The organism is Sphingomonas jeddahensis (assembly GCF_001981525.1).
Classification (GTDB): domain Bacteria; phylum Pseudomonadota; class Alphaproteobacteria; order Sphingomonadales; family Sphingomonadaceae; genus Sphingomonas; species Sphingomonas jeddahensis.
Window position 1 is genome coordinate 1 of the sequence record NZ_MPSB01000011.1, and the last position, 56436, is coordinate 56436.

Annotated in this window: 51 protein-coding genes, 2 tRNA genes and 1 pseudogene (1 of these 54 only partly in view); 30 read left to right on the top strand and 24 right to left on the bottom strand. The window is 65.0% G+C overall.

Translation table 11 applies throughout. The features are described 5' to 3' along the window. From SPHI_RS15525 to SPHI_RS11400, 7 genes are all read left to right on the top strand, one after another. Positions 1-638: CatB-related O-acetyltransferase (locus tag SPHI_RS15525; RefSeq protein ID WP_144036193.1), on the top strand; the 638-nt coding region annotated here is incomplete at its 5' end. Positions 639-643: 5 nt separating this feature from the next. Then, positions 644-1513: a glycosyltransferase family 2 protein gene (locus SPHI_RS11375; protein ID WP_076745084.1), complete on the top strand. Its 870-nt coding sequence runs from the start codon at positions 644-646 to the stop codon at positions 1511-1513. Continuing rightward, positions 1510-2430 carry a glycosyltransferase family 2 protein gene (locus SPHI_RS11380; protein ID WP_076745085.1) on the top strand — a complete coding sequence of 307 codons (921 nt, stop codon included), beginning with the start codon at positions 1510-1512 and terminating at the stop codon, positions 2428-2430. The genes SPHI_RS11375 and SPHI_RS11380 overlap by 4 nt, the downstream gene beginning before the upstream one ends. Before the next feature lie 242 nt (positions 2431-2672). Next, entirely contained in the window at positions 2673-3092 is a 420-nt protein-coding gene (locus tag SPHI_RS11385; RefSeq protein ID WP_076745086.1) for a hypothetical protein, read from the top strand. Between the two features lie 345 nt (positions 3093-3437). Continuing rightward, entirely contained in the window at positions 3438-4043 is a 606-nt protein-coding gene (locus SPHI_RS11390) for an SRPBCC family protein (protein WP_076745087.1), read from the top strand. After that, positions 4043-5239 carry a zinc-dependent alcohol dehydrogenase gene (locus tag SPHI_RS11395; RefSeq protein WP_076745088.1) on the top strand — a complete coding sequence of 399 codons (1197 nt, stop codon included), beginning with the start codon at positions 4043-4045 and terminating at the stop codon, positions 5237-5239. The genes SPHI_RS11390 and SPHI_RS11395 overlap by 1 nt, the downstream gene beginning before the upstream one ends. 12 nt (positions 5240-5251) lie before the next feature. Then, on the top strand, positions 5252-6037 hold the full coding sequence (locus SPHI_RS11400; protein WP_076745089.1) for an SDR family NAD(P)-dependent oxidoreductase: 786 nt from the start codon (positions 5252-5254) through the stop codon (positions 6035-6037). Positions 6038-6177: 140 nt separating this feature from the next. Here SPHI_RS11400 and SPHI_RS11405 read toward each other — a convergent pair whose 3' ends face one another. Next, positions 6178-6936, bottom strand: a complete 759-nt coding sequence (locus SPHI_RS11405; protein ID WP_144036194.1) for a CerR family C-terminal domain-containing protein — start codon at positions 6934-6936, stop codon at positions 6178-6180. On the opposite strand from SPHI_RS11405, the gene SPHI_RS11410 reads away from it, so the two are divergent. The 5 genes from SPHI_RS11410 (at position 6935) to SPHI_RS11430 (ending at position 13318) form a co-directional block, all read left to right on the top strand. After that, positions 6935-7849 carry an oxygenase MpaB family protein gene (locus SPHI_RS11410; RefSeq protein ID WP_076745091.1) on the top strand — a complete coding sequence of 305 codons (915 nt, stop codon included), beginning with the start codon at positions 6935-6937 and terminating at the stop codon, positions 7847-7849. The two genes, SPHI_RS11405 and SPHI_RS11410, sit on opposite strands and share 2 nt — an antisense overlap. 96 nt (positions 7850-7945) lie before the next feature. Then, entirely contained in the window at positions 7946-10456 is a 2511-nt protein-coding gene (locus tag SPHI_RS11415; protein ID WP_076745092.1) for a TonB-dependent receptor, read from the top strand. A 26-nt stretch (positions 10457-10482) separates the two neighbouring features. Further along, positions 10483-12015 (top strand): long-chain-fatty-acid--CoA ligase, encoded by a 1533-nt coding sequence (locus SPHI_RS11420; protein WP_076745093.1) that lies wholly within the window; start codon positions 10483-10485, stop codon positions 12013-12015. Between the two features lie 29 nt (positions 12016-12044). Continuing rightward, entirely contained in the window at positions 12045-12761 is a 717-nt protein-coding gene (locus SPHI_RS11425) for an acyl-CoA dehydrogenase family protein (protein ID WP_144036195.1), read from the top strand. 134 nt (positions 12762-12895) lie between these two features. Next, positions 12896-13318, top strand: coding sequence for an acyl-CoA thioesterase (locus SPHI_RS11430; protein ID WP_076745095.1), 423 nt, complete (start codon positions 12896-12898; stop codon positions 13316-13318). Between the two features lie 188 nt (positions 13319-13506). On the opposite strand, the gene SPHI_RS11435 is transcribed toward SPHI_RS11430, so the two are convergent. Beyond that, positions 13507-14676, bottom strand: coding sequence for an acyl-CoA dehydrogenase family protein (locus SPHI_RS11435; RefSeq protein ID WP_076745096.1), 1170 nt, complete (start codon positions 14674-14676; stop codon positions 13507-13509). An 88-nt stretch (positions 14677-14764) separates the two neighbouring features. Beyond that, positions 14765-15511: a helix-turn-helix transcriptional regulator gene (locus tag SPHI_RS11440; RefSeq protein ID WP_076745097.1), complete on the bottom strand. Its 747-nt coding sequence runs from the start codon at positions 15509-15511 to the stop codon at positions 14765-14767. A gap of 130 nt (positions 15512-15641) precedes the next feature. Between SPHI_RS11440 and SPHI_RS11445 the strand changes: the two genes are divergently transcribed. Further along, positions 15642-16421, top strand: a complete 780-nt coding sequence (locus tag SPHI_RS11445) for an SDR family oxidoreductase (protein ID WP_076745098.1) — start codon at positions 15642-15644, stop codon at positions 16419-16421. A 302-nt stretch (positions 16422-16723) separates the two neighbouring features. Here the strand turns inward: SPHI_RS11445 and SPHI_RS11450 are convergent, their stop codons facing one another. Genes SPHI_RS11450 through SPHI_RS11460 form a run of 3 tightly spaced genes read right to left on the bottom strand, consistent with a single transcriptional unit; the run spans position 16724 to position 18328 of the window. Further along, positions 16724-17173, bottom strand: coding sequence for a cytidine deaminase (locus SPHI_RS11450; protein WP_076745099.1), 450 nt, complete (start codon positions 17171-17173; stop codon positions 16724-16726). Then, complete coding sequence (locus tag SPHI_RS11455) at positions 17170-17841, bottom strand: GH25 family lysozyme (protein ID WP_144036196.1); 672 nt, start codon at positions 17839-17841, stop codon at positions 17170-17172. Before SPHI_RS11455 ends, SPHI_RS11450 begins: the two co-directional genes overlap by 4 nt. A 4-nt stretch (positions 17842-17845) precedes the next feature. Then, a complete protein-coding gene (locus SPHI_RS11460; protein ID WP_076745181.1) occupies positions 17846-18328 on the bottom strand; it encodes a UPF0262 family protein in 483 nt (160 codons plus the stop codon). A 100-nt stretch (positions 18329-18428) separates the two neighbouring features. On the opposite strand from SPHI_RS11460, the gene SPHI_RS11465 reads away from it, so the two are divergent. Further along, positions 18429-19919, top strand: a complete 1491-nt coding sequence (locus SPHI_RS11465) for a replicative DNA helicase (protein WP_076745100.1) — start codon at positions 18429-18431, stop codon at positions 19917-19919. Positions 19920-19990: 71 nt separating this feature from the next. On the opposite strand, the gene SPHI_RS11470 is transcribed toward SPHI_RS11465, so the two are convergent. From SPHI_RS11470 to astD, 7 genes are all read right to left on the bottom strand, one after another. Beyond that, positions 19991-20749: a phosphoadenylyl-sulfate reductase gene (locus SPHI_RS11470; protein ID WP_076745101.1), complete on the bottom strand. Its 759-nt coding sequence runs from the start codon at positions 20747-20749 to the stop codon at positions 19991-19993. Next, a complete protein-coding gene (locus SPHI_RS11475; RefSeq protein ID WP_076745102.1) occupies positions 20742-21170 on the bottom strand; it encodes a DUF934 domain-containing protein in 429 nt (142 codons plus the stop codon). Before SPHI_RS11475 ends, SPHI_RS11470 begins: the two co-directional genes overlap by 8 nt. After that, the gene (locus SPHI_RS11480; RefSeq protein WP_076745103.1) at positions 21163-22794 is read right to left on the bottom strand and encodes a nitrite/sulfite reductase; all 1632 of its coding nucleotides are present in this window, start codon (positions 22792-22794) and stop codon (positions 21163-21165) included. Before SPHI_RS11480 ends, SPHI_RS11475 begins: the two co-directional genes overlap by 8 nt. Positions 22795-22909: 115 nt before the next feature. Continuing rightward, on the bottom strand, positions 22910-23206 hold the full coding sequence (locus SPHI_RS11485; RefSeq protein WP_076745104.1) for a DUF2849 domain-containing protein: 297 nt from the start codon (positions 23204-23206) through the stop codon (positions 22910-22912). Then, positions 23203-23994, bottom strand: coding sequence for a uroporphyrinogen-III C-methyltransferase (gene cobA, locus SPHI_RS11490; RefSeq protein ID WP_076745182.1), 792 nt, complete (start codon positions 23992-23994; stop codon positions 23203-23205). Before cobA ends, SPHI_RS11485 begins: the two co-directional genes overlap by 4 nt. Before the next feature lie 312 nt (positions 23995-24306). Further along, positions 24307-24933, bottom strand: coding sequence for a hypothetical protein (locus tag SPHI_RS11495; RefSeq protein WP_076745105.1), 627 nt, complete (start codon positions 24931-24933; stop codon positions 24307-24309). 85 nt (positions 24934-25018) lie between these two features. After that, positions 25019-26428, bottom strand: coding sequence for a succinylglutamate-semialdehyde dehydrogenase (gene astD / locus SPHI_RS11500; RefSeq protein ID WP_076745106.1), 1410 nt, complete (start codon positions 26426-26428; stop codon positions 25019-25021). Positions 26429-26624: 196 nt separating this feature from the next. Here astD and SPHI_RS11505 point away from each other — a divergent pair, with 196 nt between their 5' ends. The 5 genes from SPHI_RS11505 to SPHI_RS11525 all read left to right on the top strand — a co-directional run bounded on the left by SPHI_RS11505 (position 26625) and on the right by SPHI_RS11525 (position 32155). After that, on the top strand, positions 26625-27500 hold the full coding sequence (locus SPHI_RS11505) for an alpha/beta fold hydrolase (protein WP_076745183.1): 876 nt from the start codon (positions 26625-26627) through the stop codon (positions 27498-27500). A gap of 35 nt (positions 27501-27535) precedes the next feature. After that, a complete protein-coding gene (locus SPHI_RS11510) occupies positions 27536-28309 on the top strand; it encodes an SDR family oxidoreductase (RefSeq protein ID WP_076745107.1) in 774 nt (257 codons plus the stop codon). After that, positions 28306-29421 (top strand): glycoside hydrolase family 130 protein, encoded by a 1116-nt coding sequence (locus SPHI_RS11515; protein ID WP_076745108.1) that lies wholly within the window; start codon positions 28306-28308, stop codon positions 29419-29421. Before SPHI_RS11510 ends, SPHI_RS11515 begins: the two co-directional genes overlap by 4 nt. Before the next feature lie 171 nt (positions 29422-29592). Next, positions 29593-30792, top strand: a complete 1200-nt coding sequence (locus SPHI_RS11520) for a cation:proton antiporter (RefSeq protein WP_076745109.1) — start codon at positions 29593-29595, stop codon at positions 30790-30792. Next, positions 30782-32155 carry an MFS transporter gene (locus tag SPHI_RS11525; protein WP_076745110.1) on the top strand — a complete coding sequence of 458 codons (1374 nt, stop codon included), beginning with the start codon at positions 30782-30784 and terminating at the stop codon, positions 32153-32155. Before SPHI_RS11520 ends, SPHI_RS11525 begins: the two co-directional genes overlap by 11 nt. On the opposite strand, the gene SPHI_RS11530 is transcribed toward SPHI_RS11525, so the two are convergent. Beyond that, complete coding sequence (locus SPHI_RS11530; RefSeq protein WP_076745111.1) at positions 32128-34407, bottom strand: glycoside hydrolase family 3 N-terminal domain-containing protein; 2280 nt, start codon at positions 34405-34407, stop codon at positions 32128-32130. The two genes, SPHI_RS11525 and SPHI_RS11530, sit on opposite strands and share 28 nt — an antisense overlap. A gap of 150 nt (positions 34408-34557) precedes the next feature. Between SPHI_RS11530 and SPHI_RS11535 the strand changes: the two genes are divergently transcribed. From SPHI_RS11535 to SPHI_RS11550, 4 genes are all read left to right on the top strand, one after another. Then, positions 34558-35538 (top strand): LacI family DNA-binding transcriptional regulator, encoded by a 981-nt coding sequence (locus SPHI_RS11535; protein WP_076745112.1) that lies wholly within the window; start codon positions 34558-34560, stop codon positions 35536-35538. 3 nt (positions 35539-35541) lie between these two features. Beyond that, a complete protein-coding gene (locus SPHI_RS11540) occupies positions 35542-36981 on the top strand; it encodes a glucoamylase family protein (RefSeq protein WP_076745113.1) in 1440 nt (479 codons plus the stop codon). Positions 36982-37081: 100 nt separating this feature from the next. Beyond that, positions 37082-38902 carry a family 43 glycosylhydrolase gene (locus SPHI_RS11545; protein ID WP_076745114.1) on the top strand — a complete coding sequence of 607 codons (1821 nt, stop codon included), beginning with the start codon at positions 37082-37084 and terminating at the stop codon, positions 38900-38902. 19 nt (positions 38903-38921) lie between these two features. Further along, positions 38922-39701 (top strand): SDR family NAD(P)-dependent oxidoreductase, encoded by a 780-nt coding sequence (locus SPHI_RS11550; RefSeq protein ID WP_076745115.1) that lies wholly within the window; start codon positions 38922-38924, stop codon positions 39699-39701. Between the two features lies 1 nt (position 39702). Here the strand turns inward: SPHI_RS11550 and SPHI_RS11555 are convergent, their stop codons facing one another. The 3 genes from SPHI_RS11555 to SPHI_RS11565 all read right to left on the bottom strand — a co-directional run bounded on the left by SPHI_RS11555 (position 39703) and on the right by SPHI_RS11565 (position 44063). Continuing rightward, on the bottom strand, positions 39703-40134 hold the full coding sequence (locus tag SPHI_RS11555; protein ID WP_076745116.1) for a PaaI family thioesterase: 432 nt from the start codon (positions 40132-40134) through the stop codon (positions 39703-39705). A gap of 66 nt (positions 40135-40200) precedes the next feature. Beyond that, the gene (locus SPHI_RS11560) at positions 40201-41931 is read right to left on the bottom strand and encodes a sensor domain-containing diguanylate cyclase (RefSeq protein WP_158049694.1); all 1731 of its coding nucleotides are present in this window, start codon (positions 41929-41931) and stop codon (positions 40201-40203) included. A gap of 86 nt (positions 41932-42017) precedes the next feature. Continuing rightward, positions 42018-44063 (bottom strand): NAD(+) synthase, encoded by a 2046-nt coding sequence (locus SPHI_RS11565; RefSeq protein WP_076745184.1) that lies wholly within the window; start codon positions 44061-44063, stop codon positions 42018-42020. Positions 44064-44144: 81 nt separating this feature from the next. Between SPHI_RS11565 and SPHI_RS11570 the strand changes: the two genes are divergently transcribed. The 3 genes and pseudogenes from SPHI_RS11570 (at position 44145) to SPHI_RS15335 (ending at position 48324) form a co-directional block, all read left to right on the top strand. Then, positions 44145-46646, top strand: coding sequence for a PAS domain-containing protein (locus SPHI_RS11570; RefSeq protein WP_076745118.1), 2502 nt, complete (start codon positions 44145-44147; stop codon positions 46644-46646). A gap of 95 nt (positions 46647-46741) precedes the next feature. Continuing rightward, entirely contained in the window at positions 46742-47653 is a 912-nt protein-coding gene (locus SPHI_RS11575) for a fructose bisphosphate aldolase (protein WP_076745119.1), read from the top strand. Between the two features lie 168 nt (positions 47654-47821). Continuing rightward, positions 47822-48324 (top strand): annotated as a pseudogene (locus tag SPHI_RS15335) (O-methyltransferase). Positions 48325-48337: 13 nt separating this feature from the next. On the opposite strand, the gene SPHI_RS11585 reads toward SPHI_RS15335, so the two are convergent. Both SPHI_RS11585 and SPHI_RS11590 read right to left on the bottom strand, forming a co-directional pair. Further along, a tRNA-Gly gene (locus tag SPHI_RS11585) sits at positions 48338-48411 on the bottom strand. Positions 48412-48534: 123 nt separating this feature from the next. Next, positions 48535-48620, bottom strand: a tRNA-Tyr gene (locus SPHI_RS11590). A gap of 163 nt (positions 48621-48783) precedes the next feature. Between SPHI_RS11590 and rlmB the strand changes: the two genes are divergently transcribed. Beyond that, entirely contained in the window at positions 48784-49527 is a 744-nt protein-coding gene (rlmB, locus tag SPHI_RS11595; RefSeq protein ID WP_076745120.1) for a 23S rRNA (guanosine(2251)-2'-O)-methyltransferase RlmB, read from the top strand. Positions 49528-49643: 116 nt separating this feature from the next. Here rlmB and SPHI_RS11600 read toward each other — a convergent pair whose 3' ends face one another. Next, on the bottom strand, positions 49644-49961 hold the full coding sequence (locus SPHI_RS11600; protein ID WP_076745121.1) for a 2Fe-2S iron-sulfur cluster-binding family protein: 318 nt from the start codon (positions 49959-49961) through the stop codon (positions 49644-49646). A gap of 54 nt (positions 49962-50015) precedes the next feature. Between SPHI_RS11600 and SPHI_RS11605 the strand changes: the two genes are divergently transcribed. Next, positions 50016-50645, top strand: a complete 630-nt coding sequence (locus SPHI_RS11605) for a DNA-3-methyladenine glycosylase family protein (RefSeq protein WP_076745122.1) — start codon at positions 50016-50018, stop codon at positions 50643-50645. A gap of 11 nt (positions 50646-50656) precedes the next feature. Here the strand turns inward: SPHI_RS11605 and SPHI_RS11610 are convergent, their stop codons facing one another. Continuing rightward, entirely contained in the window at positions 50657-51073 is a 417-nt protein-coding gene (locus SPHI_RS11610; protein WP_076745185.1) for a DUF2147 domain-containing protein, read from the bottom strand. 125 nt (positions 51074-51198) lie between these two features. Between SPHI_RS11610 and SPHI_RS11615 the strand changes: the two genes are divergently transcribed. Continuing rightward, positions 51199-52512, top strand: coding sequence for an Nramp family divalent metal transporter (locus tag SPHI_RS11615; RefSeq protein WP_076745123.1), 1314 nt, complete (start codon positions 51199-51201; stop codon positions 52510-52512). A gap of 240 nt (positions 52513-52752) precedes the next feature. Here the strand turns inward: SPHI_RS11615 and SPHI_RS11620 are convergent, their stop codons facing one another. The 3 genes from SPHI_RS11620 to SPHI_RS11630 are packed head-to-tail and all read right to left on the bottom strand — an operon-like array spanning position 52753 to position 55512. Beyond that, positions 52753-53532 carry a tyrosine-protein phosphatase gene (locus SPHI_RS11620; RefSeq protein ID WP_076745124.1) on the bottom strand — a complete coding sequence of 260 codons (780 nt, stop codon included), beginning with the start codon at positions 53530-53532 and terminating at the stop codon, positions 52753-52755. Positions 53533-53587: 55 nt separating this feature from the next. Next, positions 53588-54304: a hypothetical protein gene (locus SPHI_RS11625; protein ID WP_233130903.1), complete on the bottom strand. Its 717-nt coding sequence runs from the start codon at positions 54302-54304 to the stop codon at positions 53588-53590. Then, positions 54301-55512 (bottom strand): toxic anion resistance protein, encoded by a 1212-nt coding sequence (locus SPHI_RS11630; RefSeq protein ID WP_096348763.1) that lies wholly within the window; start codon positions 55510-55512, stop codon positions 54301-54303. The genes SPHI_RS11625 and SPHI_RS11630 overlap by 4 nt, the downstream gene beginning before the upstream one ends. A gap of 189 nt (positions 55513-55701) precedes the next feature. Between SPHI_RS11630 and SPHI_RS11635 the strand changes: the two genes are divergently transcribed. After that, positions 55702-56436 carry the 5' end (the start) of a TonB-dependent receptor gene (locus SPHI_RS11635; protein ID WP_076745126.1) on the top strand. Its footprint extends 1809 nt past the window's final position, so the window shows 735 of its 2544 coding nt (coding positions 1-735); its start codon is at positions 55702-55704; its stop codon lies beyond the right edge, outside the window.

Sequence of the window (56436 nt, forward strand, 5' to 3'; positions counted from 1 at the left end):
GGCTGGCTATGCGGGGCTTGGCGGGGCGGGCCGTCGAGAAGATACGGGTGTGGCGGTGGCAGCGTGATCCGTTCCGCAATCTGGCGCTGCGTCGCTGGTTTCGCGAAAAGTATCGGATCGACGTCGGGCTCTACAGCTATGGCTGTTTCGATCCCTGGCGAATGCCGGGGCCGCTCGTCGTCGGGCGTTACTGCTCGATCGCGAAGACAGTCTATTCGGCCCCCGTCAACCATCCAGTCGGCGCGATCACCACTCATCCCGCACTATATGAACGGCAGTTCGGTGTGGTGGATGAAGACCTGCATTATGACGATCCGCAAGTGATCGAGGATGATGTGTGGATCGGCCATCATGCGGTGATCCTGCCCGGATGCCGGCGGATCGGTCGTGGCGCCATCATCGGTGCGGGCGCAATCGTCACGCGGGACGTACCCCGATACGCCGTGGTCGCCGGAAATCCGGCGCGAGTGCTGCGCGAACGGTTCCCGCCCGATGTTCAGGCCATGCTGGAGCAGAGCCGCTGGTGGGAGATGGATTTGGCCGGGCTTTGCGAGTTGGTCAGGGCCGATCCCGCAATCGTCTTTAGCCCCACGAGCGCGCGGCTGCGTGGCTGGTGCGGCCTGGCTGAAGCGGCGTGACGGCGATGGTCGAGATCAGTGTCATCATCCCGCACTACGACGATCTTGCGCGGCTTGATCGCTGCCTGGCAGCGCTGTCGAAGCAGACGGTGACGCGGGACCGCTACGAAATCATTGTCGCCGACAACATGAGCCCGGCCGGCGAAGGGGCCGTGCGCGCTGTGATTGCCGGGCGTGCACGGCTGGTCTTCGCACTCGAGAAAGGGGCGGGGCCGGCGCGCAACGCGGCGGCAGCGGCGGCTAGTGGCGGCTTGCTCGCCTTCACCGATGCGGATTGTGTGCCCGATCCGACCTGGCTCGCTGCCGGCCTTTCCGCACTCGTGCGGCAAGACATGGTTGGCGGCAGGATAACGGTCTTGTGCGAGCGGGCCGGCATGAAGAGCGGCGCCGAGGCTTTCGAAACGGTGTTCGCCTTCAACAACCGGCGCTACATCGAGCAGGAGGGATTTTCCGTAACCGCCAATCTGTTCTGCCGCCGCGATGTCTATGATGCGACGGGGCCATTTCGCGTCGGTGTTTCCGAGGATCGCGACTGGTGCCTGCGCGCCCGGGCGCTGGGCTTTCGACTGGCTTATCAGCAGGCGGCGGTAGTCGGCCACCCGGCGCGGGCGGATTGGCCATCGCTGATGCGCAAGTGGCGTCGGCTTCATGCCGAATTATTCGCCAATGCCCTGATGCGCCGCGGCGGCCGGCTGCGCTGGCTTGTGGCAAGCGCCGCCATGCCCGCGTCGATCCTGGCGCATTTGCCCCGCATCCTTGTCAGCCCGGCGCTCGCCGGCCATCGCGAGCGGGCGCTTGGCGCAGCAACTCTGGCGCGGCTGAGGTTGTGGCGGTTCGCCGATGGGCTGATGCGGCTGGTGGGCGCACGGGCATGACGCCGATCGCGGTTTGCATCGTCTCGTTCCGCGATCCCGCGCTGATCGTGCGCTGCCTCGATGCTTTGGCTCACTCGACCTACCGAGATTTCGAGGTAGTGCTCTGTGAGAATGGTGGGCCCGCTGCACGTCAGGCCTTGTGCGCAACGGTGCCGGCGTGCCTGGCGGGTGGGCAGCCGGTTTCGATCCTCCCACAGACAGCGAACCTTGGCTATGCCGGCGGAGTTAACGCCGGAATGGCCGCGCGGCCCGACGCGCGGGCTTGGTGGGTGCTCAATCCCGACACGCAGGTTGAGCCCGACACCTTGGCCGCGCTGCTCGACCGGCTGATGCGCGGGGGGTGCGATGCGGTGGGCGGCATCCTGTACCATCCGGACGGGCGCGTTCAGGCCTATGGCGGGCGGTGGCATGGCTGGATGGCGCGCGCTACCTCGATTGGCCTTGGCGCATCGCTTGAGGCGCCGGTGGATGCGCAGGCGGTTGAGCGTCGGCTCGACTATCTGCTGGGCGCGTGCATGTTGGTCGGTCGCTCCTTTGTGAACGCGGCGGGGCCGATGCGCGATGATTATTTCCTCTATGCCGAGGAGATCGAATGGTGCCTGCGGGCGCGGGCAAAGGGGATGCGGCTCGGCTTTACGCCGGATGCGCGGATCTGCCATGGACAGGGTGGAACGACCGGCTCGGCCAGCGCGGTCCACCGCCGGCCGCGGCTGCCGATCTATCTTGACGAGCGTAACAAGCTGCACGTCATCCGCGATACCACGCCGGCCCGCCTTCCGGTGGCGGTCGGCTCGTCCTTCCTGCTCGCCTGGGCGCGGTTCGGTCGGCGCGGGGCGATGCGCCAGTGGCGGGACGCACTAGCGGGATGGTGGGCAGGGGTGCGCAATCAGCGAGGCGCCCCTTTGTGGCTGGGCTGAACACACGTCGCAGCCGAAACATACCGGTTGGTACTAAAAGCTGTTGACGACCCTCTGAGTGGTCAATATACCGGTCGGTACACAAGACGTGATCGCGGCCCTCCAAGCGCCGGCGCAGTGACTTATCGCTTCCATGCAGGGCCAGGGCCCCGTGTGGTTCACCGTTTGATGATGATGGGACGTGGCCGCCGCAGTGGTGGCGCTTGGTCGCCGCTGGCCTGTGGACGGAAAGGGGACGCAGCATGGCTTATATAGCATTCGACACCATCGACGGTGGGCCTTCGTCCGCCTTCCCTTCGGCGCCTGCTGCGCCAGCGCTGATCGAAACCGCTGAGGACATCGACAAGGCCGCTGGCTCGCGGCTCGGTGCGCTTGAATGGGCGGTCGTGGCGCTGGCGCGCCGTGATACGTTGTCGTCCTTGCGTGCGCCTGGTCGCATGTCGACGGCGCTTCGTGCGATCCTTCGCCAGAACAATCCGCGCCTTGCTGATGAACGGCTGGAGGCACTGCGGCGGATGGCCGTGCTTGCATGGCACCACAGCTTTCAAGTTCCGACCAGTGAGCTGCGCGCCTTCTTCGGCGCTGGCTTCACGGTCGGTCAGTATGAGGCGATGATGGCCAGCATTGTTGCTACGCGGGCGAAGGAGCCGCCGCGTCGCTGAATGCACTCATTTACCGCTCGTGCGTTTAGCGGGCGAGAGGACATCGGGACGCAACGCCCTGACGTCGTCAGAGAGCATCGTTGATTGCTGGCCTGCTCAGCTAGAAAGCGGGAGAAGATAGAAGATCGTGGCAATCTCTCGCCGATGATATGCGGAAATCTTCAAGAGCGTAGCAAAAGCAGGGCGCGAGGCGGCTGAACAATCGGTCGTCTGCCGGGGGCCACGACCCTATCGGCGCTGAACTGATCGGCATCGATGTGCCGTATTAGTTGCCGGTTTCAGCGCCCGCTACGGAACGGGCGCCGATTTCACTTCGTTGAGCGGACCATTCATCAGGAGGATGGGATGGCCGACACGATCGACCCCGCGCGCGCAGACGATGCGCCGCTCACCACATCGAAACATCGATCCGCGGCCGCGGACGCAATCGCCGGGAAACTTGGCACTCCCGAGGACGGCGACGCCGACACGCTGATCGGCCGTACCGTGACGATCAAGCGCCCACGCGCCGAGCTGTATGCCTATTGGCGCGATTTCACCAACCTGCCGACCTTCATGGACAATGTCGAGCGGATCGAACGGCTCGACGATCGTCGCACGCACTGGACGGTGAAGGCGCCGGGTGAACGTACCGTGGAATGGACGGCCGTCGTTACCGACGAGCGCGAGGGCGAGTATATCGCCTGGGCCTCCGAGGAAGGCGCAGACGTGCCCAACAGCGGCCGGATCGAGTTTCGAGACGCGCAGGGCGGCCGCGGCACAATCGTTTCCGCGACCATCCTCTACGATCCGCCCGCTGGCGTGATCGGCAAGATCATCGCCAAGATGTTCCAGCGCGAACCCGCCATTCAGGCGCGGCGCGACCTGCGCCGCTTCAAGCAGCTGATGGAAACCGGCGAAGTCGCCACCGGCGCGCGCAACCAGCGCCTTCTGGACGAGGGGAAGAACTGATGCGAGCACTGGCTTGGCACGGCAAGCATGACGTGCGCGTGGACACGGTCGACGACCCCGAGATCCTCAACCCACGCGATGCGATCATCAAGATCACGTCCACCGCGATCTGCGGGTCGGACCTTCACTTGTATGATGGGTACATCCCGACGATGCAGTCGGGCGACATCCTTGGCCATGAATTCATGGGCGAGGTGGTCGAGATCGGATCCAAGTCGACGCTGAAGAAGGGACAGCGCGTGGTGGTGCCGTTCACCATCTCGTGCGGCAGCTGCTATCATTGCGGCAAGCATCAATATTCGGCGTGCGACAATGGCCTGCCGGCGGACAATCAGGATATCGCCATGTCGCTCTACGGCCAGCCGATGTCTGGGCTGTTCGGCTATAGCCACATGACCGGCGGCTATTCGGGCGGGCAGGCGGAATATGTCCGCGTGCCGTTCAGCGACGTCGGCCCGATTGTGGTGCCAGACGGGGTGCCGGACGAGAAAGTGCTGTTCCTGTCCGACATCCTCCCCACCGGCTGGATGGCGGCGGAGAATGCCCAGATCGAGCCGGGTGATACGGTGGCGGTGTGGGGCTGCGGGCCGGTGGGCCTGTTCGCGGTGCAATCGGCGTTCCTGATGGGCGCCGAGCGCGTGATCGCGATCGATCACTTTCCGCGCCGGCTGGAATTGGCAAAGAAGTTTGGCGCCGAGACGATCAACTTCGAGGAAACCTCCACCTATGAAGCGCTGATGGAGATGACCGGCGGGATCGGACCCGACGCGTGCATCGATTCCGTCGGACTGGAGGCGCACGGCTTCTTCATCGACAATGTGATCGACCAGATCAAAGCGTCCACCTTCCTGGGCACCGATCGGCCGCATTCGATCCGCCAGGCGATTCTGGCGTGCCGCAAGGGCGGGCGCGTGTCGATGCCCGCAGTCTATGGCGGGTTCGTGGACAAATTCCCGCTCGGCGCCTTCATGCAGAAGGGCCTGACGTTGAAGACCGGGCAGACGCACGTCCAGCATTACATGCCGGGGCTGCTCAACGCGATCATGGAGGAGAAGATCGATACGACCTTCCTGATCAGCCACACGCTGCCGCTGGAGAATGCGCCGGACGGCTATCGCATGTTCCATGACAAGCAGAACGAAGTGACCAAAGTGGTGCTCAAGCCCGGTCTTGAACGCGTCGAGATCGACGTCTGAAGGAGAGACATCATGGCTGACAAACTTGCCATTGTTACCGGCGCGTCGACCGGCATAGGCTTCGAACTCGCGAGCATCGCGGCGCGCGAGGGCTATGACCTGATCGTCGTCGCGGACGAGCCGCTGATCGAGGCGGCGGCGAAGGATATCAAGCAGTTCGGCACCGACGTTCAATCGGTGGAGGCGGACCTGTCCTCGATCGAAGGCGTTGACCGGATGCTCGCCGCCGCGGGCGGGCGGCGCATCGATCTGGTCTGCGCCAATGCCGGGATCAGCAAGGGCGGGCCGTTCCTGGATATTTCCGTGGAGGATTGGCGCCATTCGGTGGACACCAACGTCACCGGCACCGTCTATTTGCTGCAAAATGTGCTGCGCGACATGGTGGCGCGCGGATCGGGCAAGGTGCTGGTGACCGGTTCGATTGCTGGCTACATCCCCGGCAGCTTCAACGCGATCTACAATGCCACCAAGGCGTTCATCGACAATTTTACCGAGGCGCTGCGCAACGAGCTGAAGGATGTCGAGGGCGTGACGCTGACCACGCTGATGCCCGGGCCGACCGATACCGAATTCTTCGCGCGGGCGGACATGCTGGATACGTCTGTGGGGCAGAGCGACAAGAAGGCCGATCCCGCCAAGGTGGCGCAGGACGGCTGGGAAGCGCTGATCGCGGGCAAGGGGCACATCGTCTCGGGGCTGTCGAACAAGCTGCAGGTGCTGGGTTCGGGCGTGATGCCGCAATCGACGTTGGCGGAAATGCACCGCGGCATGGCGGAGCCGGGCTCGGGGAAGGAATAGCCGCGAGCCGAAACCGTCATCCCGGCCTTGAGCCGGGATCCAACCTTCCGCGGGCGCTGCCGTCAGTCACTCGGGCGCAGCGCTCGCGGCGCCATGGATCCCGGCTCAAGGCCGGGATGACGGCGTGGTGACTCGCTGTTCTACAACGCGTCGATCCGCGCCTCCAGCCGGGCGACGATGGCGGCCACCAAGGCGCTGTCCACCCGCGGCCAGCCGCCGAAATCGAGCGAGACCTGACGTGCGGTGCTGAAGGCCGAGAAGCTGGAGAGCAGCAGCAGCGCCTCCAGCTTGTCCTCATCCACTGGCGCGGCGCGCGCCTGCACTGCCGCGACCAGCGCCGCGACGAGCGCCAGGCCCGGCTCCCATAGGTCGCGATACATCAAATCGTGCGCCAGCCCGGCGCCGTTCATCTCCCGCATCATGAACGTCATCCAGCCGTCGTCGTCGGCGGTATCGAGCAACATGGTCGCGAGCATCGCTACCACGTGCCGCAACGCCGCCCGCGCCGCCTCCCGATCGCGCGGCATATCGGCCTGGATCGCCTCCACGCCGGCCTGCATCTGCGCGCGATAGCGCTCGACGACATGTTCGGCGCAGGCGCGGTACAGCCCTTCCTTGCTGCCGAAATGATAGGTGATCGCTGGCAGCCCCACGCCGGTCTTGCGCGCGATGTCGCGCGTGCTGGTCGCCTCGAAGCCGTTGGTGCCGAATAGCACCAGCGCCGCATCGATCAGCCGCGCCCGAGTCTCAGCGCTGTTCCGGTAGGGGCCGCGCGCCGCACGTGGTCTGGTGTCTGCTTTCTCCGTCACCGCGCGGCCATAGACGATGCGTGCTTGCGCGACAGCCCCAGCCGATCTACATGAAATACTATCGAACGATCGGTATTGGAGTGCCGCCATGGCCACCGACTATACGGGTTACCAGATCGACTATCTTCGCCCGATCGGCGAAGCATCGCTCGTGCCGCCGACGTCACCGCAATGGCGCGTGTTCAAGAATCCCGTGGCGATCGCGATCGGCGGCGTTGCAGCGGTGCTGCTGGAGTTCGCCGACGCGCGGATCCGGTCGGGGGTGTGGGATCATTCGACCTATAAGGTCGATCCGATCGGCCGCTCCAAGCGCACCGGCATCGCGGCGATGGCTGGCGTGTTCGGCCCGGCGAGCGCGGCGCGGCGGATCATCGGCGGCGTCAATCGCATGCATCGCAAGGTGGTAGGTGAGACGCCGAGGGGCGAGGCGTACCGCGCGCTCGATCCCGAACTGCTCGATTGGGTGAGCGCCACTGCCGGCTATGGCTTCCTTGAGGCCTATCACCGCTTTGTGCGGCCGATGTCGCCGGCGGAGCGTACGGCTTATTACCGCGACAGCGAGGCAGTCACACGGCTCTATGGCGTGGAGCATCCGCTCACCAGTGACGGCGACTTCTTCGCGATGCTCGACCGGCTGTCACCGCGCTTCGAGGCCCATCCGATCAACCGCGAGTTCCTCGACATCATCCAATCCGGCAAGGCAGCACCGGCGGTGCCGAAGTTCCTGCACCGCGCGCTCGCCCGCGCCGCCGTGTCGCTGCTGCCGGATGCGGTGCGGCAGCGGCTGGAGCTAGGCGCCGAGTTCGACCTGTCCGCTGCCGACCGGCTGATGCTGCGCATTGCGGGGCGGCTTGCCGACACGGTGCGAGATCGCAATTCGCCCGCCTGTCAGGCGGCGCGCAGGTTGGGCCTGCCGGGGGATTTCGCATGGCGCTCGCCGGCGGCACAGGCGCGGTTGCTCGGTGAGAATCCACCGCGTGCGCCAACCGCCGCGACGACCTGACAGAGGTGTCAGGCGCCGCATGATGCGGCGCTGGTACAGGAACATGGATCAAGACGCCCGAGAACAGGGTGCTGAACTGGATTGGGGAGGGGATCAATGACCGGAAAGGGTCGCGCAATAGTAGGGCTGCGCGTGGGCGCCAGCTTGATGGCCGTGGCGATGGCGAGCGTCGTTCAGGCGCAGGAGGTGACGCCCGCGGAACCAGTCGCCGAAGTCGCGGCAGGCGAGCCGACGCAGCAGCGCCCTAGCGACACTGCGATCGGCGACATCGTCGTCACTGCGCAGCGCCGCGCGGAATCGATCAACCGGGTCGGCATCTCGGTGCAGGCGCTGGAGTCGGAGACGCTGCAGGAACTTCGCGTGCAGAACGTGCGCGATCTCGCGGCGGTGGTGCCGAGCTTCACCGTGGCGCAAAGCTACCAGGGCGTGCCGACCTACACGCTGCGCGGTATCGGTTTCAACTCGATCAACCTGTCCGCGCAATCGACCGTCGGTACCTATGTCGATGAAGTCGCCTACGCCTATCCGATCATGAACACCGGCCCGCTGATCGATATCGAGCGGGTCGAGGTGCTCAAGGGGCCTCAGGGCACGCTCTACGGCCGCAACACCACCGCGGGCCTGATCAACTTCGTCACCGGCAAGCCGAGCGAAGACGCGTCGGGCGCGATGACGGTGGACGTCGGCAATTACGAGACGTTCAACGTTGGCGGCTATGTTACCGGCCCGATCGCGGAGGGCATTCAGGCGCGTGTCGGCTATCGTGTCGATCTCAGCAACAAGGGTTGGCAGGTGAGCAACAGCCGCGGCGAGCGGCTCGGGGAGGTGAAGCGCTACGGTATTCGCGGCTCGCTGGCGCTTCAACCAGGGCCGTTCGAGATTGACCTCTCGGCGACTTATTGGGTCAACAAGTCCGATACGGTGGTCGGTCAGGCAATCGGCTTCACGCCGGCGACGACGCCGGGCGGCGGTGGAGCGGCCAGCAACTTCAACGCGCCGGGCGCGGCCGCCTATATCGCCGCCAATCGCCCGACCAGCGGCAGCCAGGCGGATTGGGCGCCTTATGCCCGCCGCTCGTCCGACATCGGGCGAGGCGCTGGGCTGAAGGACCCGCTGGCGGAGGATAATTACTTCCTCGGCCTGAAGGCACGGGTCCAGCTCGATCTGGCTGAGAATGTCCGGGCCGTGTCGCTGACCGGTTATAACGAATATGATCGTAAGGCGACGTTCGACTGGTCGGGTATTCCGAACGAGGTGCTGATCCAGGAAGCGGACGGGCATATCGAAAGCTTCGCGCAGGAACTGCGGGTCGAAGGGGATGGGCCGGGGCTCAACTGGCTGGTGGGCGCCTATTACGCCAAGGACAAGATCCGCGACACCAATCGCACCTTGCTCGGCGAGAATGCCAATTCGGCGCTGCTGCGTTTCGCGACTTCGCAGTTGATCAACACGCCGATCAACACCTTTGGCTATACGCTTGCGGATGCGGCGACCACGTTCCGTACCTATCGCGATGAAGGCGCGTTCGACACCACGACGTGGAGTGTCTTCGTCAACGGCGATTATGCCTTTTCCGATCTCATCAAGCTGACGCTCGGCGCGCGTTACACCGAGGATCTGCAGAAGTTCACGGGCTGCTCGCGCGATTTCAACGGCAGCATGCAGGTGAATATCAATCTATTCAACCGCGGCCTCTATCAGCGCCTGTTTAATCCAACGGGGCCGCTGGCTACGCCGATCGGCCGCAATGATTGCAACACTTTCAATCCGGCGACCAACAGCTTTGGCGTTGTCAATTCCCGGCTGGACGAGAACAACTTCGCCTGGCGCGGCTCGCTCGACGTCACGCCCAACGCGACGACACTGATCTACGCCTCGATCTCGCGCGGGTACAAGTCGGGCACCTCGCCGATCAATGCGGCGAGCAATGCGGCTCAAAATCTGCCGGCGCGGCAGGAGCAGCTCACCGCCTATGAAATCGGCGCCAAGCTCGGGCTGCTCGACCGCAAGGTGCAGCTGAACCTCGCCGGCTTCTATTATGATTACAAGGACAAGCAGATCAGCGCGTACTTCGCCGATCCCATCTACACGGCGCTGGCGCGGCTCGACAACATTCCGAAGTCCGAGGCTTATGGTATTGAGGGCGAGCTGACTGTTCGTCCGGTCCGCCCGCTGACGCTAATCGCCAATGCGCTGTGGCTGAAGACGCGGATCAACGGCTATGTCGGCACCAACGCCGCCGGCCGCCCGCAGGATTTCGACGGCGCGCGCTTCATCTATAGCCCGGAATGGACGCTCTCCGGCACGGCTCTGTTCGACCAGCCGGTCAGCGACGCGCTGAGCTTCACGGCGAACGCGAATGTCCGCTGGCAATCGCGTCAGACGACGATCTTCGAATATAATCCGCTGTACGACATCAAGCCCTACACGGTGGTGAACGCCGGTTTCGGCGTGAAGGCGGCGGATGAAAGCTGGGCGCTCAACGTCTGGGCGCGCAACCTGTTCGACGAATATTACTGGAACGCCGTGGCGAGCAACGCCAACATCGTGGTTCGCTTCCCCGGCCAGGTCCGCACCTATGGCGCGACCGCGGCGTTCCGGTTCTGAGCGAAGAGAGAGGAGCAGGAGAGGGCATGACCCAATTGCCGCCCACCTTTGGTGAAGCACTTGCCCGGCATGCGGCGGAACGGCCGGAACAGGTCGCGATGCGCTTTGACGATCGCGTCACCGATTACGGGACCTTTGATCGTCATGCTTCGCAGATCGCAAACGGCCTCATCGCCATGGGGCTGAACAAGGGCGATCGCGTCGCGTATGTCGGCAAGAACAGCGACTGGGCGGTGGAGCTGGCGCTTGGTTCGGCGCGCGCGGGCATGGTGCTGGTGCCGGTGATCTGGCGTCTCGCCCCGGCCGAGGTGGACGGCATCCTTGCGGATTCGGGCGCGGGGGTGCTGTTCGTGGAGCCGGCCTTCGCGCGCGACTTCGCGGTGGATCAGGTGATTGTCATGGACGACAGCTTCCCACGTTGGCGCGACGCGCAGAGCGATGCGCCGCCGCCGGTGTCCGTCACCGAGGACGATGTGGTGCTCCAGCTCTACACCTCGGGCACCACCGGGGCGCCCAAGGGGGTGATGCTGAGCCATGCCAATGGCATCCGTCAGCGGCAAAAGCAGATCGACGGGCGGGTCGCGTGGTTGCTCGCCGATCCCGGCGACACCACGATCATCGCCATGCCGTACGGCCATATCGGCGGGGTGGGGGTGGCGCTTGGTGCCGTGAACAGCGGGCAGGAGCTGATTATCCACGCCGAATATGAGGCGGGCGCGGTGATGGACGCGATCGCCGCGCATCGCGTGCGGCGGCTGTTCCTGGTGCCGGCGGCGATCGACCTGATGCTCCAGCATCCCAAGGCGGCGACAACTGATTTCTCCTCGATCGAGACCCTGTCCTATGGTGCCAGCCCAATCCCGCTGCCCTTGCTCCAGCAAGCGGTCGAGCGGATCGGCTGCGGCTTCGTGCAGGTTTATGGCATGACGGAGACCTGGGGCTCGATCGTCGCGCTGCCGCCCGAGGATCATTTGCCCGGTCGCGAGCACAAGATGACCGCGGCCGGCAAGGCGCTGCCCGGAGTCGAGCTCAAGATCCTGGGCGAGGACGGTAACGAGCTGCCACCCGGCGAGATCGGTGAAGTCGCGATCCGCAGCCCCAACAACACGCGCGGCTATTGGAACAAGGCCGAGGAAAGCGCGAAGGCGCTGATCGGGGACGGCTGGCTCCGCACCGGCGATGCGGGGATTCTGGACGAGGAAGGCTATCTCTACATCCAGGATCGCATCAAAGACATGATCATCACCGGTGCGGAGAACGTCTATCCCGCCGAGGTGGAAAGCGCGATCTATGGCCATCCCGCCGTCGCAGACGTGGCGGTGATCGGCGTGCCCGACCCGAAATGGGGCGAGGCGGTGAAGGCGATGGTCGTCCTGAAGCCCGGCGCGACGGCCGACCAAGCGGCGATCATCACGCACGCCCGCGAGCGGATCGCCGGGTTCAAATGCCCCAAGAGCGTTGAATTTATTGAGGCGCTGCCGCGCAACCCCTCGGGCAAGATCCTGCGGCGAGCCTTGCGCGAACCCTTTTGGGCCGGTCACGAACGGAGAGTGAATTGACGAGCTTCGCACGCACCGACGAACAGCGGATGCTGGCCGAGACGCTGGATGCGGCGCTGGTCGGCGGCGGCACCGATTGGGCGTCGGCTGTTCAGCAAACGGGCCTCGATGCGCTCGGCGTTCCGGCGTCGGAGGAAGGGCTCGGCACCGATCTTCGCGACGCGGCGGTGGTTGCGGCTGCTTTCGGCCGCGCGAATGTGGTGCTGCCGTGGGCGGAACATTGGGTCGCGACCCGACTGGGCGGGAGGGGTGATGGTGGTCCCCGCGCAGACGGGTCCGCCGCGGCGCTCACGCGCGCAAGGGGCGAGCGTGAGCGCCGATGGGCGGAAGATGCGCTGACGACGCTGCACTGCGCCGAGATCGTCGGCCTATGCCGAAGGATGCTGCGCGATGCGGCGCTGTTTTCCAAGGAGCGCAAGCAGTTTGGTGTGGCCATCGCCAGTTTCCAGGCGCTGCGCCACCGCATGGCCGACATGGCGATGATCCTCGAGCAGGCAGAGGCGATCACCGGCGCCGCGATCGTATCGCTGGAGGCCGATGAAGACCCGGCACGCGAGCGCTCGGTTTCCGCCGCGCGTGTGGTGTGCGACGACGCAGCACGCCTGGTGGGCGAAGGCGCGGTTCAAATCCACGGCGCTATGGGGTTAACCGCCGAGCTTCGGCTGGGCGGCTACTTCCGTCGGGCACGGATGCTGGCACAGGGCGACGGTACCGCAAGGGCGCATCTGCGCCGGTATGCTGCGTAGCCAAGGATGAACGCGACGTATTGGCGGTGGTCTTGGGTGGGGATTGAGAACATCGGTTAACGCGGCGGCTCGACCTACACGCAAACCTCCCGGCGAGAACGGGAACGCCCGTGGCAAAAGCTCACGATTATGCTATGGGCGCGAGTGTGAAAACTGCAGCTCTCCACCGTTATCATGTCCCGATCGAATCGACAGACATCGACTTCATGGGGCACGTCAACAATGCGAGCTATCTGAAGTGGGTGCAGGACGCCGTTGTCGACCACTGGCGCTCTCTCGCGCCGGCTGATGCGGTCGCACGGCATCTATGGGTCGCGCTCAAGCATGAGATCACCTATCGGCGCCCGACGTTCCTGGGTGACGACGTGATCGCCACCGTCCTGCTCGAGAAGGTCCAGGGCGCACGCGCGTTCTACGAGACGATCATGAGGCGCGGCGAGGAGGTGGTGGCTGAAGTGCGATCCAGCTGGTGCTGCGTGGACGCCAAAACGCTGCGCCCGGCGCGATTGGCTAGCGACATCGTTGATCGGTTCTTCCGGGAACCCGCAGCGGACTGAGGCTCCGCGGACTAACCGGTGACTCAGGCCTGCCGTCATGCTGAGCTCGGTTCAGCATTACCCGCGCCACAGGCAGCGGCTTCGCCCGGGGACAGGCGGACCTGAAACGAATTCAGGGTGACCCCGGATAGAGGAGAGGAGCTGCCGCCGAAGCGTCCCTACAGTCGCTCTAATCTTCCGGCCGCAACCTACGCCGCCTGATCCACCACCACGCGCGCGATCAGATCACGCTGGATCTCGTTTGAACCCGCATAGATGCTGGCCGCGCGATTGTTCAGATACTTCGGCATGGCAATCGCGATCGCGTCGGGCGCATTGTCCAGCGACCCGTCCCATTCGGCCGCAACCTCCAGCGCGAGCAGGTCGATGCGTTGCGACGTCTCCGTTCCGAGAACCTTTAGCATCGACGGCCGCACCGCATCGCTTGGACCGCCGCCCTCCAACACCGCGAGTTCGATCGCCCGCAGTGCGTCCACCGCGATTGCCTCGCGCGCCAGCCGCTCGCGATTGCCTTCGTGAGCAAGCCAGCCGGTGGATTCGGCCGCCTCGCGGACCATGTCGAGATAGGCGCCGAGCCCCGGCGCATAGCGGCCCGAACGTTCGAATGTCAGCAGGTGCTTGGCCACCGTCCAGCCGTCATTCTCCGCCCCCAGCCGGCCGCTTACCGGCACGCGAACGTCGTCAAAGAACACCTGGTTGAACTCATGCTCCCCCGCCAGCGTATGGATTGGCGACACGGTGATGCCGGGCGTGTTCATCTCCAGCAGCAGGAAGGTGATGCCGGTTTGCGGCCGCCCTTCGCTGTTGGTCCGTACCAGGCAGAACATCCGGTTGGCGAAATGCGCATGGGTGGTCCAGATCTTGGAGCCGTTGAGCACATAATCCTCACCGCCCGCCTCCGCGAGGGCAGGCTCGCGCACCGCGCGCAGCTTGAGCGAGGCGAGGTCGGAACCCGAACCAGGCTCCGAATAACCCTGGCACCAGCGATCGTCGGCGGACAGGATGCGTGGCAGCAGCGTCGCTTTCTGCTCCGGCGAGCCGTAATGCATGATGACGGGTGCCACCATCTTCAGCCCCATCGGCGACAGCCCCGGCGCGTGGGCGCGGGCATATTCCTCCGCCCAAATATAGCGTTGGATCTCGTCCCAGCCGGTGCCGCCATACTCGACGGGCCAGTCGGGCGCCGCCCAGCCTTGCTGATGCAGGATCCGCTGCCACGCGTCGGCGATGTCGGGGTGAAGGAACACGCTCGTCCCCCGGCGCGCGCCGCGGCGAAGTTCGGGCGTCAGCTTCTCGGCGAAAAAGGTGCGCACCTCTTCACGAAAGGCGCGCGCGTCGGCGCTGTTCAGGCTCTCCATGTCTTGCATCGTGCGCGGGGAAGGACGCCCTTGCACCTGACGCTGTTGTCAGGTCACTGCGCTGGATCGGGATCTACCAGAGCGCGGATCAGGCGTGAGGACCCAGAAAACCATGTCCCGTCGCGATCTGAATCATCCGCGCCCTTGTTGTTGCGCCCAGCTTCTCCGCCGCATTGCGCAGGTGGAAACGGACGGTGGACACCGACAGCGACAGAATTGTCCCAATTTCCGCATTGGTCTTGCCGGCCGCTGCCCAGCGCACGCATTGCGCTTCGCGGGCGGATAGTTGCCCCGGCGGGGTGCGCGCGCGGCGCAGCGTCAGCTCGCTATGCGCGGCTAAAAAGCGGAAGGCGAGCGCGAACATGGGCTCGGCATGAGCGGCAAAAATCGCCGCCATATCGACAGGCTTGGTCGCCACCCACAAGACCGTGCCGACTTGGCCGCCGGCGAGATGAACGGGCGCGATCAACGCGGCGGTGAAGCCGAACTCCTGCGTCACGCTCGAACAATCGATCGCGTCGAGGAGCTGGGTAGCGCGCCACGATCCGAGCCGGCCATTGGCATACCAGATCGGCTCGGCAAAGATCCGCGCCGCGTGCAGGAAGCTCGATCGCAGCGCCAGGCTGCGGTTGCGCCAATAATCGGGTGTAGCCTTCACCCACGGCATGCGTTCGGCATAGGCGCAGCCATCTCGATCGGCCATCGGCGCTGGGTCACCTAGGTCGCTCTGCGCCGCGACATAGGGCAGATCGACGCGCGCGCCGATCGCGACCACCTCGGCCGCCAGCGCATCGACATTCTCCCATGACAGGGCTGCCGGCATGTTCGACTGCATCTGCGCTCCTGCTCCCGATGCGGATCGCTAGCCGTCGCGTGCGTCGCCGACAAGGCCGGCCCTTGCGCTCGGCCACGTATCACGCCATCCCGTGCACCGTAACTATAGTTATGGCGAGAAAGGGAGGGGCATGAGCGGAGACTATGCGGGCAAGCACGTTTTCGTCGCGGGCGCATCGAGCGGAATCAACCTGGAGATAGCGCACAGCTTCGCACGCGCCGGCGCTAAGGTAACGGTGTTGAGCCGCAGCGCCGACAAGATCGAGGCCGCCGCTGCGGGGATCCGGGAAAGCGGAGCGGAGGCGATCGGTATTGCCTGTGATGTGCGCGACTATGCCGGGCTGGAGGCTGCCTATGCGGAGGCGACCGGCAAGTTCGGTCCGATCGACGTCCTGGTTTCCGGGGCGGCGGGCAACTTTCTCGCACCGGCGGCCAAGCTGTCCGCCAATGCCTTCAAGACGGTGATCGATATCGACCTGCTCGGCACCTTCAACGTCTTCCGCGCGAGCTTCGATCATCTGGCGAAGCCCGGTGCGTCGCTGATCGCGATTACGGCGGGACAGGCGGTGCATCCGTCCGCGTTCCAGATTCACGCCTGCGCGGCGAAGGCCGGGGTGAACATGGTCACGAAATGCCTTGCGCTGGAATGGGGGCCGGCGGGTGTCCGCGTGAACGCGATCTCGCCGGGGCCGATCGGCGATACCGAGGGAATGAAGCGGCTTGGCGGCGATCCGGCGCGCGAGGCGCAGATCAAGGGGCGGCTGGCGCTGCGGGACTATGGGACCAAGGCGGACGTAGCGGAGGCGGCCCTATGGCTGTCGAGCCCGGCGGCGAAGTATGTGACCGGGACGATCCTGAACGTGGATGGTGGCAACGATCTGGGGGATGCGAGCGCCAACGCCTTGGAGTGATCTGATTCACGCCAAGGCGCGAAGAAGGAAGGGGTTTGTTCGCGCAGAGGCGCGGAGGACGCGGAGGTGTTGCGTTTGTCTGACCGTCACCCCGGCCTCGGGCCGGGGTCCAGCCTTACGCCTGTCGAAAAGACAGCGGGATCCCGCATCAAGTCCGTGATAACGGATGCGGAGCATTCGTCTTTGCTGGAAATCCCGTTCGCAATCTTTCGGTACATCGCCTTGAACGCAACACCTCTGCGTTCTCTGCGCCTCCGCGCGAACAAATCTTCTTCGCGTCTTCGCGTCTTCGCGTGAGTAAATCAGCCGCTGATCCCAAGATCAGCCGGCCCGAAAGCATCCGGCAGCAATTGCGACAGCAGATAGCTGTTCACCGCATCGCCCTCGGCCCCGGCGCAATGCACCCGCACGTCGCGTCCGCCGATCTGCGCCGCTTCGTTGATCACCTGCCGGCAGCGCCCGCACGGCCGAACCACGTCCATGCCAGAGATCGCGCCATTGCGGATCATCCCGCCGACGACTCCGATCGCAACCACCTCGGAAAGCCGTCCCTGCGCGCTGAGCGTGGCGATCGCCACCGTCTCCGCACACAATGACAGGCCGTAACTCGCATTCTCGAAATTGGCCCCGCTCACCACCGAACCGTCCGTCAGCAGCACCGCCGCGCCGACGCCAAACCTTGAATAGGGCGCATGCGCATGCGCGGCCGCCTTGCGGGCCAGATCGATCAATCGTTGCGCTTCGTCGCTCATGATGCTGCCACGTTCCAGTTCACCGGCCCTTCGATCCCGTCGATCCGCCGTATGTCGCTCGCCCGCCACATCCGCCACGGGCGCGCGGCATAATCTGGCCGCAGGAAATTACCTATGGCCCATATCGGGCGGCGCAGGGCGCTCGACAGGTCGTAATTCTTCTCGAACTGGCGTGACACGCGCAGCAGCACCGGCTTGCCGGTATGCGCCTCGACGATCGTCGCGGCTCGTTTCACTTCGTCGATCAGCGCGTCGCGCTCGGGGCGGGTGGCGCATCCTTCCGCAAAGTCGAAATCGATCGCTGCCGGCAGGGCCGAAAGATCGCGCGGCACCATGGTGTTGAAGGCGTTGGCCTGTTCCACGCCATCCGCGCAAAGCGACCATATATGCACCGCGCCACGGCGAAGCCCGGCTGCCGCCATGCCCTGCCAATTCTCCTCGAACAGCCGATCGCGCTGCCTGCCATGAGTCGCTGCCGCATAGGCAAAGTCGGCGCCCCCGCCCGCGACGACCTTCCACTCGATGGCGCCATCGGTTTCGTCCACATCGACGCCCTGAACGGCGAACGTCTCCACCGCTGGCCGCCATTGCATCGCATAGCGCCAACCGAACGCCGCCAGAATGGCGAGTACGGCAACCACCAGCAGGAAACGCCTAAACCCGGACAAACGCTCAACCTTTGATATGCAGGACGCAGATGAGCGTGAACAGCCGGCGCGCCGTGTCGAAATCGAGCTCGATCTTGCCCTTCAGCCGCTCCATCAGCAGCTCGGCCGCCTCATTATGGATGCCGCGCCGTGCCATGTCGACCGTCTCGATCTGCTGTGGCGTCGATTGTCGGATCGCCTGAAAATAACTGTCGCATATCGCAAAATAATCACGGATCGGGCGACGAAAGCGGCCCATGCCGAGGATGTGCAGCTCCAGCGGGGTGCCGTCCTCGCGCTTGATCTGCATCGCCAGCCGGCCTTCCTCCACCGACAGCGCCAGCTTATACGGCCCGGCATAGCCGTCCGCATGCTGCTTCTGCGGGGCGAAGTAATTGCCCTCGATCAGGTCAAATATCGCGATCCGCCGCTCCTGCTCGATATCAGCCGAGCGCCACAGGATGGTGCGCTCGTCCAACTCAACATCAATGATCCGCGGATCGGCCATCGGATCGCGATAGAGGTCAAAGGTCGCGGCGACAATTCTCGTGTTCCACAGCCCGAGCTGGTTCACGCAGCGCCCGATCGGCGATACAAGCCGCCGCCTGATGGCAACACTGGCTTTTCCGCAACCGGCCCCGGCCGAACCCGTTCAGCTGCCCCGCAACGTCGAGGCGGAGGCCGCGCTGCTGGGCGCGATGATGATCGACAATCGCCTCGCTGACGATGTCGTCGACCTGATCGAGCCGGCGCACTTCTACGAACCCGTTCATGGTCGAGTCTTCGCGGCGATCAAAACGTTGCGATCGAACGACATGCTCGCCACTCCGGTTACCCTTCGCCCGATGTTCGAGGCCGACGAGGGGATGCGTGAGCTGGGCGGACCGGCGTATTTAGCGCAGCTCACCGGCTCGGGTGCCGGCCTGATCGGCGCGCGCCAGTTTGCGCAGCAGATCTACGATCTTGCCATGCTCCGCGCGCTGGTGACGGTCGGCCGCACGCTGGTTGACCGGGCCATGGACACCTCGGAGGAGGTCAATCCGCGTGCGCAGATCGAGCTGGCGGAAGAGGAGCTGTTCAAGGTCGCGGCCGAGGGCACGACGGACAATGCGATCAAGAGCTTCGCGCAGGCGACCAAGACTGCACTGAAAATGGCGGAGACCGCGCTCAATTCTGGCGGCAAGGTATCAGGAATCACCACCGGCTTCGACACGGTGAATGCCCGGATCGGCGGCATGCATCGGTCGGACTTGATGATCCTCGCCGGTCGTCCCGGCATGGGCAAGACGTCGCTCGCCACCAACATCGCATTCAACGCGGCGCAGCGCTGGATGATGGATATGAAGGCCGGTATCGCGCCCAGCGAATCGATCGGCGCGAAAGTGGCGTTTTTCAGCCTCGAAATGTCTGCGGACCAGCTCGCCACGCGCGTGCTGGCGGAACAATCCCGGATCACCTCGGAAAAGCTGCGCCGTGGCGACATCAGCCGCGCCGAGTTCCATCAGCTCGCCGCGGCGGCGGCTGACCTCGAGAACCTGCCGCTGTTCATCGACGACACCGGCGGCCTTTCGATCGGCGCGCTGCACACCCGCGTACGGCGCCTGCAGCGCCGGCACAACAATGAGATCGGCCTGGTTATCGTGGACTACCTCCAGCTGCTGAGCGGCGGTGGCAAGTCTAGTGAGGCGAACCGCGTGCAGGAAATCTCCGAGATCAGCCGCGGTCTGAAAACATTGGCGAAGGACCTCCACGTGCCGGTGCTGGCGCTCTCACAGCTCAGTCGTGCCGTCGAACAGCGCGAAGACAAGCGACCGCAGCTGTCGGATCTGCGTGAATCGGGCTCGATCGAGCAGGACGCCGACATGGTCTGGTTCGTGTTTCGCGAAGATTATTACGTCGCCGCCAAGGAGCCCAAGCGGCCGACCGAAGGGGACGCGGCCAAGATCTTCGAAGATCATGCGCAATGGGCCAGCGACATGGAGCGCGTGTTCGGCCTAGCCGAGCTCATCATCGCGAAGCAGCGCCACGGCGCGACCGGCAAGGTAACGATGAAGTTTGATCCGTCGGTGACGCGCTTCAGCGATTACGCAGGGTACTGACCCGCGTCATCCAGGAGTTGATCCGGGATCCCGCTGCTTCTTCTCGACCGTACGCCAGACGACGGCGAAAATCAGAACACCGGTTCTTCCCCGGGCTTCTCCGGCACATGGATGCCGCATTCCACCTTGTCCCACCCGCGCCAGCGCCCGGCGCGCGGGTCTTCGCCTGGCAGCACCTTGGACGTGCACGGCTTGCACCCGATCGAGGGATAGCCGTTCGCCTCCAGCGGATGGTTTGGCAGTTCGTGCTCCGCGAAGTATGCCTCGAGCCGCATCTTGTCCCAGTCCGCCAGCGGGTTGAGCTTCAGCCGCCCGTCGTCGATCTCGAATCGCGGCAATGCCGCGCGGGTCGATGACTGGAAGCCCTTGCGCCCGGAAATCCAGGCGTCGAACGGCAGCAAAGCGCGGCGCAGCGGCTCGACCTTGCGGATTTCGCAGCAACCGTCGGGATCGTAGGACCAGCGCAGCCCGTTGGCATCCTTCGCCGCCAGGATGCGCGGATCGGGGCGGAAAACGCGGAGGTCGGTGAGCCCGAGTCGCTCAGAAAGTTCATCGCGATACTCAAGTGTTTCGCCGAACATCTTCTGCGTGTTCGTGAAGATGACCGGCACGTCCTTGTCGACCGCTGCGACCATGTGCAGCAGCACCGCCGACTCCGTTCCGAAGGAGGAAACCGCCGCCACGCGCCCCTTCAGCTCGCCCGACAGCAGCTCGCGCAGCATCTCCTGCGTCGGCACGCCGGCGAAGCGTTCCTCCATCGCCGCCGCATCCGCCACCGTGAAGGGAGGGGCGACGTCGATCATGTCGAGGCAGCGGGCAGCACTAGCCATGGCGTAACTTCCAAACGGGCACAGCCGGATCGGCCGCGCGCTGATAGGGGGTGGGGTAGCGATCGAGGCTGCGCTTCAGCGTTTCGGCGTCGACCGGCGCTTGCGGTGCGAAGCTGTCGAAGCCGCAGCGGCGCATGTGCGGGATCTGGTCGACCAGCACGTCGCCGGCTGCACGAAGCTCGCCTTGATAACCCGCCTCACGCAGGATGCGCGCCGCGGAGAAGCCGCGCCCGTCCCGGAAGGTGGGGAAGCTCACCTCGACCAGCGCCAACTGGCCCAGTGATGGCAGCAGCGCGCGCGCATCATCGCCAGCTTCCAGCCGCACGGCGCCAGCGTTGGTCTGGCCGTCGAGAAACGAATCCAGCGTGATCGCCGGTTCGTCATGCGCCTCGTCGTCGCGGAAGCGGAGCAGATTATCCATAGATCGCCTCCTTGAACGTCTCGAAGCCCACGCGCCGATACGTATCCAGAAATCGCTCGCCTGGCTCGCGCACCTGCACGAAGCGGTCGGTCACCCGCTCGATCGCGTCGACCACCCCGTCCTCGTCGAAGCCGGGGCCCGTGATCTTGGCGAGGCTGACGTCCTCCGCGCCCGATCCGCCCAGCGACAGCTGGTAATTCTCCTTGCCCTTTTTATCGACACCCAGAATGCCGATGTGCCCGGCATGATGGTGGCCGCAGGCGTTGATGCAGCCCGAGATCTTGAGCTTCAGCTCACCCAGATCACGCTGCCGGTCGAGATCGCGGAACCGCTCGGCGATCTTCTGCGCCAGCGGGATCGAGCGAGCATTGGCGAGGCTGCAATAATCAAGGCCCGGGCAGGCGATGATGTCGCTGATGAGATCAAGGTTCGCCTCCGCGAGCCCAGTGTCGGTCAGCTTCTGCCACACCGCGTAGAGGTCAGCCTTGCGGACATGCGGCAGGACGATGTTCTGCGCATGCGTTACGCGCAGTTCGTCGAACGAATACCGCTCGCCCAACTCTGCCATCACGTCGATCTGGTCGGCCGACGCATCGCCGGGGATGCCGCCGACCGGCTTCAGCGAGATGTTAACGATGGCGTAGCCGGGCTGCTTGTGCGCCTTGACGTTCTGATCGAGCCAGACCGCGAAATCGGGATCGCTGCGATCGACATCCTCCGACAGGCCGGTCTCGAACTCGGGCGGTGCGAAGAAGGCGCTGATCCGCTCGAGTTCCGCGACCGGCGGATCGATGCCGAGCGTCTTCACATGCGTGAATTCTTCCTCGACCTGGCGGCGATATTCGTCTGGCCCCAGCTCGTGGAGCAGGATCTTGATCCGCGCCTTGTAGATATTGTCGCGCCGGCCGTAGCGATTGTAGACGCGCAGGCACGCCTCGAGATAGCTCAACAGCTCGTCCGCCGTCACGAAGTCGCGGATCTCGTGCGCGATCATGGGTGTGCGGCCCATGCCGCCGCCGACGAAAATCTTGGCGCCGAGCACGCCGTCCTTCTTCAGCAGCTCGATCCCAATATCGTGCAGCCGCATCGCCGCGCGGTCCTCGGGCGCCGCAATGACGGCGATCTTGAACTTGCGCGGCAGGTAGGTGAACTCGGGGTGGAAGGTGCTCCACTGACGCAGCAGCTCGGCCCAGGGGCGCGGATCGGTCACTTCGTCGGCGGCAGCGCCGGCGAACTGATCCGACGAGATGTTGCGGATGCAGTTTCCGCTAGTCTGGATGGCGTGCATTTCCACCGTCGCCAGCTCGGCGAGGATGTCGGGCGCGTCCTCCAGCTTGATCCAGTTGAACTGGAGATTCTGGCGCGTGGTGAAATGGCCGTAGCCGCGATCGTACTTGCGCGCGACATGGCCCAGCATGCGCATCTGCCGGCTGCTCAGCGTGCCATAAGGCACCGCGACGCGCAGCATATAGGCGTGCAGCTGCAGATACAGGCCGTTCATCAGCCTGAGCGGCTTGAACTGGTCCTCGGTCATGTGCCCGTCGAGGCGCCGCTTCACCTGGTCGCGGAACTCCTCCACCCGGGCGTCGACGATCGACTGGTCGTATTGATCGTATTGGTACATCAGTAACTGTCCAAATCTGCCGTTCGCCCTGAGCCTGTCGAAGGGCTGCCCTTCTTCAGCGCGACGGAAAAGAAGAAGGGCAGCGCTTCAACAAGCTCAGCCCGAACGGTACAACTCAAATCACCCAGCTGCCCGCTTCCGGATCGGCCGGCTTCAGCGTCAGGTCCGGCCGCACCGTCGGACCCAGCGCGCGGATGCGATCCTTGATATGCGCGGGGCGCGGACCTTCAGGCGTCTCCACCGCGTCGATCACATAGGGCACGTTGACGCGCCGCGCGCCTTCTTCGGCCTTGGCAAGACCTTCGCCGCGGTCACCCACGTCGCACGCATCCTCGACATGGCGTGACCAGCCCTCGCCGGTCCACCACGTGACGTCCCCAGTCACCAGATCATTTCCCGTCAGCAGCTTCATCCGTTCATGCTCTCCGCAGCACGTGCCCAGGCAACCAGTTTATCCTCCGCGTCGGAAAGCTCCACCACCTCGCCGACCACGATGATCGCTGGGCTCGCCACCTTCTCCCGCATCACCATCGCGCCGAGATCGGCGAGCAGCGTCTTCACCGCGCGATGCCCCGGCAGCGTGCCCTTCTCCAGCACTGCCACCGGCATGTCGGGCGCGACACCATCGGCCATCAACTTGTCCGCGATCGCCTCGGCAGTGGCGACGCCCATGTAGATCACCAGCGTTCGACCCTGGCCCGCCAGCCCGGACCAATCCTGCTCGGTCAGGCCCTTGCACTGGCCGGCGACGAAGCTGACCGCGCTGGAATGATCGCGATGCGTCAGCGGCAGCATCGCCTCCGCCGCACAGCCCAGCGCGGCCGACACGCCGGGAATCACTTCGACGGGCAGGCCGGCGGCACGCACCGCCTCCACTTCCTCGCCGCCGCGGCCGAAGATGAACGGGTCGCCGCCTTTCAGCCGCACCACCACGCTGCCCGCGCGGACATGTGCGACGATCAGCGCGTTAATCGCGTCCTGCGGCAACGTATGCCGCGCACGCCGCTTGGCGACCGAGATGCGGTGGGCGTCGGCGGGGGCGATCTCCAGTACGCGCGAATCAATCAGCCCGTCATGGACGACCACGTCGGCCGCCCTCAGCGCCTCCACGGCACGAACGGTCAGCAGGCCCGGGTCGCCCGGCCCGGCACCGACAAGGATGACGCGTCCGCGCGCGTCAGGATCGAGAAGGCTTGCCATGCTTTCGGAAATGGCGTGCACCGCACCCGGCATCAACCGAGCGATCCTTGGCGCTGCCGTAGATCAGCTATGCGCAGGGTGATCGAGGGGAGTCGTCGCATTGCCCCAGCGCATCCGTCCGCCCTGAGCTTGCCAAGGGGCGCGTAACAAACGCCGCCAGAGGGCGCACGTGCTTCGACAAGCTTAGCACGAACGGACGGGTTCGGCGACGCCCGAACCCAGTGAATGGCAGCGAGGTCGAGAGACCCACTCCGACGAAGCATTCATCGTGCGTTGTTCGAGGTTGCTCGGCACGGGCGGCAAGACCGTCGCTCAGGCACATCCCTCGACGTAGCCGAGCACCGGCATCGTCCCGACATGCATCAGGCTCACCTTGCGATCCGCTCCGATCTCGAAGCGCAGCGCGGGATCACCGCTGGCCGCATTGGGCGCGGTCAGATATTTGGCCGGCTTGTCCTCATATTTGTGCGGCTCCTCGCGAAAGCCGCCGAACCATTTCTTCACATCGCTTTCGGTCGATCCCACGCCGATGCCCTCGACGAGCTTCACGTCCGATCGCTGACCGACCGTGATTCGCCGCACCTTGCCCTCAGTGACGATGGCATAGGCTCCGGGGAAATCCGGTGAGCTGACCGTTCGGCACCCGCCCGGGATCTGCCCGCCACGCTCCGCCCAATTGCTGCCGCGCGGCACCGCCTCGCCGATCCTGAGGTCTCCCAGACCTTCGAGCGCCAGTGTCTTGCCGGAAACCGGCGTTGCGACAAGGGAGGGGCTTGGTTGCGTTGTCGGCGACGTCGATGATGCGGGCGCCGGCGTTTCGGCGACCGGCGGCACATCCTGCGTGATGTTGGCCGGCAGGGTGTCGTCCGGCTGTTCCGGTTCGGACGAGCAGGCGGCGAGAGCAAGACCAAGGGCAAGCGTGGAGACGAGAGTTCGCATCCTGACATAACCTTGATCAGCGTCGGGAGGTTTCCATTGCTCCTCCGTCATCACGCCCAAACGCCGCATGACGACGCCGGCAATTTCAGGCGTCCCTGAGTCCAATCCCAATGGACGCACGCGCGGCGTCCGCTTCGTTCGACACCACCGGATAGGCGCAATAGTCCGCCGCATAATAGGCGCTCGGCCGGTGATTGCCTGACCAGCCTATCCCGCCGAACGGCGCGCCCGAGGAGGCCCCATTGGTCGGCCGGTTCCAATTGACGATCCCCGCCCGCGCGCCGGCCCAGAAGCGATCGTACAGTGCCGGCGTCTGGCTGATAAGCGAGGCAGAGAGACCGTAGCGAGTATTGTTCGCCTCGGCGATCGCCTCCTCGAACGTGGCGGTGCGCACCACTTGAAGGATCGGCCCGAACAGCTCCATGTCCGGCCGCTCGCTCGCCGCCGTCATGTCAATGATCCCTGGCAGCAGGAAAGGCTTGTCGGCGACTGGCCGCTCAAGGTGCCGGATCGGGCGCCCGCCGCGCATCAGCAACGCGAGGAAACTTTCCGTCAGCTGGTCGGCGGTGTCGTTGTCGATCACCGGCCCCATGAATGGCGAGGGATCATCATGCGGTGCCCCGACGATCAGGCGGCCGAGCAATTTGTCGAGCTGCTCCAACAAAGGCTCGTGGAGTTTCTCATCGACGATCAACCGCCGCGCCGCCGTGCAGCGCTGCCCGGCGGTGGTGAACGCTGATTGGATGACCAGGATCGCCGCCGCGTAAAGGTCCGGCGTGTCCCACACCACGATGGGGTTGTTGCCGCCCATCTCGAGCGCCAGGATCTTGTCGGGCCGGGCGGCAAAGGCGCGGTTCAGCGCGATGCCGGTATGCGCCGATCCGGTGAACAGCAGGCCATCGATCCCGTCATGCCCGGCCAGCGCGCGCCCTTCGTCCGGCCCGCCGACGATCAGGCGGATGCACTCCTCCGGCACTCCCGCGGCGCGATAGCAATCGACTAGGAAAGCCCCCGTCGCGGGCGTCTTCTCGGATGGCTTGAACACCACCGCATTGCCCGCGATCAGCGCCGGGACGATATGGCCGTTGGGCAGATGCGCCGGAAAGTTGTACGGCCCCAGCACCGCCAAGACGCCGTGCGGCTTGTGGCGCAGCGCCATTCGCGACCCCATCGGCGCGTCGAGCCGCCGCTGCGCCGTGCGATCGGCATAGGCCGCGACCGAAATGTCGACCTTGCCCATCACCGTATCGACTTCGGTCCGAGCTTCCCACAAGGGCTTGCCGGTCTCGCGCGCGATCACCTCCGCGAGATCGTCGTAGCGCGCGCGGACGACATTGACGAAGCGTCGCATCGTTTCGATGCGATAGGTCAGTGGTCGCGCTGCCCAGCTCGCCCAGCCGGACCGCGCGGCGGCGACCTCCGCATCCACGTCGCCCACCGCCCCGCGCCACAATTCGGCGCCGGTTGCGGGTTCGAAGGAGATGATTTCGGTCACTGAAGCACCTCTGACGTCACCTTTTGGCCTTAGGATACAATTGCATGGCGAAACAAGCGCAGCGCATCGCCGGCCCATGATGCGGATGGGCGCGATCTTGGCGCCGAACGGTTCCTGGGGCGATATGCTCGCGGGGCTGCTTGAGGTTCCAGGCCCATGCATGAATATGGGGGGTGGCGAGACAAAAGGTGCAAGCATGGCCGCCTGGCAGGATATCTATTGGTGGTCGAATGACGGGCTTCGCCTCCACGCGCGAGATTACCGTGGCGAGACGGACGCGCTGCCGGTGCTCTGCCTCCCGGGCCTCACCCGCAACGCTCGCGACTATGACGTGCTTGCCCGCCGCCTCGCCGGCAAGCGGCGGGTGCTCGCGATCGACCTGCGCGGTCGCGGCGAAAGCGCCTATGCCAAAGACCCCATGAGCTACGTCCCGCTCACCTATGCGCAGGACATTGCGGCGCTGCTGGCAGAGCAGAACATCAACCGCTTCGTCGCGATCGGGACTTCGCTGGGCGGGATCGTCACCATGCTGCTCGCCGGCATGCTGCCCGGCCGGGTCGCCGGCGCGTTGCTCAACGATGTGGGCCCGGAGATCGAGCCCGCGGGCCTCGCGCGCATCCGCGGCTATGTCGGCCGGTCGAGCACCTGGCCGACCTGGATGCACGCGGCCCGTGCCACGCAGGAGGCGAACGGCGACATCTATCCCGATTGGCACATCGAGGATTGGCTCGCCATGGCCAAGCGGCTGTACCGCCTCAACGCCAATGGCCGCATCGGGCTCGACTATGATCTCAAGATTGCCGAGCCCTTCCGCGTGCCGGGCAACGAGGCAGGACCAGACATGTGGCGCGCGCTCGCCGCGCTCGGCCATTCGCCGGTGCTGGTCGTGCGCGGCGGCCGTTCCGACATCCTAAGCGCTGCCACGGCCGAGCGGATGATCGCGCAACTGCCCGATGCGGAGCTGGTGACGTTGCCCGGCATCGGTCACGCGCCGACGCTTGCGGAGCCGGCTGTGCAGGGCGCAATCGACCGCCTGCTGGCGCGCGCCGAGAAGGAACCGGCAAGCGCCTGAAACGTCGAGGCCCCGACCCATCCGGAGCCTTTTTCATGACCGATCGATCCGACGCGCATACCGCCACCACGCCGCTCGCCGGCCGCCGCGTGCTGGTGACGGGCGGCACCACCGGCATTGGCCGCGCCATCGCCGTGCTGCTAGCCAGCGAGGGCGCCAAGGTGTTCGTCTGCGGCCGCGACGCGCAGCACCTGGACGACGCGCTCGCCCGTATTCGTGAAGTGGGCGAGGGCGACGGCATCACCATCGATCTCGCCGAGGAGGAGAATGTCGCCCGCCTGTTCGAGGCGGCGACCGGCTATCTTGGTGGCCTCGACATTGCGGTGGTCAACGCAGCCCGCGGCGCCGAGGGGCTCACCGATATGAGCGAGGCGGACCTGCGCTACACCATCGGCAGCAACTTCACCGCTTATCTCCTCTCCGCGCAGCACGCCGCCAAGGCGATGGGCGCCCATGGTGAGAATGCGACGGGACAAGGGGACATCGTCCTGATCGGTTCGATGAGCGCCTATGTCCTGGGTAAGGAATCCACTGTCTACGCCGGCATCAAATACGGCATTCAGGGCTTCGCCATCGCGCTTCGCCGCGAGCTCGGCAAAAAGGGCGTGCGCGTCTCGCTAGTCGAGCCGGGGCTCACCGGCAGCGACATGGTCGAGGGGACGAGCGAGGAGCAGGCCGAGCGGATCGACAAGGAGGAAATGCTCCGCGCCGAGGATATCGCCGTCGGCGTCCATTATCTGCTCACCCAGCCGCGCCGCGCGGTGGTCCAGCAAGTGACGATCTCCCCGCGGATGCAGGACGAAGAATGACCTTCCCGCTCGACCATCTGGTTTTCACGCCGAACGACGTCGATCTCTCGCGCTCGCCGCTGGCCGGGCAGATCGACGAGGAGACCTATGTTCTCGGCGCGTTCAATCCCGGCATGACGCGGCTGCCGAACGGCAATCTCCTGCTGATGGTGCGCATCGCGGAGGCGCTGCGCACCCCGATTCGTGACGGCCATGTCCGCGCGATCCGCTGGGAGGAGGGTGCGTACAAGCTCGACCCATGGCCGCTGCAATTGGTTGACACCGCCGACCCGCGAAAGTTCATGATGCGGGGCGGCGGGTGGAAGGTGATGGCGCTTACCTCGCTGTCGTGGCTACTCCCGGTCGAACTCGATCCCGAAGGCCGCCGCGTCGAGGCGGTGCATTACAATCGCGCCATCGCCCCGCGCGCCAGCTACCAGAATTACGGCGTCGAGGACGCGCGGATCAGCCGCGTGGGCCATCGCTATCTGATGACGAGTTGCTCGGTCAGCCCTGAGCGGCATTCCACCACGCTTTACACCAGCGCGGACGCGATGGATTGGGAGCTCGAAGGTATCGTCCTTGATCACCAGAACAAGGACATGCTGATCTTCGAAGGGCTGGTCGGCGGCAAATACTGGGCGCAGACCCGTCCGCTCGGCGACCTCTATTTCGCCTATCCGCCGGACAGCGAATGGCGCGCCGGCCCCTCGATCAACCTCGCCTCTTCGCCCGATGCGCTGCACTGGAAGCCGAGCGACCATCCTGGGATCCGCCCGCATGCCGCAACCGTCGCGACCGCGCGGATGGGCGGCGGCGCGCAGCCGGTGCTGACGAATGATGGCTGGCTCACCTTGTGGCACGGGGTCGAGCCGTCGGGCGTGGTCGGCGTCTATCGCACCTATTGGACCCTGCTCGACAAGGACGAGCCGTGGCGCACGGTCGCGACCCAGCATCAGCCGCTGCTCGAACCCAATCCGGCGCTTACCGAGCCGTTCAAGGACCAGATGTATCTCGACAATGTCGTCTTCACGACGGGCATCGTCGATGGCGGCGATCACTGGATCGTGGCAAGCGGCGAGGCAGACCTCGCTTGCCGGATCACCCATGTACCCAAGCAGGCGATCGGCTGATCATGGATCAGGCCGGGTAGAAACGGCGCAAACACGCTGCCGGTCGCCCTTTGCTTGATTGGTTTCGCTCCCGGTCATCACAAACCAGCCCTTTGTCTCTCCGATCAGCCCTGGCGGGCTCTTGTCGATCGTCCCGGCCGGCGCGATAGGCGCCGGCTTCAGGGGTGGGGCATGAGGACGACCGAGCTATTTCTGATCGCGATGCTGATCGTGTTCAGCGCGCCGTATCTGTTCTGGCGATTGCTGCGAACCGATCATTATGCGCCGCTGGTGATCGTGCAGATCATCGCGGGCGTGCTGCTCGGACCTGGCGTGCTGGGCGCGGCCTTTCCGCAATGGCATGCTTCCGTGTTCAACCCGCAGGTGATCGGCGCGCTCAGCGGTATCGCCTGGTGGGCGGTGATGATCTTCGTGTTCGTCGCAGGGGTTGAGCTGGACATAGGCGAAGCCTGGGCGCGTCGGCGGGAAACCTCGATCACTGCGGCATGCGCGTTGCTTGTGCCGCTAGCCTTTGGATGCCTCGCTGCGATCCTGCTGTTGGCGTGGCGCAGCGAGTGGGCGGGCGTTGACGGTGCCCGCTGGCAGGTGGTGCTCGGCATCGGCATGGCCTGCGCCGTCACCGCCCTGCCGATCCTGGTGCTGCTGCTCCAGAAACTCGGGATCCTGCGCAAGCCGCTCGGCCAGCGCATCCTTCGCTATGCCAGCCTGGACGATATCGCCATTTGGGGCGTGCTGGCGCTGATCCTGCTCGATTGGGAACGAGTCGGCCGGCAAGTCGGCTTCTTTGTCGTGTTTCCGGTGGCCGCCATCGTGTTCCGTATGCTGCTGCGCCGCTTGCCGGAGGCGGATCGTTGGTATGTGGCGCTGATCTGGCTTGCCGCCTGCGGGCTGGCGGCGGACTGGGCCGGGCTGCACTATATGGTCGGCGCGTTCCTCGCCGGCGCAATCCTCGACGCGCGCTGGTTCGATCAGGTGCGCATGGATATGTTCCGGCACAATTTGCTGCTGGCGGTAATGCCGGTCTATTTTCTGTCCACCGGCTTGCGCACCAATTGGTCGGGCGGCGGGGCGGCTGTGATCGGCGCCGCTGTGATCCTGTTGGTCGCCTCGGTGGCAGGCAAGCTCGCGGGGGTTCACCTGGCCGGGCGCCTGCTGCGCTGGCCGAAAGGCGATGCTTCGCTGATCGGCTGGTTGTTGCAGACCAAGGCGCTGATCATGATCATCTTCGCCAACATCCTGCTCGACAAGGCGATCATCAGCGCGGCGACCTTCACTGCTTTGTTGCTGATGGCGGTGATGAGCACCATGCTCACCATCCCGGTGGTTGCGCCGCGGCTGCGTCGGATGGGCTTCAGGCCCCATGTCGACTGAGGCCGCTGTCCATCGCCCGTCGAAGCTGCGGCTCATAGGGTTTGCGGCGGGGGACTTTGCGTTCAATCTCTACTGGCAGAGCGTCATGCTCTACCTTTTGTTCTATTACACCGACGCGCTGGCGCTCGACGTGGCGCTGGCCGCGACGATCTATCTCGTGGCGTCGATCTGGGATGGGATCACCAGCTTCGTCGTCGGGATCGCTGCCGATCGGCGAGGGTCGGCGCGCCATTTCCGGCTCGCGCTGCTGGTCGGAGCGGTGCCGCTCGGGCTGGCATTCGCGATGGTCTATATGCCGCCGCCGGTCGCCGGTGTCGCCGGCACGATGTTCGTCCTTATCGGCCACCTGCTGTTTCGCACCGCTTATGCGCTGGTCAATGTGCCGTATCTCGCCATGTCGGCGCGGGTCAGCGCCGACAGCCGCGATCGGTCCTTTGTGGCGGGGTTGCGCATGCTCGCGGGAACCGGTGCTGCCGTGATCGTCGCGCTCGGTACCGTGCCGCTCGGCCGTTGGCTGACCGGGGCGGGCGAGGGGCCGCAGGCGTTCCTGGGCGCTGCCTTGCTGTTCGCGGTGGTGGCCACAGGAATCCTGATCGCGATCGGTGCCAGCTTTCGCGACCTAGCGCCGCCTGAGCCGCACGCGCCGCCCTCCGTCGCCGCCTGCCTCGGCAGCCTCGCGCGTAACCGCGCCTTTGTCACCTTGGGCGGCGCGATGGTGATGATGATCGTCGGGGTCACGATCCTCAACAAATCAGTGCTCTACTATTTCAAATATGCGCTCGGCGACGAAGCGGCAGGGCAACTGACGCTGGCGGTGATGATGGCGGTCAGTGCGGCAGCAGTGCCGATGTGGATGGTGGTCGCGCGGGCGATCGGCGCGCGGGCGATCTGGTTCATCGGTGTCGCGGGATGCGTGGTCCTGCTCGGCGCTTTCGCCGCGGTTGATATCGCGGGCGCGCAGCAGGCGCAGGTGCTGCTCGTCGCGTTGCAGGCGATCATCGTCGGGCTGCACTTCGCGTTTTGGGCGCTGCTTCCCGACACGGTGGAATATGGCCAGCGAGCCACTGGTTTGCGCGTGGAAGGAACGGTGTTCGGTGTGACGGCGCTGCTTCAGCGCGTAGCGATCGGCCTCGCGACCGCAATCCTGGGCTGGAGCTACGCCGGATCAGGATATTCGCCGAACGTCGCGCAGAGTGCTGCGACTCTCGCCGGAATGCGCATGACCTTCGCTGCCCTGCCGTTGTTCTTTCTGGTCCTGTCGGCGCTGCTGATGTGGTTAAATCCGCTCGCCAAGGGCGCGCACGACCGGATCGTGCGCGCCCTTGGCGACGAAGATCAGGCGGTCAGTTCAAAGGTTCCGTGAACGCCCTCGGCCTGAGCGGACGGCGCGATCCAGACGTCGAACGTCCCCGGCTCCACCGTGGGCTTGAGGTCAAGGCCAATGAACTCAAGGTCCTGGCGTCGCAACGTGAATGTCACCGTCTCGCGCCCACCTGGCGCCAGTGCCACCTTGCGGAACGCTTTCAGCTCGCGCACGGGCCGCGTCACACTGCCAACCCGATCGCGGATATACAGCTGCACCACTTCTTCCGCCGCTCGCTGGCCGGTGTTGGCCACCGTGGCTGAAACGGTAAGCGTCCCGTTTGCTGACATGGTCGCCGGCAAGTTCAGCCCGCTATACTCGATCGTGCCGTATGTCAGGCCGTGGCCGAACGGATAAAGCGCCGTGTTCATGGCAGAACGATACCGCGCACGGTAGGTCTGCTTTAGATCCGGCGCCGGGCGACCGGTGGCCTTGTGGTCATAATAATAAGGCTGCTGCCCGGATTCGTGCGGGAAGCTCAGCGGCAGACGGCCGGACGGGCTGTATGCACCGAACAGCACGTCCGCGATCGCATGGCCGCTCTCCGATCCGAGGAACCAGGTGACCAGGATTGCCGGCGCGTCCTTCACCGCGCCCTCCAGCGCCAGGCCGCGCCCGTTCTTCAGCACCACGACGACCGGCTTGCCCGTCTTGGCGATTGCCTCCGCCAGGGCCTGCTGTGGCGCAGGTACAACGATCTCGGTACGCGATTGCGCCTCGCCCGACATATTCTCCGCTTCGCCAATCGCCAGCAGCACGATGTCCGCCGCATTCGCCGCCGCGACTGCTGCCTCGATCCCGCCGTCCAGCGGTTCCTCCACCTTCGAGCCAAGCGCGACCGTCACATTCCCGGCGCCGGCGACCGCACGCACACCTTCGGCCAGATCGACCGCTTGCGCATTGTCGCCATAGACCACCCACGGCCCGTTGAGGTCGTGTTTGCCTTCGGCGAACGGGCCGATGATCGCGATCTTCTGCCCGCTTCGCGCCAGCGGCAGCAGGTTGCCCTCGTTCTTGAGCATGACGATCGACTTGCGCCCGGCCTCCCGGGACACGGCGAGATGCGCCTTGGTCCGCGACCGCGCCTTCTCGCGCTTGGCGTCGATGCGGCGGAACGGATCGTCGAATAGCCCCAGCTTGTGCTTCACGGCGAGTACGCGGCGGACCGAGCGATCGAGCCGGTCCATCGGCACCAGTCCATCCCGGACGAGGCCGGGCAGGTGAAGGAAATAATTGTTGCTTTGCATGGACATATCGACGCCTGCAAGGAAGGCGATGCGCGTTGCATCTCGCGAATCCTTTGCGAAACCGTGCGCGATCATCTCTTCGTCGCCGGTATAGTCGCCCACGACAAAGCCCTTGAACCCCCACTCGCCGCGCAGCAGCGTCTCCAGCAGCCACGGATTCCCGTGCGCGGGCACGCCCGAGATTTCGTTGAACGAGGCCATGGCCGAAAGCGCACCAGCGTCGAACCCGGCTTTGTAAGGCGGCAAATACACCTCGCGCAGCGTCCGCTCGGAAACATCGACAGTATTGTAGTCGAGCCCCCCTTCGGCCGCCCCGTAGGCCGCGAAGTGCTTCACACAAGCCATCATCGCATCGTTCGCGGTGAGATCGCGTCCCTGGAAGCCCTTCACCCGCGCCGCGGCGAACAGTTCGCCGAGGCGGACGTCCTCGCCAGCACCTTCCATGGTGCGGCCCCAACGCTGGTCGCGCGCCACGTCCACCATAGGGAAGAACGTCCAGTCGATACCTGCTGCTGCGGCCTCGATTGCCGCAATGCGTGCTGTTCGCTGCGCCAGATCGGGCTCGAAGCTCGCGGCTTCGGCGACGGGCACGGGAAAGATCGTACGATGCCCGTGAATCACGTCGGCGGCAAAGATCAGTGGGATCTTGAGCCGCGACTCGCGCATCACGGCGGTCTGCATGCGGCGGGCCATTTCGGCGCCGTTGCCATTGAACACGCCGGTCAGCTTGCCCGCCACAGAGTCAGCAAGCTGGCCTTCGAAACTGTTGCTCCCGCTCGAAGGCGGGTTGAGCGCGGTGGCGACTCCACCAGCCCACGCAGCCGCCATCAAGTTCAGCTGACCAGCCTTTTCCTCGACCGTCATCTTGGCGATCAACGCGTCGATTGACGCGGGCGCATCCAGCTCGGCGGACTGAAGCAAGGCGCGCGCCGGGCTTGCCGCCCAAGCCATGATCGCGCCCGCGCTGGCAAGCGCCGCGCGTCGCGAAATCGGATGATCGACCATATTCCTCCCCTTCGATCGCCGCACACCAGCACGGCCATGCATTGATAACGTTCACAACGGCAGCCGTCAGCGAATTATCGTTGACGCCCATGTAACCGGTTACGTATCCGCTTAGCGGACCATTTTGCAAGTCGAGAGAGGAGGGCGACGATGGCTGAAGCCACGATCCGCGACGTCGCGCGCCAGGCGGCGGTATCGGTCGCATCGGTATCCCGCGCGCTCAATGGCCTCGCCAACGTCCATCCTGACACCCGCGCCCGCGTGCTCGCAGCGGCCAAGGATCTTGGTTACGTGCCGCATGCCGGCGCCCGCAGTCTCAGCCTAGCGCGGACGCACGCCATCGGTGTGGTTCTGCCCGATCTGCACGGCGAGTTCTTCTCCGAGCTTGTCCGCGGTCTTGACCGGGAGGCGAGTGCACGCGGCTATCACCTGCTGTTGTCGAACATGCACGACAAGGGCGATCACGCCGCTCAGGCGCTGCGCACGATGCACGGGCGGGTTGACGGCCTGGTGATCATGGCGCCGCACATTGACCCGGCCGTGATCGCGGCGATGCTGCCAGCAAGGCTTCCTACCGTGACGATCAATACGCCGTCGGGGCCGGGCGGCAACGCGCTTCGCGTGGACAACCGAGCTGGCGCGGAGGCGATGGCGCATCACCTGGTTGCGCTCGGGCGTAAGCGCATCGTTCACATCGCCGGCCCGGAGGGGAACAGCGACGCGCAGGAGCGGCTCGAAGGGTTTCGTGCGGCATTGCCTTCCGACGTGGAGCTGCAGGTGCTCCCGGGCGATTTTTCCCAAGCGTCAGGGGAACAGGCGACGGAGGCGTTGCTGAAAGCAGGTGACGCGTTCGACGCGATCTTCGCGGCCAATGACATGATGGCACTTGGCGCGCTTCAGGCGCTGCGGGGAGCCGGCGTAGCCGTTCCGCAGGAAGTCGCCGTGGGCGGCTTCGACGATGTGCCGCTTGCGCGTTATCTCTCGCTCACCACCATTCGGGTGCATATGACGGAGATCGGCTCGCGCGCCGCCGCCCGGCTCATCGATGCCCTGGAAGTGCGTGGCGCGGAGCCGCTCCATGAACTCATCACGCCCGCGCTGATCGTGCGGGCCACCACTGTAACGGAGTAACCCATGCTCGATCGACGCCTGTTCCTCGCGAATGCGTCCCTTGGTCTGGCGGGGTTCGCGACGGGGTGCGCCGATCCCGCGGTGCCTGTCGCAATCAGCCCGAAGGCGCCGCCGACGCCATTGCCGGACTTCTACGGTGAGATCGAATATCGCACCTTTCGCTACTTTCGCGACACGGTGAACCCCGTGAACGGCCTTGTTCCCGATCGTTGGCCGACACCGAGCTTCGCCAGCATCGCGGCGGTCGGCTCCGCGCTCACCGTTTGGCCGATCGCGGTTGCGCGCGGCTGGATCAAGCGCGATTTGGCGCGCGATCTGACGCTGGCCACGCTGCGCTTCTTCGACACGGCTCCGCAAGGTGACGCAGCTAGCGGCACCAGCGGCCACCGGGGGTTCTTCTATCACTTCCTCGATATGAAGACGGGGCTTCGTTACAAGCAGACCGAGCTGTCGAGCGTTGACACGAGCCTGCTCCATCTCGGCATGCTTTTCGCCGCCGGCTGGTGGACCGGCGACACGCCGGAGGAGCAGGAGATCCGCCGGCTCGGTATCGACATCGTTGAGCGCGCCGAATGGCTGTGGTTCCAGAACGGACGGCCGATCGTGTCGATGGGATGGCATCCCGAAAGCGGCTTCATCGAGCGCGGCTGGGACGGATATAATGAGGGCATGATGACGGTGCTGCTCTCGCTGGGTTCGGGGCGGCACCCCGTGAACGACGGAGCGTGGGAGGCATGGTGTGCGCCGTATCCGCGTTGCTGGCGCGGGGAAGGGGAGACGCGGCACCTCGCTTTTGCTCCCCTGTTCGGCCATCAGTACAGCCACATGTGGATCGATTTTCGCGGCATCCGCGACACGGTGATGCGCGGCGCTGGGTTCGATTATTTCGAGAACAGCCGCCGGGCCACCTACGCCAACCGAGCCTATTGCATCGCCAACCCGATGCACTGGGACGGTTATTCCGCCGATTTGTGGGGCCTCACCGCTTGCGATGGCCCAGGTAATTTCAAGCTGCCGTTCAAAGGCTCGACGCGCGAATTCCACAGCTATTCCGCCCGCGGACCCCTTGGTCAGCCTGACGAGCGCGACGATGGCACGATCGCGCCGACTGCCGCGCTCGGCTCGCTGCCGTTCGCGCCCGAGATCGTCATAGCTACCGCGCGGGCGTTCATGGCGGTGCCCGGCCTTTACCGCGAATATGGCTTCGTCGATTCGTTCAATCCGAGCTTCCGCTACACTGATCAGAAGCTGCAAACGGGCAGCATGAATGCGCAGACGGGATGGGTAGCGCGTGATTATCTCGGTATTGATCAGGGGCCGATCATCATTCAGGCCGCGAACTATCGCGACGAATTCGTTTGGAAGGTGATGCGCAACTCGCCCGTGATCCGCCGCGGGCTGGAGCGCGCCGGTTTCAACGGCGGATGGCTGGCCGCGTCCTGATTTGTGGGGGCGAACCAATCCATTCGGGCATGATCGACACCAATGCCGGCAGGTTCGCGACCCGGTCCCGCGCAGCCTACATCTTCATGAGGATCCGCTGATGCGCCTTGCGGTCGCCGCCGCCCTTTTCGCCACCGCCGCGACCGGCTCAACCGCCGCACCGGGGACGCGGACCTACGCCAATCCGATCGACCTCGATTACCGCTACAATTGGGAACAGGTCAGCCAGGGCATATCCTATCGCACCGGTGCGGATCCGGCGGTCGTCCGGCACAAGGGCGCCTATTACATGGTCCAGACGCTGGCAGACGGCTATTGGCGTTCGACCGATCTCATCAACTGGACCTTTATCAAGCCCAGTATGTGGCCGATGCGCTCGGTCGTGGCGCCCGCCGTGCTGTCCGATGGCGAGCGGCTCTACATCATGCCTTCGCGCATGGAAGGTGGCGTGATCCTGGTGAGCGATGCGCCTGAGACGGGCAAGCTCGACTATCTCACCCGCCGCTCACCCGAACTGCCGAACGCGATCCGGTCAGGGCAGGAGGACTACATAAAGCCGGGCCAGATCGCCCCTGGGCCCTGGGATCCGCAGCTGTTCAAGGACGATGACGGCCGCTGGTATCTTTACTGGGGGTCGTCCAACGTCTTCCCGCTCTACGGCATCGAACTCGATCCCAAGAACCGCCTGTCCTACATCGGCAAGGCAACCGAGCCGTTCCGGCTCCATCCCGAACGTCATGGCTGGGAGCGGTTCGGCGAGGACCATTCCGGCGGCCTGCCCGATGGCACCAAGATCGCGCCCTTCATGGAGGGCGCGTGGATGACCAAGGTCGATGGCCGCTACTATCTGCAATATGGCGCGCCTGGCACCGAATATAACGCCTATGCCAATGGCGCCTATGTGGGCGCCTCGCCGCTCGGCCCGTTCACTTATCCGAACTGGAACCCTGTCGCCTACAAACCCGGCGGCTTCGTGGAAGGGGCAGGGCACGGCTCTACCTTTGCCGATGCTCACGGCAATTGGTGGAACACCGGCACGCCGTGGCTCGGCTACAATTGGACGTTCGAGCGCCGGATCGCGATGTTCCCGACCAAGTTCGAGGCCGATGGCCAGATGTGGTCCTCCACCCGCTTTGGCGATTTCCCGCACTGGATGCCGGAGGGCAAGGTCGACGATCCCACAAGCCTGTTCACCGGCTGGATGCTCTTGTCCTACAAGAAGCCGGTGGTCGCCTCATCCACGCTGCCCGGCTTTCCGGCAGAACGGATCACGGACGAGAATCCGCGCACCTTCTGGGTCGCCGCTGCTAACAAGCCGGGAGAGACGCTGACCCTCGATCTCGGCGCGACGAAGACGGTGCGTGCGTTGCAGGTGAATTTCGCTGACTACAAGTCGGGACGGTTCGCCGATGCGCCGGACATCTATACCGAGTTCCGGCTTGAGGCCTCCGCTGATGGCAAGACCTGGCGCAAGATCGCCGGAACGGAAGCACCACGCCGCGACCGACCCAATGCTTACTTTCAACTCGACCAGCCCGAACGCGCACGCTTCATCCGCTACGTCCACGGTCATGTCGGCGCGGCGAACCTCGCTGTCGCCGACATACGCGTGTTCGGCAATGCGGGCGGCAAGCCACCCGCCTCGCCGACCAGCATCACCGCGACGCGAGAGCAGGACCAGCGTAACGCCCGCATCACCTGGCAGGCGGTGAAGGGCGCGACTGGCTATAACGTGCGCTGGGGCGTCAAGCCGGATCGGCTGACCTTCACCTATCAGGTCTTCGCCGACGATGGTGTCAAGAAGGGGGTGGGCGGGCAGGACATTCGCTCGCTCAACATCGGTCAGGATTATTGGGCGACCGTCGAAGCGTTCAACGAAAGCGGCGTTTCGCCTATCGGTGCGGTGAAGCCGATTCGATAAACAGGCAAGGAGAGACCCGATGCGCCCCATTCCGCCGGTAGGTTCGCGACTTGACGGGGCGGGGGCGATTGTCACCGGCGCTGGTAGCGGAATGGGGCGGGCGACCGCTATCCTGCTCGCGCGCGCCGGCGCCAGCGTTGCCGTGACGGACGTGAGGGCCGAAACCGCACAGGCGGTGGCAGATGAAATCATGGGGGAGGGGCTCAGCGCGCGGGGCTGGGCGTTAGACGTGGCGGATCAAACCGCAATCCAGGGCGTCGTCGAAGAGACAATGGCGGCGTTCGGTGACCTATCGATCATCGTCAACAACGCCGGCATCTCCGCCAACCTGCCGATCGACGATGCCGGCTATGATGCGCAGTGGGATCGACACCTCGCAGTACTGCTCACCGCGCAGCAGCGATTAATACGCGCCGCTTTGCCGCATTTGCGCCACGCCGCGCATCCGCGCATCGTCAACATCGCGTCAACCGAGGGATTGGGCGCGACCGCAGGCTTCAGCGCCTATTCCGCCGCCAAGGCTGGCGTGATCGGCCTGACGCGCAGCCTCGCGGTGGAGCTCGGCAAATCCGGAATCACCGTCAATTGCATCTGCCCCGGCCCCGTCGAAACGGGTATGACCCAGGGCATCCCCGACGAGGCGAAGCAAGTCTATGCTGCGCGGCGCACTGCGCTGCGCCGCTACGGCTTGCCCGAGGAAGTCGCGTTCATGACCGCCAGCCTGTGCGCGCCGGCCGCGAGCTTCGTCACCGGTGCGATCATCCCGGTGGACGGCGGCCTGATGGCGCGCAACGCCTGATTTAGCCGAGCGCGACCTTTGCCGCTTGCTCCACACGGTCGCGGGCGGCGAGCATCAGGGTCGAACTGGCCTTGGCGAGCACCTTGCCGGTCGTGTCGAGCAGCCGGCCCTCGAAGAAGCAGGTGCTTCGCCCCCGCCGCTCCACCCATGCTTCGGCAACGACCAGCCCGGGCCGGGCGGGGGCAAAGAAACTGACCTTCAACTCCAGTGACATCGGCACCACGTCCGGACCACTCATCGCGATCGCCGCATGGGCCATCGCCGCGTCGATCCATCCGGTCACGAACCCGCCCTGCACGACGCCGCCCGAGTGGCACATATGCGTGCCCGCACGATATTCGAGCCGCGCCCGCCCCGCCGGATCCATCTCAACCACGCGAACGAGCCCGAGGGTCCGGCTCAGTTCATGAATCTCAGGGTCTTGGTCGCTCATGCCGAGCCTCTCCTCATTTTTTCGTGAGTGGCACAGTGTCGCACCGCGCCCGCCCCGGCAAGTCGGTCAGGCGGCAAGTGCGAGTTGGTCGCGCCCGGCATTCTTCGCGCGGTACAAGGCGCGGTCGGCCGCGCGGAGCACATCCCCGGCCGGCTGGTAATTTCGATAGGAGGCAACACCACCGCTGACAGTGACAGAGATCGTCCTATCGTCGATCCGCACCCTTGCCTCGCCCACCGCGCGGCGCACGCGATCGCAGACGAGGCGCGCCTGGTCGATCGTCGCCTCCGGCAGCACCACCGCGAATTCCTCACCGCCGAGCCTGGCAACCACATCCTGGTCACGCACACTGGACCGGGCCAATGCCGCGAACCGCCGAAGCACTTCATCCCCGGCGGCATGGCCGTAGGTATCGTTGACGTGCTTGAAGTGATCGAGGTCAAACAACGCAACGCATCCGGCGCCGCCTGCGGTCAGCCGCTTGGCCAGTTCCTCGTCCAGCCCGCGACGATTGATCAGGCCGGTCAGCGGGTCGGTCAGCGCGGCACGGGTGAGCCGCTCCTCATGCGCCTTTCTGAGGGTGATATCGCGAATGGCGCTCACCACCCCGGTAACGTTGCCTTCGTGGTCCACCACAGCGCGGCTGTGCGTTTCGAACCAGCGTGCCTCGCCGTTGATCTGGGGGCCCCGGAATTCCACGATTGTAACGGTGTCTGGCTCTGCAATGGTCTGGTGGAACGAGGCGGTGGCCCGGGCGATATCTCGATCGTGCAACAAGGCGCTCATCGGTTTTCCGATCAATGCCTCAGGCTCGCGGCCGCTTAGCTGCCGGATCGATGCGGACACGAACCGGAGCCGCCCCTCAAGATCGATGTTGACCACGATGTCTGTCGTGTTCTCGGTCAAAACGCGATAACGCGCTTCACTTTCGCGAAGGCGGCTGAACAGGTCGGCGCGCTGCTGTAGTTCGGCATTGGCAGGCAGGATCGTCAACATCGTGCAAGCGATGTAGAGCTGCAGGAACTGCATCTTCGCGCCGATCGGGGCATTGAGTAGCCCAATCGGACCATGGCCATCTAGCGTCAGTGCGCCGCCGATCAGCGCGAGGATGACGATCGAGGCAGCCGTGGACAGCGGACCACCGCGAAATGTCGCAAGCACGATCGGCAGCATCGGCAGAAACAGCAGCGGCAGATGATCCTGCACGAAGGTGATGAAGCTCACCAACGCGACTAAAATCACGAGAGCTAACAGTTCGATCAACTTGGCTCGGTCCATCCGCGTGATCAGGCGGGCGGCGTCCCCGCGCAAGACCAGCATGAAGATCGGCATGAAGGCGAGCGTGCCGAGTGCGTGACCGCTATACCATTGAAGCGCGCTGCGAAGAAATGGCTGGCTCATGATCGCCGCAGCCAATCCGCCGCCGAGCACCGCGGAGATCAACGGCGCAACGATCCCGGTACCCGCTACGAACACGATCAGCCAACCGTGAGAATCGAGCACAGCCTGTTGGCGCGCGAACCGGTGCAGCAACCACGCCCCGATCGCAGCTTCCATCACGTTGATGATGGCGAGCGGACCCGCGAGGGACGGGCCAAACCCCCAAATCGAAGTCGTCAGGACGCTGGCAACGAGGCAGGCTGCAATGGGAATTGGCCAACGGCGCACCGGCAGGGTCGTGAGGCGCGCGGTGAGCAGCGCGGTGGCGATCCAGAGAAACGCGACACCACCGTCGAAGCGCGTCAGCCAAATCGTGGCAGCGGACAAAATGAAATATCCGCCACCCAGCAGCACCATCGACATCGCTCTGGGTAGCTGTCCGCTCGTCATCCGCCGCAGTTAGGGCACAGGGGTAAACGCCCCGTTGCCACGGCGCGAAATGATCAAGGGCCGTTCGCCGCCAGTTCCGCCAGCCAGGATTTCGCGGTGCCATCGGAGGGGGCGCGCCAGTCACCACGTGGCGACACAGCGCCGCCGGCCGACACCTTCGGGGAATTCGGCAGCGCCGATCGCTTGAACTGGCTGGTCTGGAAAAAGCGGACGCAGAAGCGTTCCAGCCACAGCTTCACCGTTTCGAGATCATAGGCGGTCCGCGCGGCTTCCGGATAGCCGATGGGCCAGCGCCCCGCTTCAATATCGCGCCATGCGTGCCAAGCGAGAAAGGCGATCTTCGACGGGGCAAGGCCGTGGCGGATCACATAATGGGCGTAGAAGTCGTTCAGCGCATAGGGCCCGATTTTGTCCTCGGTGCTCTGCATCGCGCCGTTCTCGTCGGCGGGCACCAGCTCGGGCGAGATCTCCTGCGCCAGGATGGCCTCCAGCACGGCGTCCGTCTCCGGGTCATATTGATCGGTTGCAATGCACCAGCGGATCAGAAACTGGATCAGCGTCTTGGGCACGCCGGCATTCACGCCGTAGTGGCTCATGTGGTCACCGACACCATAGGTGCACCAGCCAAGCGCCAGTTCGCTGAGGTCACCGGTGCCGACGACGATGCCGTTGCGCTGGTTGGCGAGGCGGAAAAGATAGTCGGTGCGTAGCCCCGCCTGCACATTTTCGAACGTCACGTCATACACCGGCTCGCCGCGACCGAAGGGATGGCCCATCCCCTCGAGCATAGTGCGCGCGGCGGGCCGGATATCGATTTCCTCGGCGGTGATGCCAAGCGCGCGCATCAGGCGCCAGGCATTGCCCTTGGTGCCTTCGCTGGTAGCAAAGCCGGGCATGGTGAAGCCGAGGATGTCGGTGCGGGGCTTCCCGAGCCGGTCGAGCGCTTTGGCCGCCACGATCAAGGCGTGGGTGGAGTCCAACCCGCCCGACACCCCGATCACCAGCTTCTCGACACCAGTGGCGGAAACCCGCTTGAGCAAACCCTCGACCTGGATGTTGAATGCTTCGTAGCAATCTTCGTCCAGCCGCGCTGGCGTATCCGGCACGAACGGAAAGCGGCGGATCGCGCGTTTCAATCCGACGTCGGCGAAGTCGGGTTGGTGCTCGAACGTGACCCGGCGGAAGCGCGTTTCGGGATGGCCGGAAAAAGTTGCCGCGTCCCCGAACGTACCGTTGCGGAGCCGCTCCTGAATCAGCCGCTCGCAATCCACGTCGGCGATCACCAATTCTGGCTCAAGCGCAAAGCGAGTGGATTCGACGAGCAACTCGCCCAATTCATGCACGGTGCCCTGACCGTCCCAGGCGAGATCGGTGGTGCTCTCACCCGGTCCGGCGGCCGAATAGACATAGGCGCACACCGCGCGCGTCGATTGCGCCGCGGACAGCATCATCCGCTCACGCGACTTGCCGATCACGACGTTGGAGGCAGACAGGTTGCAGCACACCAATGCTCCCGCCAACGCGCCGGCGGTCGAGGGCGGGGTGGGCGACCAATAATCTTCGCAGATCTCCGCGTGGAAGATGAAGTGCGGCAGGTCCGACGCAGCAAAGATCAGGTCGACGCCGAACGGCACCGTCTGTCCGCCGATCTGGATGGTCAGGCCGGAAAGGCCCGCGCCGCTCGCAAACCAGCGCTTCTCGTAATATTCGCGGTAATTGGGCAGGAAGGTTTTTGGCACCACGCCCAGGACTCGCCCGCGCACAATCGCCACCGCGCAATTGTACACTCGCCCATTCCGCGGCAGCGCGGCGCCGACGAGGATGACGGGGCGCAGGTCGGTAGTGGCAACGGCGACCTCCAGGAGCGCCTGAACGGTCGCGTCATGCTGTGCGGTCTGCAGGTGCAAATCGTCGATCGCATAGGAGGTGATGTTCAGTTCCGGGAACACCACCAGATCGACTGCTTCGTCATGCGCGCGCTTGGCCAGCGCGATCGTCGCCGCAGCGTTGGCCGCCGTGTCGCCGACACTCGCGGTGGGGGTCGCCGAGCCTACGCGGACCATGCGATGGTGATGGATGGAGCTGAACCGTGCCTGCATCAGGAAATCGTTACCCTTGTTTTGCGCGCTGCGCCAACGATCGACCTTTGCGTGGCCTTTCACCTGGTCTAGGCAGTAGCAATGATCGATCCGTCGCCTGACAACGGTCGTCTCGCCGCTTTGTTCGCGGCCGGTGGCGATATGGGGCGGATGATCAACGCCCATGATTGGTCCACATCGCCGCTGGGGCCGCCGGAGTGCTGGCCGGAAGCGCTCGTCACCACGGTGGGGCTGATGCTCCCCGCCGGAACCGAGATCGTGCTGTTCTGGGGGCCGGATTACTGCGCGCTCTACAACGATGCCTATGCGCCGACGATCGGTGACAAGCATCCGCGCGCGCTGGGGCGGCCAGCACGCGAATCCTGGACAGAGCTGTGGGACGATCTCGAACCAATGCTGCGCCACGTGCGCGAAACGGGCGAGACATTCAGCGCCAAGGACCGGCCCTTCTACATCGAGCGATCGGGTTATGGTGAGGAGGTCTATTTTGATATCTCCTTTTCCGCGGTCCGCCTGGTCGATGGCAGCGTTGGTGGCGTTCTGTGCATCGTGTCGGAAACAACCGACCGCGTCCGTGCTGCGCGCGAGATGCAAGCGGATCGCGCGCGGCTTGCGCGGATGTTCGATCAGGCGCCCAGCTTCATGGCAGTGCTGAGCCAGCCCGGGCATGTGATCGAACTGGCCAACGCATCGTTCCAGCAACTGGTCGGCCGGGCCGATCTGGTCGGCAAGACGCTTGATGTTGCGCTTCCCGAAGTCGCGCAGCAGGGGTTCATTGATTTGCTCGACCGGGTCGTGGCGAGCGGGGAGGCGTATCGCGGCGAGAATGTTCGCCTGCAGCTTCAACGCGAGGCGCTGGCTCCGGCCGAGGACCGGGTGCTGGACTTCATTTACCAGCCACTGAGCGATTCCCAGGGTAACGTGGCAGCGGTGTTTGTCGAAGGCATCGACGTCACGGAGCGGGAGCGGCGCGCGCATGCGCTGCGCGAAAGCGAAACGCGTTTCCGCCTGCTCGCCGACAGCCTGCCGGCACTGGTGTGGATCAACGATGCGAGCGGCCGTTTGCTGTTCGCCAATCAAGCGTTCGAGTCGTTGCTGAACGTCGCGCCGGCGACCCTTCAGGAGCGCGGCTGGGACTGCATCGTCCATCGCGATGATCTGCGCGACTTCCAGACGTTCGGCCGCCGGCGTCTGGCGCAGCCGCGCGAATTCTCACGCGACGTGCGGCTCTGCACGGCCGATGGAGAAATCCGCTGGTTCCATGTCGAGGCGCGGCCGCGAAGTTTCGGCGAGACGTTCGAAGGCTATGTCGGCTGCGGGGTGGACGTGACCGACGCGCATGCGGTCGGCGAAGCACTGGAACGGCGGGTGGAGGAGCGCACCGCCGCGCTCACGGAGCAAATAGCCGAGCGTGAACAGGTCGAAGCCACGCTCGCCCAGATGCAGCGACTGGAGGCGATCGGCCAGCTGACCTCCGGCGTCGCGCACGATTTCAACAATCTGCTGACGGTGGTGCTCGGTAACATCGCGATGGTCGAACGTACCATCGAGCGCGCCAGCATCGACGGCAAGACACGCCAGCGGCTGGAGCATGTGCGCACCGCGGCCGAGCGCGGCGCCAAGCTGACCGCGCAATTGCTGGCTTTTTCCCGTCGTCAGCGGCTCGAATCGCGTGCTGTCTCGCTCAATGAGATCGTGGGTGGCATGCGCGATCTGCTGCAAAGCACGCTGGGCGGCGGCGTGGCAGTCGCCGCTGATCTCGCGCCCGATCTTTGGCCGGCCCTGGTCGATCCGACGCAGATCGAACTCATCATCCTCAATCTCGCGATCAATGCTCGCGATGCCATGGACGGCGGCGGCGCGTTGACGGTTTCCACGCGCAACGTGACACTCGACGCACCGGCAAGCAGCGAGGAGCCTGCGGCAGGTGATTACGTCGCCGTGCTCGTCTCGGACACCGGTAGCGGGATGAGCGAAGAAATTCGTGCCAAGGCGTTTGAACCGTTCTTTACCACCAAGGAGGTCGGCAAGGGATCCGGGCTGGGCCTCGCGCAGGTCTATGGCTTCGCCAAACAGTCAGGCGGCGGTGTACGGATCGACAGCGTCCTGGGAGTGGGGACGACGGTGAGCGTTTACCTGCCCCGCGCCGCCTCAGCCTCAGCCGTGGCTGTCGAGCCGACCGGCGGCGAGAATGCGGGCGGGTCAATCGAAGGGCGGCTGGTGCTCGTCGTCGATGATGACGATGCGGTGCGCGGCGTCACTGCGGACGAACTGCGCAGCGCCGGATGCCGGGTGATCGAGGCAAGCGATGGCGCTGGCGGGCTCGCCGCATTGGAGGCCGAACATGGAATCGAGGCGGCGATCGCGGATTTCGCGATGCCTGGGATGAACGGCGCCGAATTCGCGCGCAGGGCGCTCGAACAGCGCCCTGCGCTGCCAATCGTGTTCGTCACCGGCTATGCCGATCTCTCCGCACTGGCGCATGTGCCGGAAGAAAACGTGATACAGAAGCCCTATGCCGCGGGTGTGATCGCTGATCGCTTGCGGATGCTGATCGATCCGGCGGAAGAGCCAGCCAGCTAGCGTCACGAGGCATGTTGCGGTGCAACTAGCCGAATCGGCGACGCCGGCTTAGGGCGAACGAAAGAAAGCAAATCAGCAAGAGGGGAAAGCCGATCATGACGCCTGCCGAGATGTCCGCGAAGATCGCCGCTGGCGAGGGTTTCATTGCCGCACTGGACCAGTCGGGTGGCTCAACCCCCAAGGCACTGAAGGGCTATGGCATCGAGGAAGGCGCCTGGTCGAACGATGAGGAGATGTTCGGCCTGATCCACGACATGCGCGCGCGGATCATCACCTCGCCCGCCTTCACCGGTGACAAGGTGATCGGTGCGATCCTGTTCGAGCGCACCATGGACGGCGAGGCCGGCGGCAAGCCGGTGCCGCAGGCGTTGCAGGATCGCGGCGTCGTCCCGTTCCTCAAGATCGACAAGGGGCTGGAGGAGGAGGCGAATGGCGTTCAGCTGATGAAGCCGATGCCCGGCCTCGACGTGCTGCTCGATCGCGCCGCCAAGCTCGGCATATTCGGCACCAAGGAGCGCTCGGTCATCAACCTCGCCAATCGCGAAGGGATCGCCGCGGTCGTGGCGCAACAGTTCGAGGTCGCGCAGCAGGTGCTGTCGCACGGCCTGATGCCGATCATCGAGCCGGAAGTGAACATCAAGAGCGCCGAGCGTGCCGAGGCGGACGCGATCCTGCTCGACGAACTGACCAAGGCGCTCGATGCCATGCCGGGCGACGCCAAGGTCATGCTGAAGCTCTCCTTGCCGACCAAGCCCGACCTGTTCCTGCCGCTGGTCGAGCACCCGCGCGTGCTTCGCGTGGTTGCGCTGTCGGGCGGTTTCAAGCGTCCGGAAGCCTGCGTCGAGCTCGCCAAGAACCATGGCGTGATCGCCAGCTTCAGCCGCGCGCTGCTTGAGGATCTGCGCCACGGTATGAACGACGCGGAGTTTGATGCTTCGCTGGGCGCTGCGATCGAAGAGATTTGGGCGGCATCGGCGCGCAAGTCGCCGGTCTCCGCCGCGGCCTGAACAATCATGGTCGACCGCAAGGTCGATCCGGCCCCAGGATGGACGGCGATGGACGATTAAATCGTCGATCGCCTCCTTCCCGACGATCCGGCATTCGTCCGCGCCGCCAACGTTGCAGCCGGGCTGCCCGACATTGACGTCTCGGCGCCGCAGGGCAAGTTTCTGCATTTGCTCGCCCGTGCCTCCGGCGCGCAGCGCGTGCTCGAAGTAGGGACGCTTGGCGGCTATTCGACCGTTTGGCTCGCGCGCGCAGTGGGCGAGGGCGGCTGCGTCGTTTCCCTGGAGATTGATCCGCATCACGCGGCCGTAGCGGAGCGGAACTTGGTGGCGGCCGGCCTGGCGGAGAAGGTTACGGTGCTCGTCGGCCCAGCCGTCGACACGCTGGCGAGGCTCATGGTACGTTCGACCTCGTCTTCATCGACGCCGACAAGCCATCAGACGTCGCCTATCTGCGCCAGGCGCTTCGGCTATCCCGTCCGGGCACGGTGATCGTGATCGACAATGTCGTGCGAGAGGGCGACGTGCTCGACGCGGCGTCCGTCGATCCGCGAGTGCAGGGAACCCGCGCGCTGTTCAACGCGATCGCTGCCGAGCCGCGGCTCAGCGCCACCGCCATTCAGACCGTCGGTACCAAGAAGTGGGATGGCTTTCTGCTGGCCATCGTTGATTGATCGCGCAGCAGGGTGGAGCGGGTAACGGGAATCGAACCCGTGTATTCAGCTTGGAAGGCTGCTGCACTACCATTGTGCTATACCCGCAACGCCGTTGCGCCGCGTAAGCCCTGCCACGAGCGATGACGCTTGGTCAACTGCCATGCCGCGCCAGGTGAGGGTGATCGTTCGATGCGAACACCCGATCATCTCTCTCCATCGCGGAGAGAATGGTGGAAGGGACTGGATTCGAACCAGTGTACACTTGCGTGGGCAGATTTACAGTCTGCTGCCTTTAACCACTCGGCCACCCTTCCACAGGGCCGCTTCGTCAAAGCGAGGGCGCCCAATGCCGAAGCAAAGCCGTGCTGTCAACGCGCTGTCATCATGGTTGCGCGCATTCTTTCACGCGCATAGCAGCGGGACGCCACAGGCGCCGGTCGGATCGATCGCGCAGAGGGCTTTGAAGGAGACAGACTGATGGCCCGCCGTGGACATCGCCCGAGCCAGGCACCGGCCGGCCGCCCGCGTTTTTGGGGGCGGCACGCCGTAATGGCAGCGCTGGCCAATCCCGAGCGCAATGTGCGCAAGCTATGGGGCACGCGTGAGGCGCTGGCCGGCGTCGAGCTGCCCTCGACGCTGCCGGTGGTCTATGCCGATGTCGCCGATCTCGGCCGCATGGTGCCGGGCGATGCGCCGCATCAGGGATTGGTGGCGGAGGTTGATCCGCTGGAAGAGATCTGGCTGGGTGATCTTATCGCGCAAGGTCGCGACGATCGCCGCCCCCTTATTGTGCTCGATCAGGTCACCGATCCGCATAATGTCGGCGCGGTGCTCCGGTCGGCAGCGGCTTTCGACGCGCTCGGCATCGTTACGCAGGATCGCCATGCACCGCCTGAATCGGGTGCGCTGGCGCGTGCCGCCTCAGGTGCGCTGGAGACGGTTCCCTGGGTGCGCGTCGTGAATCTCGCCCGCGCGCTGGAGGAGATTGCAGAAGCCGGCTTCTGGCGCATCGGGCTGACCGGACATGCGACGCAGACGCTGGGGGAAACGATGGGCGAGGGCCGTCTCGCGATCGTGCTTGGCGCAGAGGGCGAGGGAATGCGGCAGAATACCGAGGCGCATTGCGACCAGCTGGCGAAGCTGCCGATCAGCCCCAAGGTTGAGAGCCTCAATGTATCCAACGCCGCGGCGATCGCGCTCTACGCGGCGGCTACGCGGTAGGCGCGAGGTAGCTCCGCTCCTTTCCGGGCAGGGTTGGTTTAGCACGAAGACCCACGCTTGTGCGGACAGACCCTCACCCCGACCCTCTCCCCCGCGGGGGGGAGAGGGAGCAGTATTCAATCTTCCTCGGCGATCCGCACCTTCAGCCCGTCGAGTTCCGGCCCGAACGGCAGCTGGCACGACAGGCGCGAATATTCGTCCCGCGTGCTGGACGAATCGAGCAGGTCGTTCTCGTCCTCGCTGATCGGCGGCAGTTTGGCCGCAAACTCCGGGTCGACATGAATATGGCAGGTGGCGCAGCTGCAGCAGCCGCCACATAGCGCCAGGATTTCATCGATGCCGCCGTCGCGGATCACTTCCATCACCGACAGCCCCGCTGCGCCGTCGATTTCCCGTTCTTCCCCATCGCGCAACGTGACGATAAGCTTGGACATCATGCTCTCCCCGCAGGTTTCCCCTTCCCTTGCCGATGTTCAGGGTCGCCCGCAATGGGGCTGAGCGAGGCTGAACTGCGCGCGAGCGTCGATGCGTTGGGCGTGATCGAGCCGCGCTTCGCCGCCGCGCTGGCGCGGGTCGGCTATCCCCCTACGCGTATTCGCGAGCGCGGCCACGCCACGCTGATGCGCACCATCGTCGGCCAGCAGGTCAGTGTGAAGGCCGCTGACGCTATGTGGCGCAAGCTGACGGAGGTGATTGGTGATCCGGTTGATCTCGAACGGGTCTTAGCGGCAAGCGACGAAGATCTGCGCGCGGCGGGTATGTCACGGCAGAAATCGAGCTATCTGCGCAGCCTGGCGGAGGAAGTAACGAGTGGCCGCCTCGATTTCACCCACCTCTCGGCGGATGACGAGGAAGCCGTCGCGCAACTCGTGCGGGTGAAGGGGATCGGCCGCTGGTCGGCGGAAATCTACCTGCTGTTCGCGGAAGGTCGGCCAGATATCTGGCCGGCGGGCGATTTGGCGGTGCAGATCGAGATCGGGCGTATTCTCGACCTTGAAAGCCGACCCGGCGAAAAGCTGATGCGTGAACTCGCCGAACTCTGGCGGCCGCATCGCGGCGCGGCGGCGATCTTCGCGTGGCACCATTATGGTGCGGGTGCCGCTGCCGCGCCCGTCTGACGCGGCTCAGATCACCGCGCGGACTTCCACGTCTGCGTCTGACAAATGAAAGCTACGCAGCCCTTTACCTTTAACGTGCCATCCGCCGCGCGCGAGACGATCGACTTGTAAGTCTTTCCGTTACGCGGATCGTAGATCCGACCGCGCCAGTCGTCTCCCGCATCGCTGAACCCCGACAGGATCGGCATGCCCACGATCGCCCGGCTGCGTAGTTTTGCGTCAGGGTTGTTGACGTCGGTCGCCGCGGCGCCCGAGCGCTGCTTGAGTACCGCGGCAATCCTCCCGCAGGTGCTGCTTCCGCACGGACCCACTTGGACGATGGCGCTGCCGTCCTCCGTGATCCAGCGGCCAGCAATCGGCTGGGCGGCATTTGCGGCGCCGGCGAGGGTAAGCGCCCCAAGTGCGGCAGCGATGCGGGTGATTGTCATGCGGCTGTTATCGGCGGGCGCCGGTAAACGGACAATGGTCAATCTGCGATTTGGATGACCTGCATTGTAGAGCTTCGACTTGTACATGGTTGAAACCGATCGCTTGCTCCCGCATTGCTTTGCCGATGACACCTCCCGCTGCCGAGCTGATGCGATCGCTGCCCGAGGTTCACGCCTCCATCCGCATTCCCGAGGGCGCGGGGTTCTGGCGCCGATTGTTGGCGTTCGCCGGGCCGGGCTGGCTCGTCGCGGTTGGCTATATGGACCCAGGCAACTGGGCGACCGACATCGCGGGCGGCTCGGCATTCGGCTACACGTTGCTCAGCGTCATCCTGCTGTCGAACCTAATGGCGATCGTCCTTCAGGCCCTGTCGGCGCGGCTCGGCGTCGGGGCAGGGCTCGATCTCGCCCAGGCTTGCCGCCGCCAATACTCACGGCCCGTGTCGCTGGTGCTGTGGGTGCTGTGCGAGATTGCGATCGTCGCCTGCGACTTGGCCGAGGTGCTGGGAACGGCAATCGCGCTGAAGCTGCTGTTCGGCATGCCGCTGGTTGCGGGCGTATGCGTGACGGCGCTCGACGTTTTCCTGATCTTGGCGCTGCAACGCTACGGTTTTCGCCGGTTGGAGGCGTTTGTCGCCGCGTTGTTGATCGTGATTGCAGGTTGTTTCGCATTCGAGCTGTTTTGGGCGGGGCCGGATTGGAGCGCTGCGGCCGCGGGACTCGTGCCGTCGGCGGAAATCGTCAGCAACCCGCTCATGCTGTATATCGCGATCGGCATCCTGGGTGCGACGGTGATGCCGCACAACCTCTACCTGCATTCCGCGATCGTCCAGACCCGCGCGGTAGGATCAGGGACCGCAGCCAAGCGCGACGCCCTGAAGATGGCGACGATCGATTCGACCGTCAGTCTGGGGCTCGCGTTTTTCATCAACGCGGCGATCCTGGTGTTGGCGGCGGCGACCTTCCATGTCGCGGGCCGCACTGAAGTGGCGGAGATCGAAGAAGCGCACCAGCTGCTCGCGCCGATGCTGGGCGTGGGCGCAGCGAGTGCGGTGTTCGCCATCGCTCTGCTGGCGAGCGGACAGAATTCCACTGTCACCGGCACGCTCGCCGGGCAAATCGTCATGGAAGGGTTTCTCGAGATCCGCCTGCCGATGTGGTTGCGGCGGCTCATCACGCGCGGGCTGGCGATCGTTCCGGCCGTGGCAGGGGTCATCATCGCCGGTGATTCCGGCGCGACACAGTTGCTGGTGCTAAGCCAGGTGGTGCTGAGCCTCCAGTTACCGTTCGCGGTGCTGCCGCTGGTGGCGTTCACGGCAAGCAAGCGGCTGATGGGGCCGCTGGTGGCACCGTGGTGGCTGGTGGCGCTCGCCTGGGGGATCGCGGCGGTGATCGTGTGCCTGAACGGATGGATGTTGTGGGGGTTGATCGCGGGCTGATTGTTTGTGGAAGGCGCCAGGACGATCGTGTTCACGCGAAGCCGCGAAGGAGTGATTGTTCGCGCGGAGGCGCGAAGAACGCAGAGAGGGTGCGTTCGCGGCGATCAACCGCACTTAACGAACATGCGAACGGACGCAGTTGCCAGAAGCGAGGCGCCTGCCGCAAACGCAACGCCTTCGCGTCTTCGCGCCTTCGCGTGAACCGACAACCACGATGGCCCGAACGAAAGCGGGCCGGCGTTAAGCGACCAGCCGCTCCCGCAACGCCGCGCGCCGCGCCGCGTCCACGCCCAACACCTCTTCCGCGTAGCGCTCCGTCGAACCGTACCGCTCCGCGATCGAGCGGGTGGCGGTGTGGAGGTAATCCGCATCCACCCCCATGAGCATCACGATCGCCTCGTCGGTGATCTGCGCGCCATAACGCTCGCGGATCGACTCGCCCGCCGCCGCGATGCGGCGCTGCTGGTTCCCCGCTTCGTTGGTGAGGAGGTAGTCGGCCATTACGTCATCTTCGTGCACGCCGAGCAGACGATGGAGGAGGCCCGCGGCCAGGCCGGTGCGATCCTTGCCGGCGAGGCAATGGAGGAGGCTTGCGCCATCGCGTGTTGCCAGCGCCTCGAAATACAGGGTGAGCGAGCGGATCAGCACGTCGCGGAACGGCATGTTGACGTACAGCTTCGTCATTGCCGCCTTCGCCTCGGCGGCGGTGGTGATGCCCTGGCCCGCCTCCTCGTGGGGTGCGAGCTCGGATCCCGCAGTCTCCCCCGGCGCGAAGAGGACGAGCCCGTCGAACTCGTCATGGCGTAGGCACGGCATCGTCTGACGCTCGCTGTCGCCGCGCAAGTCAATCACCGTGGTGATGCCGAGTTCTGCGACACCGGCGAGGTCTGCTGGCGTGGCTCCGCCATGTTGCCCAGAGCGCCAGAGCACGCCCTCTTTCAGCCGGCCATCACGCGCGGCATAGCCGCCGTAATCGCGGAAGTTGTGGATGCCTTCGAAGATACGGACACGGTCTTTCATGCACGACTCGCTAGCGCATCGGCGTGACAATGTCGCGTCGATTAAGCGAATTGGCTTAGGTGGCGTCGCCGTCCTTGTACTTCATCTCCAGGAACCGACCGCGCGTTTCCAGCGAATCGAGATCGCCACGCGCCAGTTCCTCGCTCATCTGGCCGATCTCGCGCTCGATCAGTTCCAGCCCTTCGACTAGCTGGCGATCGGGCGTCTTTCCGTTGCGCTCAGCCCCCCGCAGTTCGACCGGCACGCGCTGGTAGTCGCGGATGAAATCGGGCAGCTGTTCGGCCACCAGCCGGCGGATGTCCGCACCGACCGGCGCGCCATCATCCAACGCCTGCAACTGCTTGCCGAGCGTGTCGAGCCGCAGCCCGATGCGATCCGCCACTTGCACTGCGGGGGCGGGCAGGGCGGGGCGCTGCGCGTCCAGCCAGCGCGTCGTCTGCATCGGCAGCGCCTTGAGGTCGCTCTTGACCAGCTTTTCGTGAGTGACGGGCCGTGGGCCGGGCGCGAACGCGATCGCAAGCGTCACCGCCATCATTACCAGGACGACGGCGAGCGCGCCGAAAATGCCGAGCGGCATGATCGCCAGCCCGATGATGGCCGCTGCCAGCAGAATGATGACGTTGGCAGCGCCGATGGCAGCCGCGCGCTTCGCCACGCTGCGGCGAGGCCGCGAGCGCCGCGTCGTTGCCGGCATGTCGAACGATTGCAGCCGCACGCGATCCAGCGTGCCGCGCGCGCGCGCCAGTGCCTGGTCGGTCTCGTGCGAGATCACAGCGCCTCCAGCTTGAACGTCTCGGGCGAGGAACCGAGCCGGTTCTGCGACGCCCCCTCTGCCCGCGCGATATAGCCGCGCGACTTTTCCACTTCGGTCGATAGCGTCGTCACCGTGGTTTTCATCGAATCGAGCGCCTTCAGCTTGAAGGTGTCGATGGCGTCCATCGTGTCATAGATGTTCTGGAACGCGCGCTGCAGCGTCTCAAGCGGCACCGCCGAGGACGATGCCTGTTCGTGGATTCGGGCGGTATTCTCGCGCAGCAGCTTGCCGGTCGAATCGATGATGTTCGCCGTGGTGGTGTTGAGCTGCGTGATCTGTTCCAGCACCAGTTTCTGGTTGGTCATCGCCTGCGCCACCGTCACCGCGGTGCGCAGCGCCGCCACGGTGGTGGTGGAGGCGCGATCGACGCCCTTGATCAGTTCGACATTGTTCTTCTTCACCAGATCCAGCGCGAGATAGCCCTGCACCGTCACCGCCATCTGCGTCAGCAGGTCCTGCGTGCGCTGGCGGGCGTAGAAGAGCGCGCTTTCGCGGATCGCCTTGGCCTTCGCCGGATCGGTCGCGTCGAGCTCGTTGGCCTTGTCCTCCAGCTTGCTGTCGAGCATCTTCGACATCTGGATCATCTGTTCCAGCTTGCCCATCGCCGACCATAGGTTCGCGCGCTCGGTATCGATCGAGGCATTGTCCATCAGCAGCTCGTCCTTGCCGGACGCGAGGCTCTTCAGGATCGAAGAAATGTGCGTCTGGCTGGACTTGTAGCTGTCGAAATAGTTGCGCGCCTTGTTGCCGAACGGGATCAGGCCGAAAAGCTTCTGCGGCGCGGTGAGATTGCCCTTCTTGCCGGGATCGAGATCTTCCACCACGCGGCGCAGCTGTGCCAGATCCTTGCCGACACCCGTCTCCTGATCCATCGCCCGCACCGGACGATCGAGGAAGCGGTTGGACTGGCCAGCGGCGTCGCGGATTTCCTTGGCGCCCATGTTGGTGATCGCATCCACCACCTTGCCGAATTCAGGGCTGTTGGCGTCACGCTCCATCAACTGCTGGACCGCATAATCCGCGCGCTCCTCCAGCTTCGACTTCACGCCTTCCTCGACCGGCACTAGCCCGGCGGCTTTCTCGGTCGCCACTGTCGGCACCGGATCGGGCGGTGTCAGCTTCAGCGCCGGCTCGGTCGCGGTGGTCGTGTCCGGGTTCGTCGCCATCAATGTCCTCCAACGTCCCCACCACGATGGCGGCAGACGGGTGTTCGTTCAAGTGTATCAGGTATATAATACGCTCATGCCTGTGGCGCAAAGCCTACAGCCCGCAGGGAAACGCACGAAGCTGTAACAAAGCTGCCATGCTGGCGGCATAGCGGCGGCGCCAGAAATCAGGATCAAAAGGGAATTACCATGAACCGCGCACTTGGCGGCGGCGTCGTCGCGATGCTGCTCGCCTGCACCTCGACGGCAGCACTCGCGCAGTCCGAGCCTGCGCCGGCCGACGCTGCGAACGACATCGTCGTCACCGCGCAGCTGCGGGAACAGGGTGCGACCGAGGTGCCGATCGCGCTGAGCGTCGTCGATGACGAACAGCTCGCGCGCCTCGGCCTGTACGAATTCTCGCAGGTCGCGCGCTTCGTGCCCGGCTTCGTGGTGCAGAACCAGTCGCCCAACAACCCCGGCTTCGTGATGCGCGGCATTACGTCCGACAGCGGCACCGCGACCGAGGAACCGCGCGTGTCGGTGTTCCAGGATGGCGTGTCGATTTCCAAGTCGCGCGGCTCATACGTCGAGCTGTTCGACATGGAGCGTGTCGAGGTGGCCAAGGGCCCGCAATCGACGCTCTACGGCCGCGGCGCGCTGATCGGCGCGGTGAACCTCGTCCAGAACAAGGCCAAGCTCGATACCTATGAAGCGGCGGGCATGGTCTCCTATGGCAATTACGACGCGCTGATCGGCGAGGGCATGGTTAACCTGCCGGTGGGGGAGGGCATGGCGGTGCGCGTCGCCGGCCGTATTCGCCAGCGTGACGGCTATGTCGAGAATCTGCTCGGCGGCGAGGATTTCAACTCGGTCGATACCAAGGCGATTCGCGGCAGCTTCCATGGCGAGAAGGGAGCGCTGACGTTCGACCTGATCGGCAAT

Excerpts from the sequence above, each read along its gene's own strand:
- SPHI_RS11375 (WP_076745084.1), top strand. The coding sequence starts at position 644 with ATGGTCGAGATCAGTGTCATCATCCCGCACTACGACGATCTTGCGCGG.
- SPHI_RS11380 (WP_076745085.1), top strand. The coding sequence starts at position 1,510 with ATGACGCCGATCGCGGTTTGCATCGTCTCGTTCCGCGATCCCGCGCTG.
- SPHI_RS11385 (WP_076745086.1), top strand. The coding sequence starts at position 2,673 with ATGGCTTATATAGCATTCGACACCATCGACGGTGGGCCTTCGTCCGCC.
- SPHI_RS11390 (WP_076745087.1), top strand. The coding sequence starts at position 3,438 with ATGGCCGACACGATCGACCCCGCGCGCGCAGACGATGCGCCGCTCACC.
- SPHI_RS11395 (WP_076745088.1), top strand. The coding sequence starts at position 4,043 with ATGCGAGCACTGGCTTGGCACGGCAAGCATGACGTGCGCGTGGACACG.
- SPHI_RS11400 (WP_076745089.1), top strand. The coding sequence starts at position 5,252 with ATGGCTGACAAACTTGCCATTGTTACCGGCGCGTCGACCGGCATAGGC.
- SPHI_RS11410 (WP_076745091.1), top strand. The coding sequence starts at position 6,935 with ATGGCCACCGACTATACGGGTTACCAGATCGACTATCTTCGCCCGATC.
- SPHI_RS11405 (WP_144036194.1), bottom strand. The coding sequence starts at position 6,936 with ATGGCGGCACTCCAATACCGATCGTTCGATAGTATTTCATGTAGATCG.
- SPHI_RS11415 (WP_076745092.1), top strand. The coding sequence starts at position 7,946 with ATGACCGGAAAGGGTCGCGCAATAGTAGGGCTGCGCGTGGGCGCCAGC.
- SPHI_RS11420 (WP_076745093.1), top strand. The coding sequence starts at position 10,483 with ATGACCCAATTGCCGCCCACCTTTGGTGAAGCACTTGCCCGGCATGCG.
- SPHI_RS11425 (WP_144036195.1), top strand. The coding sequence starts at position 12,045 with ATGCTGGCCGAGACGCTGGATGCGGCGCTGGTCGGCGGCGGCACCGAT.
- SPHI_RS11430 (WP_076745095.1), top strand. The coding sequence starts at position 12,896 with ATGGGCGCGAGTGTGAAAACTGCAGCTCTCCACCGTTATCATGTCCCG.
- SPHI_RS11435 (WP_076745096.1), bottom strand. The coding sequence starts at position 14,676 with ATGGAGAGCCTGAACAGCGCCGACGCGCGCGCCTTTCGTGAAGAGGTG.
- SPHI_RS11440 (WP_076745097.1), bottom strand. The coding sequence starts at position 15,511 with ATGCAGTCGAACATGCCGGCAGCCCTGTCATGGGAGAATGTCGATGCG.
- SPHI_RS11445 (WP_076745098.1), top strand. The coding sequence starts at position 15,642 with ATGAGCGGAGACTATGCGGGCAAGCACGTTTTCGTCGCGGGCGCATCG.
- SPHI_RS11450 (WP_076745099.1), bottom strand. The coding sequence starts at position 17,173 with ATGAGCGACGAAGCGCAACGATTGATCGATCTGGCCCGCAAGGCGGCC.
- SPHI_RS11460 (WP_076745181.1), bottom strand. The coding sequence starts at position 18,328 with ATGGCCGATCCGCGGATCATTGATGTTGAGTTGGACGAGCGCACCATC.
- SPHI_RS11465 (WP_076745100.1), top strand. The coding sequence starts at position 18,429 with ATGGCAACACTGGCTTTTCCGCAACCGGCCCCGGCCGAACCCGTTCAG.
- SPHI_RS11470 (WP_076745101.1), bottom strand. The coding sequence starts at position 20,749 with ATGGCTAGTGCTGCCCGCTGCCTCGACATGATCGACGTCGCCCCTCCC.
- SPHI_RS11475 (WP_076745102.1), bottom strand. The coding sequence starts at position 21,170 with ATGGATAATCTGCTCCGCTTCCGCGACGACGAGGCGCATGACGAACCG.
- SPHI_RS11480 (WP_076745103.1), bottom strand. The coding sequence starts at position 22,794 with ATGTACCAATACGATCAATACGACCAGTCGATCGTCGACGCCCGGGTG.
- SPHI_RS11485 (WP_076745104.1), bottom strand. The coding sequence starts at position 23,206 with ATGAAGCTGCTGACGGGAAATGATCTGGTGACTGGGGACGTCACGTGG.
- cobA (WP_076745182.1), bottom strand. The coding sequence starts at position 23,994 with ATGGCAAGCCTTCTCGATCCTGACGCGCGCGGACGCGTCATCCTTGTC.
- SPHI_RS11495 (WP_076745105.1), bottom strand. The coding sequence starts at position 24,933 with ATGCGAACTCTCGTCTCCACGCTTGCCCTTGGTCTTGCTCTCGCCGCC.
- SPHI_RS11505 (WP_076745183.1), top strand. The coding sequence starts at position 26,625 with ATGGCCGCCTGGCAGGATATCTATTGGTGGTCGAATGACGGGCTTCGC.
- SPHI_RS11510 (WP_076745107.1), top strand. The coding sequence starts at position 27,536 with ATGACCGATCGATCCGACGCGCATACCGCCACCACGCCGCTCGCCGGC.
- SPHI_RS11515 (WP_076745108.1), top strand. The coding sequence starts at position 28,306 with ATGACCTTCCCGCTCGACCATCTGGTTTTCACGCCGAACGACGTCGAT.
- SPHI_RS11520 (WP_076745109.1), top strand. The coding sequence starts at position 29,593 with ATGAGGACGACCGAGCTATTTCTGATCGCGATGCTGATCGTGTTCAGC.
- SPHI_RS11525 (WP_076745110.1), top strand. The coding sequence starts at position 30,782 with ATGTCGACTGAGGCCGCTGTCCATCGCCCGTCGAAGCTGCGGCTCATA.
- SPHI_RS11530 (WP_076745111.1), bottom strand. The coding sequence starts at position 34,407 with ATGGTCGATCATCCGATTTCGCGACGCGCGGCGCTTGCCAGCGCGGGC.
- SPHI_RS11535 (WP_076745112.1), top strand. The coding sequence starts at position 34,558 with ATGGCTGAAGCCACGATCCGCGACGTCGCGCGCCAGGCGGCGGTATCG.
- SPHI_RS11540 (WP_076745113.1), top strand. The coding sequence starts at position 35,542 with ATGCTCGATCGACGCCTGTTCCTCGCGAATGCGTCCCTTGGTCTGGCG.
- SPHI_RS11545 (WP_076745114.1), top strand. The coding sequence starts at position 37,082 with ATGCGCCTTGCGGTCGCCGCCGCCCTTTTCGCCACCGCCGCGACCGGC.
- SPHI_RS11550 (WP_076745115.1), top strand. The coding sequence starts at position 38,922 with ATGCGCCCCATTCCGCCGGTAGGTTCGCGACTTGACGGGGCGGGGGCG.
- SPHI_RS11555 (WP_076745116.1), bottom strand. The coding sequence starts at position 40,134 with ATGAGCGACCAAGACCCTGAGATTCATGAACTGAGCCGGACCCTCGGG.
- SPHI_RS11560 (WP_158049694.1), bottom strand. The coding sequence starts at position 41,931 with ATGGTGCTGCTGGGTGGCGGATATTTCATTTTGTCCGCTGCCACGATT.
- SPHI_RS11565 (WP_076745184.1), bottom strand. The coding sequence starts at position 44,063 with ATGCAGGCACGGTTCAGCTCCATCCATCACCATCGCATGGTCCGCGTA.
- SPHI_RS11570 (WP_076745118.1), top strand. The coding sequence starts at position 44,145 with ATGATCGATCCGTCGCCTGACAACGGTCGTCTCGCCGCTTTGTTCGCG.
- SPHI_RS11575 (WP_076745119.1), top strand. The coding sequence starts at position 46,742 with ATGACGCCTGCCGAGATGTCCGCGAAGATCGCCGCTGGCGAGGGTTTC.
- rlmB (WP_076745120.1), top strand. The coding sequence starts at position 48,784 with ATGGCCCGCCGTGGACATCGCCCGAGCCAGGCACCGGCCGGCCGCCCG.
- SPHI_RS11600 (WP_076745121.1), bottom strand. The coding sequence starts at position 49,961 with ATGTCCAAGCTTATCGTCACGTTGCGCGATGGGGAAGAACGGGAAATC.
- SPHI_RS11605 (WP_076745122.1), top strand. The coding sequence starts at position 50,016 with ATGGGGCTGAGCGAGGCTGAACTGCGCGCGAGCGTCGATGCGTTGGGC.
- SPHI_RS11610 (WP_076745185.1), bottom strand. The coding sequence starts at position 51,073 with ATGACAATCACCCGCATCGCTGCCGCACTTGGGGCGCTTACCCTCGCC.
- SPHI_RS11615 (WP_076745123.1), top strand. The coding sequence starts at position 51,199 with ATGACACCTCCCGCTGCCGAGCTGATGCGATCGCTGCCCGAGGTTCAC.
- SPHI_RS11620 (WP_076745124.1), bottom strand. The coding sequence starts at position 53,532 with ATGAAAGACCGTGTCCGTATCTTCGAAGGCATCCACAACTTCCGCGAT.
- SPHI_RS11630 (WP_096348763.1), bottom strand. The coding sequence starts at position 55,512 with ATGGCGACGAACCCGGACACGACCACCGCGACCGAGCCGGCGCTGAAG.